At 24.8% G+C, this 45,368-nt stretch carries 30 protein-coding genes, 1 tRNA gene and 2 pseudogenes (1 of these 33 running past the window's edge); 20 read left to right on the top strand and 13 right to left on the bottom strand.

The features are described 5' to 3' along the window. The first annotated feature begins 325 nt into the window (after positions 1–325). The 6 genes from sufA to sufE are packed head-to-tail and all read left to right on the top strand — an operon-like array spanning position 326 to position 5,926. Positions 326–700 carry a Fe-S cluster assembly scaffold SufA gene (sufA, locus tag FD727_RS00825; RefSeq protein ID WP_159938272.1) on the top strand — a complete coding sequence of 125 codons (375 nt, stop codon included), beginning with the start codon at positions 326–328 and terminating at the stop codon, positions 698–700. 6 nt (positions 701–706) lie between these two features. Next, the gene (gene sufB / locus FD727_RS00820) at positions 707–2,203 is read left to right on the top strand and encodes a Fe-S cluster assembly protein SufB (RefSeq protein ID WP_159938271.1); all 1,497 of its coding nucleotides are present in this window, start codon (positions 707–709) and stop codon (positions 2,201–2,203) included. 51 nt (positions 2,204–2,254) lie between these two features. Next, on the top strand, positions 2,255–2,998 hold the full coding sequence (sufC, locus tag FD727_RS00815) for a Fe-S cluster assembly ATPase SufC (protein ID WP_159938270.1): 744 nt from the start codon (positions 2,255–2,257) through the stop codon (positions 2,996–2,998). After that, positions 2,976–4,265: a Fe-S cluster assembly protein SufD gene (sufD, locus tag FD727_RS00810; RefSeq protein WP_159938269.1), complete on the top strand. Its 1,290-nt coding sequence runs from the start codon at positions 2,976–2,978 to the stop codon at positions 4,263–4,265. The genes sufC and sufD overlap by 23 nt, the downstream gene beginning before the upstream one ends. Next, positions 4,250–5,473, top strand: a complete 1,224-nt coding sequence (gene sufS / locus FD727_RS00805; RefSeq protein WP_159938268.1) for a cysteine desulfurase SufS — start codon at positions 4,250–4,252, stop codon at positions 5,471–5,473. The genes sufD and sufS overlap by 16 nt, the downstream gene beginning before the upstream one ends. A 24-nt stretch (positions 5,474–5,497) precedes the next feature. Continuing rightward, entirely contained in the window at positions 5,498–5,926 is a 429-nt protein-coding gene (gene sufE / locus FD727_RS00800) for a cysteine desulfuration protein SufE (protein ID WP_159938267.1), read from the top strand. A 154-nt stretch (positions 5,927–6,080) separates the two neighbouring features. Here the strand turns inward: sufE and pykF are convergent, their stop codons facing one another. The 3 genes from pykF to FD727_RS00785 form a co-directional block, all read right to left on the bottom strand. Further along, positions 6,081–7,493 (bottom strand): pyruvate kinase PykF, encoded by a 1,413-nt coding sequence (gene pykF, locus FD727_RS00795; RefSeq protein ID WP_159938266.1) that lies wholly within the window; start codon positions 7,491–7,493, stop codon positions 6,081–6,083. 187 nt (positions 7,494–7,680) lie between these two features. After that, positions 7,681–7,753, bottom strand: a tRNA-Val gene (locus tag FD727_RS00790). Positions 7,754–7,842: 89 nt separating this feature from the next. Continuing rightward, entirely contained in the window at positions 7,843–9,216 is a 1,374-nt protein-coding gene (locus tag FD727_RS00785) for an MATE family efflux transporter (RefSeq protein ID WP_159938265.1), read from the bottom strand. A gap of 197 nt (positions 9,217–9,413) precedes the next feature. Between FD727_RS00785 and FD727_RS00780 the strand changes: the two genes are divergently transcribed. Beyond that, entirely contained in the window at positions 9,414–10,055 is a 642-nt protein-coding gene (locus tag FD727_RS00780; RefSeq protein WP_159938264.1) for a riboflavin synthase subunit alpha, read from the top strand. A 1,226-nt stretch (positions 10,056–11,281) separates the two neighbouring features. Next, a complete protein-coding gene (grxD, locus tag FD727_RS00775) occupies positions 11,282–11,626 on the top strand; it encodes a Grx4 family monothiol glutaredoxin (RefSeq protein ID WP_159938263.1) in 345 nt (114 codons plus the stop codon). Between the two features lie 74 nt (positions 11,627–11,700). Here grxD and rnt read toward each other — a convergent pair whose 3' ends face one another. Beyond that, the gene (rnt, locus tag FD727_RS00770) at positions 11,701–12,336 is read right to left on the bottom strand and encodes a ribonuclease T (RefSeq protein ID WP_159938262.1); all 636 of its coding nucleotides are present in this window, start codon (positions 12,334–12,336) and stop codon (positions 11,701–11,703) included. 610 nt (positions 12,337–12,946) lie between these two features. Next, positions 12,947–13,417: a glycine zipper 2TM domain-containing protein gene (locus tag FD727_RS00765; protein WP_159938281.1), complete on the bottom strand. Its 471-nt coding sequence runs from the start codon at positions 13,415–13,417 to the stop codon at positions 12,947–12,949. Positions 13,418–13,825: 408 nt separating this feature from the next. On the opposite strand from FD727_RS00765, the gene pdxH reads away from it, so the two are divergent. From pdxH to FD727_RS00715, 10 genes are all read left to right on the top strand, one after another. Then, complete coding sequence (gene pdxH, locus FD727_RS00760) at positions 13,826–14,497, top strand: pyridoxamine 5'-phosphate oxidase (RefSeq protein ID WP_159938261.1); 672 nt, start codon at positions 13,826–13,828, stop codon at positions 14,495–14,497. A gap of 141 nt (positions 14,498–14,638) precedes the next feature. Then, entirely contained in the window at positions 14,639–15,913 is a 1,275-nt protein-coding gene (tyrS, locus tag FD727_RS00755; RefSeq protein WP_159938260.1) for a tyrosine--tRNA ligase, read from the top strand. A 1,128-nt stretch (positions 15,914–17,041) separates the two neighbouring features. Next, positions 17,042–17,323, top strand: coding sequence for an RnfABCDGE type electron transport complex subunit B (locus FD727_RS00750; RefSeq protein WP_370515951.1), 282 nt, complete (start codon positions 17,042–17,044; stop codon positions 17,321–17,323). A 3,293-nt stretch (positions 17,324–20,616) separates the two neighbouring features. Beyond that, positions 20,617–21,246 (top strand): endonuclease III, encoded by a 630-nt coding sequence (gene nth / locus FD727_RS00745; RefSeq protein ID WP_159938258.1) that lies wholly within the window; start codon positions 20,617–20,619, stop codon positions 21,244–21,246. A gap of 854 nt (positions 21,247–22,100) precedes the next feature. After that, positions 22,101–23,495 (top strand): class II fumarate hydratase, encoded by a 1,395-nt coding sequence (gene fumC, locus FD727_RS00740; RefSeq protein WP_159938257.1) that lies wholly within the window; start codon positions 22,101–22,103, stop codon positions 23,493–23,495. Between the two features lie 482 nt (positions 23,496–23,977). Then, positions 23,978–24,124 (top strand): hypothetical protein, encoded by a 147-nt coding sequence (locus FD727_RS00735; protein WP_159938256.1) that lies wholly within the window; start codon positions 23,978–23,980, stop codon positions 24,122–24,124. A gap of 863 nt (positions 24,125–24,987) precedes the next feature. Continuing rightward, on the top strand, positions 24,988–25,155 hold the full coding sequence (locus tag FD727_RS00730; protein WP_159938255.1) for a hypothetical protein: 168 nt from the start codon (positions 24,988–24,990) through the stop codon (positions 25,153–25,155). A 21-nt stretch (positions 25,156–25,176) separates the two neighbouring features. Next, on the top strand, positions 25,177–25,329 hold the full coding sequence (locus FD727_RS00725) for a hypothetical protein (protein WP_159938254.1): 153 nt from the start codon (positions 25,177–25,179) through the stop codon (positions 25,327–25,329). Positions 25,330–25,736: 407 nt separating this feature from the next. Continuing rightward, a complete protein-coding gene (locus tag FD727_RS00720; protein WP_159938253.1) occupies positions 25,737–26,522 on the top strand; it encodes an SDR family oxidoreductase in 786 nt (261 codons plus the stop codon). Between the two features lie 472 nt (positions 26,523–26,994). Continuing rightward, a complete protein-coding gene (locus FD727_RS00715) occupies positions 26,995–28,944 on the top strand; it encodes an exoribonuclease II (protein WP_159938252.1) in 1,950 nt (649 codons plus the stop codon). Positions 28,945–28,983: 39 nt separating this feature from the next. Here FD727_RS00715 and pyrF read toward each other — a convergent pair whose 3' ends face one another. Beyond that, positions 28,984–29,682 carry an orotidine-5'-phosphate decarboxylase gene (gene pyrF, locus FD727_RS00710; RefSeq protein ID WP_159938251.1) on the bottom strand — a complete coding sequence of 233 codons (699 nt, stop codon included), beginning with the start codon at positions 29,680–29,682 and terminating at the stop codon, positions 28,984–28,986. Between the two features lie 578 nt (positions 29,683–30,260). Further along, the gene (gene pgpB, locus FD727_RS00705) at positions 30,261–31,028 is read right to left on the bottom strand and encodes a phosphatidylglycerophosphatase B (RefSeq protein WP_159938280.1); all 768 of its coding nucleotides are present in this window, start codon (positions 31,026–31,028) and stop codon (positions 30,261–30,263) included. A gap of 233 nt (positions 31,029–31,261) precedes the next feature. On the opposite strand from pgpB, the gene ribA reads away from it, so the two are divergent. Then, a complete protein-coding gene (gene ribA, locus FD727_RS00700) occupies positions 31,262–31,864 on the top strand; it encodes a GTP cyclohydrolase II (RefSeq protein WP_159938250.1) in 603 nt (200 codons plus the stop codon). Between the two features lie 22 nt (positions 31,865–31,886). On the opposite strand, the gene acnA is transcribed toward ribA, so the two are convergent. Both acnA and cysB read right to left on the bottom strand, forming a co-directional pair. After that, positions 31,887–34,571 carry an aconitate hydratase AcnA gene (gene acnA, locus FD727_RS00695; RefSeq protein WP_159938249.1) on the bottom strand — a complete coding sequence of 895 codons (2,685 nt, stop codon included), beginning with the start codon at positions 34,569–34,571 and terminating at the stop codon, positions 31,887–31,889. A 390-nt stretch (positions 34,572–34,961) separates the two neighbouring features. Further along, complete coding sequence (gene cysB, locus FD727_RS00690; RefSeq protein WP_159938248.1) at positions 34,962–35,936, bottom strand: HTH-type transcriptional regulator CysB; 975 nt, start codon at positions 35,934–35,936, stop codon at positions 34,962–34,964. A 5,541-nt stretch (positions 35,937–41,477) separates the two neighbouring features. Here cysB and cls point away from each other — a divergent pair. Beyond that, the gene (cls, locus tag FD727_RS00685) at positions 41,478–42,938 is read left to right on the top strand and encodes a cardiolipin synthase (RefSeq protein ID WP_159938247.1); all 1,461 of its coding nucleotides are present in this window, start codon (positions 41,478–41,480) and stop codon (positions 42,936–42,938) included. Between the two features lie 130 nt (positions 42,939–43,068). Here the strand turns inward: cls and FD727_RS00680 are convergent. The 4 genes and pseudogenes from FD727_RS00680 to FD727_RS04120 form a co-directional block, all read right to left on the bottom strand. Next, positions 43,069–44,042 (bottom strand): annotated as a pseudogene (locus FD727_RS00680) (NAD-dependent epimerase/dehydratase family protein). 15 nt (positions 44,043–44,057) lie between these two features. After that, the gene (locus FD727_RS04130) at positions 44,058–44,483 is read right to left on the bottom strand and encodes a UDP binding domain-containing protein (RefSeq protein WP_370515950.1); all 426 of its coding nucleotides are present in this window, start codon (positions 44,481–44,483) and stop codon (positions 44,058–44,060) included. Positions 44,484–44,606: 123 nt separating this feature from the next. Next, positions 44,607–44,900, bottom strand: coding sequence for a hypothetical protein (locus tag FD727_RS04125; protein ID WP_370515948.1), 294 nt, complete (start codon positions 44,898–44,900; stop codon positions 44,607–44,609). Between the two features lie 33 nt (positions 44,901–44,933). After that, a pseudogene (locus FD727_RS04120) lies at positions 44,934–45,368 on the bottom strand (hypothetical protein); it runs 12 nt beyond the window's last position.

Raw genomic sequence — 45,368 nt, 5'->3', positions numbered from 1 at the left:
GAATGTAATTAAATACGTGATTTAAACCATTAAAATATTTTATATAATAAAATTATTAATATTTATTTAATATTAAAATAATTTAGATTATATTAATTTAATAATTATTAATTTTTTGTTGATGAAATATCATTTCATTTTTATTGAGTTACTATTATACATATAGCATATTATTTATATAATTTATTGAACATCAATTTTTAATCAATCTATAATATAATATTATTTATGTAGTCATTTTAAATATAAATAAATTATTTAACTTATAAAGTTTTTGATTGCATAAATATCAATTAGAAATAATTTAAATTCATGAGGTATTATTATGTCAGTAACGAGTATATCTTCCTTTTTACCTGAGAATTTGATCTGGAAAGGATTAACTCTTACCGCATCTGCTGCAAAACAAATTCATTACTTAATTGAAAAAAATCCAAATATAAAGGGTATCCGTTTAGAAGTAAAAAATGCTGGTTGCGCAGGTTTAAAATATGTTATGAATATGGTAAATGATTTATCTAATGAAGATCTTCAATTTTTACAATTTGGTATAAAACTCTTTGTACCTCTTAAATCGATGCCATTTATGGATGGGACTCAATTAGACTATGTTTCTGAAGGGCTCAATCAAGTTTTTAAATTTAATAATCCTAAAGCTCAGCACTTTTGTGGTTGTGGTGCAAGTTTTAATATTGAGTAAATGAAGATGTCACATAATAAAAAATTTTTTAATAATATACAAACAGAAAAAAATAAATATCTTAATAAAAAGAATTTTTATACTTATTTACAAAATGATGAATTACCAAATGGAATTGATGAAAATACAGTACAGATTATTTCATCTAAACGTAAAGAACCGCATTGGATGCTTGAATTTCGTTTAAAAGCTTTTAAAGCTTGGTTAGAAATGGAGGAGCCACATTGGCTAAATGCTCATTATAATCATTTAAATTATCAAGATTATAGTTACTATTCAGCACCATATTGCAATAATTGCAATAATGTTGCTGATTCTAAATTAGAAGATATACAGAAACTTAATAAATTATCCATAAATAAATATTTAACACAAGAAGTAGAAAATACATTTAATCAACTAGGAGTGCCTGTACGTGAAGGTAAAGAAGAAGTAGCAATTGACGCTATTTTTGATTCTGTTTCAGTCGCTACTACATATCGACAAAAATTAGCAAAATATGGTATTATTTTTTGTTCTTTTAGTGAAGCTGTTCAAACATATCCAGAATTGGTTAAAAAATATCTTGGTAGTGTTGTACCATATAACGATAATTTTTTTGCAGCATTAAATTCTGCTGTTGCTTCAGATGGAACTTTTGTGTATATCCCTAAAAATGTATATTGTCCTATGATGTTATCAACCTATTTTCGTATTAATTCAATAAAAACAGGTCAATTTGAACGTACAATTCTTATTGCTGAAGAAAATAGCTATGTTAATTATATAGAAGGATGTTCTGCTCCAGCACGTAATACTTATCAGTTACATGCAGCTGTAGTGGAAGTGATAATTCATAAAAATGCTAGAGTAAAATACTCTACTGTACAAAATTGGTTTCCAGGTACCAAAAATGAGAATGGTATTCTTAATTTTGTAACTAAACGTGCTCTATGCAAAGGTGAATATAGTCACATGTCTTGGACACAGTCAGAAACTGGGTCAGCTATTACATGGAAATATCCAAGCTGTATCCTGCTTGGTGATGGCTCTATTGGTGAATTCTATTCCGTGGCCGTAACTAATGCTCATCAACAAGCAGACACTGGTACCAAAATGATTCATATTGGTAAAGATACTAAATCTACTATTATTTCTAAAGGCATTGCTTCTGGTAACAGTCAAAATACTTATCGTGGACTAGTAAAAATTATGCCGACTGCCACTAATGCCCGTAATTTTACTCAATGCGACTCGATGCTAATTGGTACAAAATGTGGAGCTCATACATTTCCGAATGTGATAATACGTAATAATACTTCTCAGATAGAACATGAAGCAACAACATCGCGCATTAGTGAGGATCAACTTTTTTATTGTTTACAGCGTGGTATCAATGAGGAAAATGCAATTTCTATGATAGTGAATGGTTTTTGTAAAGAAGTATTTTCTGAACTACCATTAGAATTTGCTATAGAAGCACAAAAATTATTAGCTATTAGCCTTGAACATAGTGTTGGTTAATTAAATATATGTATTTACACAAACATGTACAGAGTAAAGGAAGTATTAAGTATGTTAAGCATTCAGAAATTAAAAGTTAATATTATGGATAAGGAGATTTTAAATGGTATTAACCTTGAAATTAGACCAGGTGAGGTACATGCTATTATGGGACCTAATGGATCTGGTAAAAGTACATTAGCTGCAGTATTAGCTGGCCGTGATGACTGTATAATCACATCTGGTTCAATAATATTCAAAGATAAAAATTTGTTAGAACTAAATCCAGAGGAACGAGCAGGAGAAGGTATATTCATAGCTTTTCAATATCCTGTTGAAATTCCAGGAGTAAGTAATCAATTATTTTTACAAACTGCAGTAAATGCAATTCGCAAATATCGTCAACAAAAAGAATTAGATAGATTTGATTTTCAAGATTTTATAATGGATAAGATCCAATCCTTTAAGATGCCAAAAAATTTATTGACACGTTCTATTAACGTAGGGTTTTCTGGAGGAGAGAAAAAACGTAATGATATCCTACAAATGGTAGCATTAGAGCCTAAACTTTGTATTTTAGACGAAACAGATTCTGGTCTAGATATTGATGCATTAAAAATTGTTGCTGACGGTATTAATCAATTGCGTGATAACAATCGTTCTTTCATTATTATAACGCATTATCAACGTATCTTAAATTATATTAAACCAGACCTTGTGCATATATTCTATAAGGGTAAAATCATTAAATCAGGTGATTTTGCATTGGTAAAAAAATTAGAGGAACAAGGTTATGATTGGGTCATCAAACAATGATAACAAGGTTATACAACAATGGTATCAAATATTTAAATCTCGTAAAAATAAGCCTTCTTTATATGCACAACATCACTGGCAAAAGTTAATATGTCTCGGTATACCAAATATTAATGATGAAGATTGGAAAAATTTATCATTAGAAAGTTTTTTTAAACAAAAATTTATTTTACCAACAATTAATAAAATTTTGATTGATCAAGTTAATAAACATTCTTTTGCATTAAACGCCATCCGTTTAGTTTTTGTAAATGGACACTTTCAACCAGAAATGAGCTCCAGTAATACAGATTTATTTACAATTAAACATAGTTTAGAAGGTAATACTAAAAAACTTCCAAAATCAATAAAATCAGAGCCTTTTTTACATTTAACTGAAAGTTTAGCTGAAGAAATAACTTTCATCCATCTTCCACATGGGAACATAGTATCTCGTCCGCTTTATTTATTGCATATTACGTGTGGACAATCCAATGGACTAAATACAGTTCATTATCGTCATCATATTGAATTAGAAGAAAATGCTAAGGCAAAGATAATTGAACATTATGTTACTTTAGGAAATATGCCACACTTCACTGGTGCACGTTTAACATCAAATATTGCAAATAATGCTTATTTAAATCATATTAAAATAACGTTTGAAGAACATGATAGTTATCATTTTTCACATAATGATATTATAATTAATCGTAATGCTCAAGTTAATAGTACCAGTTTTTTAATTGGTTCTAAACGATTACGCCATAATACCAGCGTACAAATGAATGGTGAAAAGAGTAAACTTTATTTAAAAAGTCTAGTAATTCCAAGTCATTCAGAAATTGCAGATATTCGTAGTTATTTAGAGCATAATCAGATAGATTGTTTAACTCGACAGCTTCATAAAGCAATTGTATGTGATAAAGGTCGTGCAGTTTTTAACGGTCATATTAAAGTATCACAAAATTCATTTAAAACTGATAGTAAAATGACTAATAATAATTTATTAATTGGTAATTTAGCTGAAATATATACTAAACCACAACTAGAAATTTATGCTGATGACGTTAAATGTGGACATGGTGCAACAGTAGGTTGCATAAATAATGAACAAATTTTCTATCTGCGTACGCGAGGTATTTATGAAAAAGAAGCACAACAAATAATAATAAACGCTTTTGCTGCAGACCTTATGGCAAATTTGGAAGATAATACTATACGTCATGGAATATTACAGAGAATTAACTCATATATTTTTGGAGTTAAAACATGGAATTCGATATAAAAAGTGTTAGAGCAGAATTTCCAATGCTTAATCGTAAAGTTAATGGCCATCCATTAGCTTATTTTGATAATGCAGCTAGCTCTCAACGTCCACTCTCAGTGATTGATGCAGAAAATTATTTTTATCAGCATAATTATGCTTCTGTTCATCGTGGAATACATTCTTTAAGTATACAAGCTACTACTAATATAGAAAATATTCGAAATCAAGTAGCTTCTTTTGTTAATGCTGCTTCATCAGAAGAAATTATTTTTGTAAAAGGTACTACAGAAGGCATAAATTTAGTTGCTAATAGCTGGGGTAATAATGAATTAAAATTAGGTGATAATATTATTATTACTGAGATGGAACATCATGCTAATATAGTACCATGGCAGATGTTAGTAGAACGTATCGGAGCAGAAATTCGTATTTTACCATTCAATGATTATGGTGAATTAATGTTGGAATATATTAACGAATTAATTGATGATCGTACAAAGCTTTTAGCTTTAACCCATGTTTCTAATGTACTTGGTACAATTAATCCTATAAAAAAGATCATTGAAAAAGTAAAATCTTACGGGATACTAACATTAGTAGATGGTGCACAAGCCGTAATGCATTGTACTGTTGATGTGCAAGATCTTGATTGTGATTTTTATGTTTTTTCAGGACATAAGATTTATGCACCAACAGGCATTGGTGTATTATATGCACGTAAATCTTTACTGAACATTATGCCACCTTGGGAAGGTGGTGGTGCTATGATTAAACAGGTGATGTTACCTTCTGGCACTACCTGGAACCAGATTCCATGGCGTTTCGAAGCTGGTACCCCTAATATAGTAGGTATTATAGGTCTTGGTGCTGCATTAAAATGGGTTAATAACCTTAGCTTAGATATAATTTTTAAACGTGAAAATTTATTAATGGATTATGCATTAGAAAAATTATCAACAGTTCCTGAGTTGATTATTTATGGTCCTAAAGAACGCTGCGGTGTTATTTCCTTTAATCTAGGTAAATATCATGCTTTCGATGTAGGGAGCTTTCTTGATCAATACGGCATTGCAATTCGTACAGGCCATCATTGTGCCATGCCGTTAATGCAACACTATGTAGTGTCCAGTATGTGTCGTGCTTCTTTTGTATTTTATAATAGTGAAGAAGAGGTTGATCGATTAGCTGCAAGTTTAATACGTATTCATCGCTTATTAGGTGGATGAATCAAAACTAGGAGTATTAGATAGATGGCATATTTGCCAGATAGAGAAAAACTTTTACGTAATTTTAATTGTTGTGCTAATTGGGAAGAAAAATATCTCTATATCATAGAACTTGGAAAAAAGTTATCAGAATCTAATTCTTCTGAATTATTACGCCAACCCCAAAATATGATATTTGGATGTCAAAGTCTCGTTTGGATTCGCATGACATTGCAGAATGATCAATCTATTATCTTTGAAGGTGATAGTGATGCGGTTATTGTTAAAGGATTATTAGCTATAGTATTTATTTTTTATCAAGGACTTCAAGTTCACGAAGTTCTTAATTTAGATATTTATTATTGGTTAAATAAATTAAAATTGATACAATATTTAACTCCATCTCGTTCTCAAGGTATGGAATCAATGATTAATAAAATTCAAGGTAATGCAAAAAATTTTATATTTAAATAAATAAGTTATAAGAATTCACTTGAGCTGATACTCATATAGAAATTTATATAGATTTTATATCTATTGTATTTAATCAAATTACCTTTAAAAAGAAGAAAAAAGCATTTCTTTTATTAATTAAATATTATTAATAAATAAAATTTTTAATTTATAACTAAATTATATGCACTGAAGTGGTATTAGTTGTACCACTTGGTACTAATGCACCTGAAACCATAACAATAAAATCACCCTTTTTGGCATATCCACTTTGTAATGCAATTTCTTTCCCAATTCTATAAAAATCATCCGTTGATGCAATCTTTGGTACTAATCTAGTTTCTATACCCTTGCTCAAGATTAAATAACGTGCAGTAATGGGATTAGTTGTTAATGCTAAAATCATCGCATAAGGGAAATATTTACGTACAGATTTTGCAGATTTTCCTCCTTCAGTCGCAACTACAATAAGAGATGAATCTAGTTTTTCAGCTGTTTCAACTGCACTTCGACATATAGCTTCAGTAATACGTATCTTACGGGAATGTTGTATTAATTTAATACGTGGTTTCATCACACGATCAGTACGTTCACAAATAGTTGCCATTATATTAACTGATTCTAATGGATATTTACCTTTTGCACTTTCTCCTGATAACATTACAGCATCAGTTCCATCAAGAATAGCGTTGGCTACATCACCAGCTTCTGCGCGTGTTGGTCTAGGATTTTTTATCATAGAATCAAGCATTTGAGTTGCAGTAATGACAACTTTACTTGCTTTATTACATTTTTTGATCATCATTTTTTGTGCGAAAATCACTTCTTCAACTGGTATTTCAACTCCTAGATCTCCACGTGCTACCATAATACCATCTGAAACCTCTAGAATTTCATTAAAATTATTTAATCCTTCTTGATTTTCAATTTTAGAAATAATTTGAATATGCGCCCCGCCATGTATCTTTAAATATTCACGGATTTCTATAACATCAGAACGTTTACGAATAAATGAAGCAGCAACAAAATCTACATTTTGTTCACATCCAAAAACTAGGTCCAACTTATCTTTTTGCGCTAATGCTGGTAATTGAACAGAGATTCCGGGTAGATTAATTCCTTTATTTTCACCTAGTTCTCCATTATTTAAAACTTTACATAAAACTGTTGATCCTATGATATTTATCACTTCCATACCTATAAGACCATCATCAACTAAAATAATATTGCCAATTTTTAAATCTTTCGCAAAACCATCATAAGTGACTGCAACACAATTTTTATTACCAATTAAATTTTTATCAGTAGTAAATGTAAAAAATTGACCTATCTTAAGTGATATATCTTTATTATTTTCTAGTTGCATTGTGCGAATTTCAGGACCTTTAGTATCAAGTAAAATTGCAGCCTGTTTTCCAGTATTTTTCATCACAGTACGTAAATTGGCAATACGTTTACTATGTTCAGTATAATCTCCGTGAGAAAAATTTAAACGCATTACGTTCATACCGGCTTTTAATAATTGAGTGAGCATTTCTTCTGACTCGGTTTTTGGACCAATAGTACAAACAATTTTGGTTTTTTTCATATTAGATGTTTTATAAAATATAGAGTTAAATAATTACAGGTATTATAATGTTATTGGTAACACATCTTTTTCAAGATAAGAACCATAATGTATTATAATCAATATCTATTTAACTTGATATTTAATTTTTATAAAAATTAAATATCAAGTTAAATAGATATTGATTAACATGAATCACAAAAAATGATGCGTTCTAATGGATTTGAACCATCGACCCCCACCATGTCAAGGTGATGCTCTAACCACTGAGCTAAGAACGCATCTTATGCAACACATAAAAAAATCAATATTAACTTTAAAAATTAATACTAGCAAGAAAAAATAATTTTCTAAACAATAATAGCATATCTTAGCGTGCAGCTCTTGCAAGAATTATGTGTTCTGGTGAACGTTGCAAATAGCAAATGCGCCAAGTAATCATTATTGCTGCTAATGTTAAACCTACAATAAAACCATACCAAAACCCAGACGGACCTAGTTGTGGCACTACTAAATCAGTAAGTGCTAAAATATAACCTATGGGTAAACCAAATATCCAATAAGAAATAAATGTAATAAAAAATATTGAACGAGTATCTTTATAACCTCGTAGTATACCATTACCAATAACCTGAATAGAATCTGACAATTGATAAATTGCAGCTAATAATATCAATTCTGAGGCTAAATTTATTATTTCACAATTATTAGTATACAAAGCAGCAATATCATATCGTTTCATAGCAGTACAAAAAGCAGTAATAACTGCCATAGTAATTCCAACTCCTTGTCCTGCCCACGCAGAAATTCTTGCTTGTTTTGTTAAGCCTTGTCCTAACCAGTTGCCTATACGAATAGTTGTAGCCACTCCAAGTGATAATGGTAATACAAACATTAATGAACTAAAATTAAGTGCTATTTGATGTCCAGCTACTTTAACAATCCCGAGAGGCAAAACAAGCAAAGCTACTACAGAAAATAACATTACTTCAAAAAATAAAGCTAAAGCTACTGGTATTCCTAATCTCATAAGTTTTGTTAGAATGATACGTGATGGAGGAGACCAACGTGTTGTCATCTGAATATCGCGCATACTCACCATATATTTTAGATAAACACGCATTACTATAAATAGTATCCAATGAGCAGATGCTGTAGCTACACCGCAGCCTACACCTCCTAAAGCAGGCACTCCAAAATGACCGTAAATGAAAATATAATTTAAATAAATATTTGTTATTAATCCAAGGAAAGCTAGTACCATAGCTGGTTTTGTTTTCGCAAGACCCTCACATTGATTACGTATAACCTGGAAAAATAAATAACCAGGAGTCCCCCATAAAAGGGCATGCAAATAGCTTTTTACTTTGGCTGCTAAATCTAAATTAATATTGTTAATAACATGTAAAAAGGAAGATATTTCCCATAATACTAGCATAATTAATAATGCTACCCCTAATGCTAACCAATAACCTTGACGAGTATGTTCGGCAACATATTTACGTCTTCCTGATCCACTTAATTGAGCGATAGTAGGTGTTAAAGCTAATAATAAACCATGACCAAATAAAATGGCTGGAAGCCAAATAGAGGTACCGATAGCAACAGCAGCCATATCAGTAGCGCTTACCATCCCTGCCATAGTAGTATCAACAAAACCCATAGCACTTTGAGCTGCTTGAGCAAAAATAACTGGAATAGCAAGAATTATTAATTCACGTGCTTCTATTAAATATTTCTGCAAATAATACCTACTTAATCTTAAAAAAGATAAAATAAATAATTTTTAAAATGTATTGATAGTGTACTGATAGCAACAATTATTACCAGTTATTGTTTATAACTTCTTTAAATAAATATTTATGGCTTGACAATAGTTTCCAATTCAATTAATTAAACAAAGCATGATAAATTAACATAAATTTTTCAGAGGAGAAAATTATGTTTACTGGAATTATACAAGGTATAGCAAAAGTTATTGATATAAAGAAAATAGATACATGTTATATATATGTAATGCATTTTCCTAATGTATTATTAACTGGATTAAATCTTGGAGCTTCGGTAGCAAATAATGGCTGTTGTCTAACTGTAACTAATATAGAAAAAAATTATGTTAGCTTTATGTTAATTAAAGAAACACTGAATTTAACTAATTTAGGAGAATTAAAAATTGGAGATATGGTAAATATTGAACGTGCAGCGAAGTTGAGTGATGAAATTGGAGGACATTTAATGTCTGGACATATTGTTACCACCGCTACAATCTCTAAAATTAAAAATTCAATAAATAATAAAGAAGTATGGTTTGAATTACTGGATAAAAAGCAAATGAAATATATTCTCCATAAAGGTTTTATTGGTATAGATGGTATTAGTTTGACAGTTAGCAATATTTATAATAAAGGATTATGTGTAAACTTAATACCAGAAACATTAAAACGCACTTCGTTAGGCATGAAGACAATAGCGGATAAAGTTAATATTGAAATTGACTCATATACTCAAGCAATAATAAAAACTGTGGAAAGTTTTCTATCTCAGACTAATATTTCAATGCTAACAAAAAATACTTTTAATTAAAAATTACATTTAATATTTTATGATGTATATTTAGTTAATATATAAAAACATTTTATCTCTAACTTAAAATCCGTTAACTAATTTACATTAAAAAAGAGAAATTTTCTATATTCAAACTATAAATACATTATAGTTTATTTTTAGTATTTATATACTTATCATATTTTCACTTTAATATTCAATGTCAATTTTATATTTTTAAAAATTAAAAAATTTTAATAAAAATATTAGTTATATGTCAACTGAAAGTTTCAGAATAAATAAAAATAACTTAAGTAATATTTCATAATACTTAAATAATAATTTTATTTTAAAAATAATTCATCCTTGTATTTTAATAACTAAGTTAAATTTAAATTATTGATTATCATTCATTTATTTTTAAACTAGAACTTTAATATTTAATATTTATATAATTTTATTATACAGATATTATTATTTTAATTCAAGATTAATATAATGTGTTATATTAAACAATGCGAAACTCTTAAATATGTAATTATTTGTTCTTTTAATTATTAATGAAAAATATAATTAGTGATTCCAAAATATTGTATTCTGTAATTTTAGAATATTTGTAATAAAAAACATCTTAAGATTTTTATTAAAAATTTTTCATTCGCTTACAAACTAGAAAATTTTATGATGTTTTTATATTTATAAAAACATCATAAAATATGTAAAGTAAGTGTATTTAATTTCATTAATCTATGAATAATATGAGTTTAATTTTTAAAGATTTATACTAATTATAAAAAGAAAAAATAAAATTTTATTAAATTAAACCTAGATATTAATATGCTATTTATAACAATATATTACTTAACCATATTAACACATTATAATTACTATTCGTTATTTAATAATAAATATTTTCATAATAGACAAATTATACTTATAACATACTATAATTAATAATTCATATGATATAGTATATATTTACAAAATAGTTTAAAATATATATTTTATTAATATTAAAAGATTTAAGATATATTAAATATAATGTAAATAATATTTTATAAAAAATATACAACGTACAAAGAATATTATTAAATATAATTAAATTATTTCGTAAATAAGTTCATCAAATTTAAAAAATTAATTAACATAATAAATATTACGTATGATTTAATTATTAAATAATTTATTTCCTAATTAGGATTTACTTTTAACTAAAAATTGTTATATTGATAAATACTAAATAAAATACATAATTGGAAAAAATTATGATTGTTACTGAAAAAATAAAGTTTCAAATTTCAACAAATCCCATTTTACTATACATGAAAGGTTCTCCACAAGAACCAAATTGTGGTTTTTCTGCACAAGCTGTTAAAGCTCTTACTGCTTGTGGAGAAAAATTTACATACGTAGATGTACTACAAAATCCAGATATTCGTACCGAATTACCAAAATATGCTGATTGGCCAACTTTTCCGCAATTATGGGTTGATGGTGAATTAATAGGTGGATGTGATATTATCATAGAAATGTTTAGAAATGGAGAATTAGAGCCTTTAATTAAAAATACAGCTAAAAAATATAAAAATAAAGCACTTGTTAAGCGTTAGCACTTAATGTCTTATATGTATATTGATTAAGTATATAAAAATAAAGTACAATTTATATTGTATATATTTAATATTTAAGAACTAGGAGGCCAACCTCCTAATCTTTTCCATCGATTTACTAATTCACAAAATAATTTTGCTGTCTGTTCTGTATCGTATAATGCTGAATGTGCTTGATTTTTATCAAAATTCATTCCGATTGCTTCACATGCTTTTGCCAATACAGTTTGACCTAATACCAATCCACTTAAAGCAGCAGTATCAAAAGTAGCAAATGGATGAAATGGATTATGCTTCATACCTACGCGTTCAACTGCTGCCATTAGAAATTTATGATCAAAAGTAGAATTATGTGCTACAATGACTGCTCGTTGGCAAGAGTTTTCCTTAGTTCCTTTACGTACCATTTTAAAAATTGCGTGTAATGCTTCATATTCACTTACAGCGCTACGTAACGGATTAGTAGGATCAATCCCATTAAATGCTAATGCATTTGAATGCATTAGTGAACCTTTAAATGGTTGTACTTTAAAGTATAGACTTTGGTTATGATGCAACCATCCACCTCCATCCATTTGTAATGTTATAGCGGCTATTTCTAACAGTGCATCAGTTTTTGCATTCAGTCCTGCTGTTTCAATGTCAATTACTACAGGATAAAAGCCACGAAAACGTTGATAGAGAGCATTTAAAGAATTTAATTCAGGCATGATAATCTTATTTATTTTTAATAAATGCGAATTTAGTTAAAGGTAAATAAATAATATGATAAAATATTCTTAACTATGTAAGTTATAAATTAATTAGTCTTATAGATTATTACTTGCTAATTAATATAATAATTAAATTTATTGACATAAATATGAAATTTTAAATAGATTTAATCTATTAGTTTTAATTAAATTAACATTAGATAATAACAATTATATTCATACTCATGGATAGTAATATCATTGTAAAAATAAAAATTTTCAAACTTATAAAAATTATAATATTGTTATTATATTATTTATATGATCATAATATAATGAATTAAAAAATAAATTATAAAGTTTATATATAAAATAACGCAGTTTAATCATTAAATATTTATTTATTAAAAATAATATATAAATAATGAATAAAATTAATCATATATATAATATTAATAATAATTAAGATAGCAATCATTACAAAATATAAATATATATTTAGTTTTATTTATGATTAAAATGATATGAATATTGTATCATAATTTTTAAAAATTATGACAACTCAATCAGATATAGATCTGAATCTGATTATTTTACAAAAAACGACGCAAAATATTTTTGTTATATTTTAACGTGGAGTGACTGTTATAATCTTGTTGTTATTTGATACTATCATAACACGTTGACCTATTACGTAATGATTAATAGACTGTTTTTGTATTATCATAACTACATGACCATTATCTTTACGAATTTCTAACGCTACACCATTAGCTTTATTATTCATATTCTGAATATGTTGACCAACAAGTCCGCCCATTATCACACCACTTGCTGTAGCTAAATTACGACCAGTACCACCTCCTATAGTATTACCTAAAAAACCACCAAGTACAGCACCACTAACTATACCACTTACATTTCTATCGTTATTAAGTTCAATATGTACTGGTTTCATTGATATTAATGTACCGTAAAAAACATTGTGTACTTGCTTAATTTCATTATGGCTGTAAGTATCTTGATAATAAGGATCATTACTAGCACAATTGGTCAAAATTAAACTAATTAATATTAAAGACAAAAAATGATTAATCATCATGAATTTCCTTTGAGATATATCCAAGATCATTTTGCATCGTTTACTAAAATAGTATAAATCAAAAATTTTATTTATTTACTATAAATTAAAATCTTCAGTTAACAAAAAACTTTAAATTACTTATTTACATAATGCTAAATATTATATAAATAATAATATAATTATTTGTAGTTTTTTTGATTACATATAGTGTATGATTAAATTAAATAATTTTATACTAACAATAAAATTATTTAAAAATGATACAAGCAAATATTATCGAGTTATTTTAAAAATAAAATTATCTATATACATACAAATATAGATAAAATAGATAATTAGAAATTGAAACATTACAAATAAATTTAATTATTAATTATAATCATTTAAATTTAAAATATTTAATATTAACTTAATGATTTTTATATGAATGAAATTAATATAAACAATAATATAATTAAAAATGTTGCTTATATTCGACGTGAATATAATCGAGGCACGTTAAATCGTAAAGATTTACCAAATAATCCATTGGTACTATTCGAACAATGGCTACATCAAGCTTGTTTATCTAATATATCTGATTCAACAGCAATGATATTATCCACTGTAGATAATAACGGTCAACCTTATCAACGTACTGTACTTCTCAAAGATTATGATGAAAAAGGGATGGTATTTTTCACAAATCTTAGCAGTCGTAAGGCGTTACAATTAGGAAATAATCCACGTGTTTCATTACACTTTCCTTGGCATAGCTTAGATCGTCAAGTAATAATATTAGGTACTGTTGAAAAATTACCTCCATTAGAGATATCTAAATATTTTTATAGTAGACCACGTAATAGTCAAATTGCTACTTGGGCCTCAAGACAATCTAGTGTTCTTTCAAAACGAAATATATTGGAAGCAGAATTTATTAGATTTAAAAAAAAATTTAATAAAAGTAAAATTCCATTACCCAATTTTTGGGGTGGATATTGTGTGAAATATTTTTCTATAGAATTTTGGCAAGGTGGTAAATATCGTTTACACGATCGTTTTATTTATCAAATTCAAGAAAATTGTAGTTGGTTCATTACTCGCTTATTTCCTTAACATTATATTCATATATGTTGCTTATCTTAAAATATAGGAATTAACAGTAGTTTTAACAACTATATTAATGATATGATCTTCTTGTTTATTTTAAGAGCTATATTAATATAATTATGCAATTTAGAACATTTGGAGTTGTTAATGTTCAATAGTAATATTCTCCAACAATTACAAGAAAGGGAATCAATAGTTCAATTAACAAACGAGAAGGAACTTGTTGAACAATTACAAAAAGGACCAATAGTTCTCTATTGTGGATTTGATCCTACCGCTGATAGTTTACATGTTGGTCATTTAGTGCCTCTTATTTGTTTAAAACGTTTTCAGCAAGCTGGACATAAACCAATAGTAGTAATAGGTGGTGCTACGGGCATGATTGGTGATCCTAGCTTTAAAGCAACAGAACGTAAATTAAATTCTATTGAAAATATTAATAATTGGGTAAAAAACATTAGTAATCAAATTAAACTTTTTCTAAATTTTGATTGTGGTAGTAATAGTGCTATCATTGTTAATAATTATGATTGGTTTGGTAATATGGATTTACTCAGTTTTCTTCGTAACATTGGCAAATATTTTTCAGTTAACCAAATAATTAATCGTGATGCAGTAAAACAACGTCTAAATCGTGAAGGATATGGTATTTCATTTACTGAATTTTCCTATAATTTACTACAAGCTTATGATTTTGCTGAATTACATAAAAGATATGGTGTAGTTTTGCAAATAGGAGGAACTGATCAATGGGGTAATATTATTGCTGGCATTGAACTTACACGTCGTTTATATCAGCATAAAGCTTGGGGCTTAACGTTACCATTGATTACTAAATTTGATGGAACTAAATTTGGTAAAACGGAGCAAGGATCAGTATGGTTAGATGCTAAAAAGACTAGTCCATATAAATTTTACCAATTTTGGATTAATACAGCAGATGCTGATGTTTACCGTTTACTTAAACTTTTTAGTTTTATGTATGTTGTAGATATTAATGATTTAGAATTAAAAGATAAAAATATTAATCAAACGCCACAAGCTCAATATATATTAGCTGAGCAAATTACTCGATTAGTACATGGAGAACTAGGGCTAATTGCAGCAAAACGTATTACGCATAATCTATTTTATGGTAATTTGACAAATATGACTGAATCTGATTTTGAGCAATTAAAACAAGATGGCATGCCAGTAATTACATTATCTTCAAATAGTAACCTACAACAAGCATTAATAATAGCTACAATGGCTTCATCACGTAGTCAAGCTCGTACTATGATTTCTTCTAATGCAATTACGATTAACGGAAAAAAACAATCTAATATTGAATATAGCTTTAGTAAAGAAGATAAACTTTTTAAGCGTTTTACATTGTTACGTAGAGGTAAAAAATTTTACTGTTTAATCAATTGGCAATAAAATTATATAGTATGATTTTTGTTAAGTTATTTTTTATAAACTCCATCTATATTTCAAAATAAATAATAATTAAAATTATATATTTAACACAAATATATTTATAAATTATAATATTGATATATTTGAATTATTGATGACTTCAATATCAACTAATATAAACAAATATTTTCATCATCAATAATTTTTTATAATCATTTTATACGATTTTTTAAATAACATGTTATATAAATAGAAAGTATGTAATCATATTACAGTTTAAAATATTTTTATATAAACTGATTATTATAAATTTATTCATATTTTAACAGGTAAACAATATTCACCTTATTCAATTAATCAATTAAATTTTAATTATTTTATTGATTAATCCATCTTAAAGAGATGATTTTATAATAGTAGAATAGTTGTTTATTGATTCATTGTTTATATTTTAAAATAAGATATAAGATGTTATTAATACGATTTATCTATAATTTTCTTAATTACACTATCATCAATATGTACGTGTTAATTGATTATTTAACTTAAATATTATTGGAATAATTCTATTTGTATATTATAGATAATAATCTATTTATTATTTTTATATTTCGATGTATCAAATTAATTATAAACAAACTAATCGATGTATATATTAATTACGTATCATTTTAGTATATATTAACACGAACTATTTTAATCTTTAAAGATTAATAAAATTTTAATTATAAGTCTTTATAATACGTTATCTGTAAATTTATTGCTTGGTTGGCTTTTTTATTAAAAATATTCTTCGGTAAGATTCACCAATAGTTAATTTTAACAAATATTGTTATAAATGATTTCTATATATTTAATTGCAATCGTTTTAATAAAATTAACATTTATGTGATTTAATAGTATGGTAAAACTGCGATGATTAAAATCATCACTGCTATTTTCGTTATGAATTTTTTATATTTAATATTAGCTGATATATCACCACTAATATTGTTGGAAAGTAAAAATATATTTAAAAATAAATAAATATTTATAATTATAAAAATTATTATGTTAAGCATCATCATATAAATTATAGTGGATATATAAAGACGCTAAGCAAAAAAAAGAAATTAGTATTAATAATACCATCCACTTAGTATATAATTAATTATTGAATTATCACTTTTATTTAATATCGTACTTAAATATATGGGTTATAATCAAGAAAAATCATCTTTATTAAATCACATTGCGTGTATTAGTGAAGAATATTGTATCGGTTGTACTAAATGTAGTAAGATCTGTCCAACAAAAGCTATTATAGGTGCTAAGCATACAATACATACTGTATTAAAAGATTTTTGTATTGGTTGCGGTCTTTGTATATCAAGTTGTCCAACTAATTGTATTAATCTGCTTGAAAATAATTCAAGCAGATTTAATCAGTAAAAATAGAATATGTGAATTTTATTTTTACTGTAGCTAAGGTAGATAAAAAGATTATGTTTAATATTTTTAGAATAATTAAAAATTAAATAATAGTATAAATAAATGATACAAGAATCAGTCAGAATGCTATTCTTAGATATTGTTTTATAGTATGTTATGCATTAAAGAAAATTAGAGGTGTTATATAGTTACAAGTTAACTTAATGTTAATGAATATCTTTTATTTGTATACGTGCTCGTACTTTAAGTATTCTTAAAAATAATACATTATCATTATAATAAATAATGATTTAAATGATTTTTAAACTATGTATTTTAGTTTTCTTAAATGGTATAAACTAATAAATCAAACTCAATCTACATTAAAATTGACAATTTTATAATTTACAAAATATATATTTAAAATTTAAATAATATTAGTTTTATGATTTAAAAAATCAAAATAGCATTATATATAATAACAATTAATTATTATTATTAATACAGACGAATATAAATTACATATTATTTTAATAAACAATGTTTAAGGTCCACATGCTTTTACAATTTCAATTGTAAAAAGTTATCGGATTTTACTACACGATGTTACTAATCTGTTAATTGATATGGAAACTTTATATAAGCTAATAAATTATGAGTTATTTAATATTTTAGATAAACCATATCTAAGGATAATTATATTCAATTGCTCCTAACAACAATAAATCATCATAATATAGCAAAAAACAATTAAACAAAAATATCTAGGTTAAAAGTGCTAGATAATATCTATATAATAAAGTTAATAATATTAATTTAAAACATTAGTAATGTTTAGATAATTAAACTAATTGTTATTAATATTGTTTTATAACTAAATATATAGTTATAGTACTCAACTTAGTTTATTTATATCATATGGGTTTTATTTCAGTTTATATTCTAAATAAATAATAGTTAAATTATTAATGATTTTTTTATTAGTGTATAATTTAATGATATATTATTTATAAATATAAGTACTTATCTTTTAAAATTTTATTAAAAAGTAGATTTATAAATTATATTAACATAGCATATTGCACTTGTTGAAAGATTTTTGCTAATATTATTTTTAATAAATCCTTTATCATATTCATGATAATATCATTATGGCATAAATAACTATGACGTACTACGAATTAATATCATATTGATAAATATATTAAACATAAAATTTGACTGAGATTCATCTTAGTATTTCATATAGCGCTCTTTTATTTTAAGAATCATAATTATTTGTTATAAAAAGAATATTAAAATATGATGATAATGCTAAATTACATTTTAAAAAAATTAAAAATATTGAAAATGAGCTAAGTAAATATTTATAAAAAAATAAAATTTAAGTATACAATACGTAAGATTTTTAGAAACTACAAAAATTTATAATTATTAAATGAATTTATATCTTTTATTAAACTGAATTATATATATAAGTTAGTATTTAATAAATTTTATTTATAGTAAATAAATTATTTATTAAAATTATTCTATTTTATTAACTCTATTTTATTTAGCAATGTCACCTCAATGTTTAGTAATGTTAGAAACAATATTTATTGTTTATATCCACTAAGAAATGACTTGCTTGTATTATTAATTTTATTTACTTTGCAAATGAGTAATTTTACATTACTGTAATGTTAACGATAAGTAATTCAAAATATATTATTTCATTGAAGAAAAGTATAAATTTTCTCTTATTAGATAAAATAACTTAAGATATACTATTAAAATCTTTTAAAATTATTTCATATATTTTATATAATAGTTCTTTACAAGATGATTTATATATTAATTGTTAGATAATATATACTTGTAAAATCATATGTAACAAGTATAATGATTTCTTTAATATTGAGCTCTATATTATTTCATTAAATTGGAAGATAATTAAGTCACAACTATAATAACATCTTTCATGAATCTATTTTTAGGTATCTATGTGTTTAGTATATTTTTTATTAAAACTAAGGGTAATGTTCATTTCAATAAATAGCTATATATATTTAATTAACTAATAATCACTTATGAGATTAATTAATTATTAAATCATAATTTTGATAGTTATTTAGACATAATATATCTCGCTATATCACTACTAAATATGTGTGTTGTATCGGTTGAATAATATCCTTAATTAAGTATATACCATAAAACATTAATGTTAATAAAATTAATGGTTTCACATTAACAATTAAAATTCATTAATAGTAACTATTATTTTTATAATTAATATTAAAGTAATGTTACTGATTCATATATTCTATTACATTAATCTAATATAAAATATTACAAGTTATTTAATTAAATTTAAATTATTAATTTATATATTAATTATCTTTCTGATATATTAATTATTATATTATCAATATATGGTTCATAACGATAATACTATTATTTAGTATAATTAAGGTAATTGATTATAATAGTAAGATTAATGTATTTAAAATATCTATATGAACTGAACTCAGTTATTAAATACATACTAAATCTATTTAATTTAATAGATAAACTAATTTATAAAATAGTATTATTTAATTTAAATAAATTATAATCATTATTATCACTTTATACTTAATAATTAAATTTGAAAACTTATTATTTTATTTATTTAAAATAAAATATTTATTTTTTATCTAAATAAATATTAAAATAATTAATTAAACTAAAATTAATAAGAAAGGTTCAAGAAAACATAATTGTATATTAGTAATACTAGTAATACCTTATAGGTTTATATCCAATATAAGATATTATTTCTATTATTTTAATAATTTTAAAAATCAATTTTTTACTAAATTTCCATAAATAATTACTAATTATTTAATTTTATATTTAATTAATAGATAATTATTAAAATTTGATCATTTATTTATGTCAGGAATATTTCCTTTAGCTGTATATATTAATATATGTTTATTTGTATAAAGTATATTATTAACTAGGTATTTTACAATATTAATTCAATATAATATATTATATTATAATAAAAGATATAAAATAATATTATAAAAGAATAATTTTTATATTTAATTTTAGATAGTTTATATTAATATCTATTCTACTTTATCCATAGTAATTTTGGATTATTTTGAAACATATGTTGCTAGAAAAACGATATTTAAAAACATAAATTGTATATCTGTTATTTGGATAAAAATATAAAGAATAGGTAATCATCATAAATTTTAACTAATTCTTATTAAGAGCTATATTATCTTTTAAAGGATTTTTAAACTTAAAATATTATTAATTATACGGATAATAATATGAATAAAGAAAAACGAATTCATATGCTCATGCTTTTAAAAAATATGAATCTAGATTCTGATATCAAATTAAACTTTAATACACCATTTGAACTCTTAATTGCCGTATTATTATCTGCACAAACTAAAGATATAAGTGTTAATAAAGTTACATCTAAACTTTATTCAAGAGCGAATACGCCAGAAAAAATATTAGATATTGGTATTGAAGGAATAAAGGAATATATTAAAAATATAGGACTGTTTAATAGAAAATCAGAAAATATTATTAAAACTTGCCAGATTCTCATTGAAAAGTATGGAAGTATAGTGCCAGAAAATCGAGATGATTTACAATCATTACCTGGTGTTGGACGAAAAACTGCTAATGTTGTACTTAACATAGCATTTAATTGGCCCACTATTGCAGTTGATACTCATGTTTTTCGAGTTAGTAATCGAACACAACTTGCTCCTGGAAAAACTGTTAGAGAAGTTGAAGATAAGTTAATAAGAGTAGTCCCTTCAGAATTTAAATTAAAATGCCATTTTTGGTTAATTTCGCATGGACGTAATATTTGTGTTGCACGCAAACCTCGTTGCAATGTTTGTTTAATTCAAGATCTTTGCGAATATGAATTAAAAAGATAAATCACTAAAATAAATATTTTTATTTTTCATTAGCAATAAACATCATATAATTTTTAATTTCAATTCTACTCATTATACGTGAATATTAAAATATACATTAATGGCTATTATATATAGCGTCAAATATAATTTTAAATAGAAACTAGTACTGTAATTTACAATTGTTCTAATTGTTTAGAATTTGCAGTATTAATTAATTAATTAATTATATTGAAAATATAAACTGTATTAGATTTTAAATCGTTAATATACATTATATATATTAAAATCATATTGTTAATTAGTAATAAATACTATATTTTATATATACTCAATATAAGTAAAAACACATGATTTTAAATATATAAATAATATTGTCTGAATAATAAAAATATACTTTAATGTTACTTAAATTTTAAAATTGCTCAATGATATCTATATATATAAATTAGTAATATTTATTTATTTTAACGTATAAGTTAAAATATATGATAGATAATCAACTTAAATTTGAAGGCTGCTTTTACCTTTTAACTTACTCTATAGTATATAAATTTCATAATATATTGTATATATAAATTCAATCTTACATAGTAATTTTATTAATTTAAGAACTTAATAATAATTAAGTTGAATACATACCGTACATCAACAATGTAAAATTTATTGTTCTATCTTAATCATTAAAAGTTTTAAAGATATTTAAAATAATTTTGCAAATAATTAATATTGATAATTAAAATATTTTGTTAGATAACCAAATTAATTTTGATATATATATCAAAATTATATAATAATATATTTATATTCATAAACATTAATTTTATGTTTAAAATTAAAAATATTAATATTGTAACAATATTAAGGAATTAATTATGTTAATACATAGAACGGAAAAAGATTCCATTGGCTTAATTGATGTGCCATTAAATAATTTATGGGGAGCACAGACACAACGATCTTTGAATCATTTTAAAATTTCAATAGAAAAAATGCCAATTGATTTTTTATATGCTTTAGCGTTAACAAAACGTGCAGCTGTACAAAGCAATCGAGATTTAGGTTTATTATCATTAAAAGTAGCTAATGCTATTATTAAAGCTATTGATGAAGTTTTAGCCGGATATCACAATGATGAATTTCCTTTAGTAATTTGGCAAACTGGATCTGGTACTCAGACAAATATGAATATGAATGAGGTATTAGCCAATAGAGCTAGTGAAATCTTAGGTGGAACACGTGGCATTTCCCGTTTAGTGCATCCTAATGATGATGTAAATAAAAGTCAAAGTTCTAATGATATTTTTGCAACTGCTATGCACGTAGCAGCAGTGATTGGTATACAAAAACATTTAATTCCTAAACTACGTATACTAGAAAAAACATTGAATGAAAAATCAAAAAAATATAAAAATATAATTAAGATAGGTCGAACACATTTGCAAGATGCAATTCCATTAACATTAGGCCAAGAAATTTCCGGTTGGGCAGCTATGTTGAAACATAATATACAACATATTGAAAATACTATACCACACTTATGTGAATTAGCAATAGGTGGAACAGCAGTTGGAACCGGTTTAAATGCTCATCCTAATTATTCAGCATATGCATTAAGAAATTTAATTGAATTAACTAATCAACCTTTTATTTTAGCATCAAATACATTTGAATCATTAGCAACATGTGATGCATTACTAAATGCACATGGTGCTTTTAAAAGCTTAGCAGCATCCTTAATGAAGATTGCTAATGATATACGTTGGCTTTCTTCAGGTCCGCGCTGTGGTATTGGCGAAATTAATATTCCAGGTAATGAACCTGGTAGTTCTATGATGCCTGGAAAAATTAATCCTACACAATGCGAAGCATTAACTATGATATGTTGCCAAGTTATGGGAAATGATGTTGCAATTAATATTGGAGGTGCATCAGGTAACTTTGAATTAAATGTTTTTCGACCCATGATAATATATAATTTTTTATGGTCAATTCGTTTATTAGCTGATGGTATGGATAGTTTTAATAAACATTGTGTAATAGGAATCACACCAAATTACAATCGTATTAATCAATTATTAAATGAATCACTGATGTTAGTCACTATACTTAATACTTATATTGGATATGATAAATCAGCAGAAATTGCTAGAAAAGCATATGAAGAACAAATTACATTAAAAGAATCTGCTCTAAGCCTAGGATATGTTACAGAAAAAGAATTTGAAGATTGGATGCGTCCAGAAAAAATGATAAATAATATCGATTAATAATTATTAAATAAAATTAATATAAATAAATATTGTTTTTTAAAATTGGTATATATAAATATCATTAAATATTTAAAATTAAAATTTAATAATACGTAGCTAAATAAAACTAATAAATACTTTTAAAGTATAACTTATTTAGTTAATTTAACTATAACTTAAAAAATAAAAGAAACTTATATGAATTAAGTTTAATCATTAAACATATTTAAATATAGAATATTGATGTATAGATAATAAATTATATTGTTTTACAATGTTCAAATAATATCTTTATTGAATATTAGTAATATAAAATATTAATTTTTTTACTTTAATAGAAATAAATGTAATAATATTTATTGTTAATTTACATAAAAATCATTTTAACTAATTTATATAGATATAATTACTTATATATGTACTGATAAAGTAAATCAACACATTACGTAAAATAAAATATGATATAAAAACTAAATTCAGCAATAGCAAAGATCTGTTGGATGCTTATCGCTTGCATGTTAGCGATGTTTATGGCAACAGCCATAGAAGTAGCTATTGTTATTGCAATTCCTAATATTGTTACTAAACTGGGCGAATTTGCACGATTTGAATGGATTATTGCATTTATTTACTTACACAAGCTATAAGTATATTAATATATAGCAGAATGACCGATATATGTAGACGTACAACATTATTTTTTATAGGTATATTAATTATTTCTAGTTGGATCTACTTTATGCGGATTTAATCATAGCATCATGACATGGCCTATTCTATTTTGTGCTATACAGGGTATAGGATTAGATTCAATTATGCCACTTACAACTATTATTTTTGCCGATATTTATCTACTATCATAGTAGGAACGATTACGTATTTAAAGTTTGCTTTCTAGTGTATCGAGTATTGCAGCAGTAATTGGTCAAATTAACGGTGCACGGTTAATAGAACACTTTAATTGTCGATTATTTTTTGGATTAATATAACTATCGGTATTCGTTTTATAGTATTATTACTATCTTTTTTGCCATAAAATTCTCATGATATTAATATAAAGTTTAATTTAGATGATAGTTTTTGGCTGATAATTATTGTTACAGCATTATTAGTAGCATTATTACAATGCTAATATACTTGGTTACTGGTTATTACTTTTTTATCAATAACATTAATTGTTAGTTGTAGAGTTAAATATCATGAACAATATGCTGATATACCATTATTTCCAATTGTGCTTTGGAGAAATAAATTAATTATCTTCAAAAATATTAGTAACTTAATTATTGGTGCAAACATGATGGGAATAGGTGTATTTTTATCAATTTGAACCAAAGGGATACTTAGTGGGTATCCTACTACAAGAGAAGGCGAGTAGTTTTTATCAAAGATGTCAATTAGTTTGCCATTACCAAGTCATTTAAGTAATAATTTAATACTAAATACATATTATCATTTTACTGCGTAATGTGTTTCAGTACTTTTAGTTGTAGGCAGTGTTTTTTTATTAATGAAAATTGATACTACCGTTATTAAGGCTGGTTTTATCGCTTTTATTATTGGTGCGGGAATAGATATGAGTAGTGCTACTTTTTTATTATCTATACAAAATTATGCACATTATAAAGTACGTGGTATTTATACTGCATCAATTATATTTAGTAGAATTCTAGGATGAGCATTTGGAACTGCATTGATAATGAGTGCAGTAGTAAATTTTACTCTACCGAATCATAATATATCACAGCAAGATAATTTACTACAAAAAATAATGTCTCAGGAAAGTTGGAGGATGTTATCAAATATAATATTAGATATTTGGATTAAAGAGATAGCATCTTCATTACATTGAGTATTTAGAATACCATTATTAATGTCTTTTTTTCACGTTATTAATTGTACAGTCAATGTGTGGATCTGATATAGATTTAAAATGTGCAAAATAAAAATAATTAGATATGCAAAAGAGAAAATTAATTAATCTTATATTATCAATAATAAATGAATTCTATTTAATAGACACTTAGTCTAAATCAATAAACTTTGAATTTTACTAAAAAAATACATGTTTTTAAAATTATTTATAGATATAAAAATTTTTAATTGAATACTATTATTACAAATAATAGTACGAATTAAATATAATCTATTAATATAGATGATTAAATATTCTATTAAATCTATGTTCCTATAATTTAGTTTAAAATGCTTAATATCTAAAAGATATATATTATTAATCAATATTAAGGACTATTGCATATGGGTTTTCTTTCCGGTAAATATTTTCTAATTACTGGCGTTTCTAGTAAATTATCTATTGCTTATGGTATTGCAAAAGCAATGTATAAACAAGGAGCACAACTAGCTTTTACATATAATAAATCTAAATTTAAAGATCGTATAAATTCTTTAGCTAAAGAAATGGGATCCAATATTGTTCTTCAATGTGATGTTTCAGAAGATAGCAGTATTAGTAATTTATTTTTTGAATTAAAACAATACTTTCCAAAATTTGATGGATTTATTCATTCTATTGCTTTTGCTCCTAGCGATCAATTAAATGGAGATTACGTAAATACAGTAACTCGCGAAGGATTTAAAATTACACATGATATTAGTTCTTATAGTTTTGTAGCGATGGCTAAAGAATGTCGTGAAATGTTAAATCCAAGCTCATCTTTATTAACTCTTTCTTATTTAGGTTCAGAGCGCGCTATTCCAAATTATAATGTCATGGGTTTAGCTAAGGCTTCTCTTGAAGCCAATGTTCGATATATGGCGAACTGTATGGGACCTGAAGGTATACGTGTTAATGCTATTTCTGCCGGTCCAATACGAACCTTAGCTTCTTCTGGTATAAAAGAATTTCGTAAAATGTTAATTTATTCTAAAGAATGTTCGCCGATCCGAAGAAATGTAACAATTGAAGAAATAGGGAATTGTGCAGCATTCTTATCTTCTAATTTAGCAAGTGGTATTAGTGGTGAAGTAATACATGTAGATGGTGGGTTTAGCGTATCTGCAATGATACATAATCAAATATAATGTAATATACTTAATTCTTTTAAAAAATTATCTCTGTAATATTTGCAATTATTGTGCATTGAATCTACATATTTAATTACAGTAAAAATCTTATTTAAAATTATTAGTATTTTATGCGAATATAAAATTGAAATAATGAACGTTACTCTAGATTAAATTAAGATATTAGTTTAGTTAATAAACTAGAATATATATTCTATCAATTAAATAGTTATTAATGTTATTAATTACTATTTATACTAAATTATAATTGTTATAATGAAAAAACTTAATATAAAATACGAAATTAATTATTTAATTTTAAAATTATACATAAGAAATGATGTACTATTTTTTTTAAATATGAATAATAATAAACTTTGTTAAAATGAATAAATAAACTATTAGCTGATGTTACCTTATTGTATAGAGTAGATTAACATAAAACTATGCATTACTTTCTTTTCAGCTATGAAAATATATTATATAAACTATGTTACAAAATAATCCTTTGCTCATACATCTCAAACAAAAACTTCATACACAAACTCTCAGAGTTGAAGGTGTTGTAAAATGTACCGAAAAAAACTTTGGATTTCTTGAGATTGATACTCAAAAAAGTTATTTCATTCCTCCTTTACAAATGAAGAAAGTGATGCATGGTGACCGTATTATCGCTGTAATTCATACTAATAAAGATCGAGAAAATGCTGAACCAGAAACTTTAATTGAACCATTTTTAACACGTTTTGTAGGACGTATTTACAAGCAATATAGTGGCCGTTTATCCATTATTCCAGATCATCCTTTACTCAACAATCATGTTATTCAATGTTATGCTATGAATAGTTTGAAGCAAAATTTTCAAAATGGAGATTGGGCTGTTGCAGAAATGAGAAATCATCCGTTAAAGGAAAAACGTAATTTTTATGCTGAACTTATTGAATTTATTACTAATGCAGATGATAATTTTGCTCCTTGGTGGGTAACGTTATCTAGATATAATTTAGAGCGTGAAGCACCTAATGTTAGTTGTGGTGAAATGATAGATCAAAATGAATATGAACGTACAGATCTTACATCACTTAGCTTTATTACTATTGATAAAGCTAATACTAAAGATATAGATGATGCTTTACATATTAGTGAAACTATAGAAGGAAACTTATTATTAACTATAGCAATTGCTGATCCTACTGCTTATATAAAAGAAGGAAGCGAAGTAGATCAACTTGCTTCTCAGCGAGCATTTACTAATTATCTTCCTGGTTTTAATATTCCAATGTTACCACGAAAATTATCTGATGATATATGTTCATTACACCCCAACATGCGTCGTTCAGCGTTAGTGTGTAGTGTTACTGTATTTAAAAATGGTAATATAGGTAATGATATTAAATTTTTTGTTGCCTGGATAAAATCCAAAGCTAAATTAGTATATGATGAAGTTTCCGATTGGCTGGAAAATAATGGTAATTGGCAACCAGAAAATCATATTGTTGCAGAACAAATTATCTTATTACATCGTCTATGTTTGATTCGTTCTAAATGGCGACAACATTATGCATTAGTATTTAAAGATCGTCCAGATTATAGTTTTGTCATTGGTAAACAAGGTGAAGTATTAGATATTTTAGTAGAACCTCGTCGTATTGCTAACCGTGTTATAGAAGAAGCTATGATTTTAGCTAATATCTGTGCTGCAAAAATATTAAAAGAAAAATTAGGATTTGGTATTTATAATCTACATAATGGTTTTGAGACAACTAATGCTGAACAGGCTGCTAACTTATTAGCTGAATATGGAATAATTACTGATTATACATCAATTATGACATTAGAGGGATTTTGTAATTTACATCGTCTACTTGATTTACAAACTACAAAATATCTAAATAATCGTCTTCGAAAATTTCAATCTTTTACAGAATTCAGTACTAAACCAGGTCCACATTTTGCTTTAGGTTTAGATGCTTATGCTACTTGGACTTCACCTATTCGTAAATTTGGAGATATTATTAATCATCGCTTGTTAAAAGCAATTATACGTGGAGCTTGTATTAATCCTCCAAACAATGCTACAGTGATCACTATCAGTGAGCGCCGTCGTTTAAATCGTTTAGCGGAACGTGATATAGTTAATTGGCTTCATGTGATTTTTCTTACAAAATTTATTGGGAATGAACACAATTTCAATGCAGAAATTATAGATATCTTACGAGGAGGGATGCGAGTACGTTTACAAGAAAATGGTGCTATTGCTTTTGTACCTGCACTTTTTATTCATTCAATACGTAATGAAATTGAATTATCACAGGAATACGGTTTAATCCGAATTAAAGGAAAAGTTATGTATAGTGTAACTGATATCATTAAAGTCAATATTGTTGAAATTCGAACAACAACACGTAATATTATTGTCAGACCAGTTATTAATCTTTAATCAATTATTACATTAAATTAAATGTATTAATGATCAAAATTATTGTTTTAATGAAGATAAAATTTGTTGAAGCATCTTAGCTGGTTTAAGGGATTGAGTAATTGGTCTACCAATTACCAAATAATCTACTTTTGACTGTTTAGCTTGAAGAGGAGTCATGATACGCCGTTGATCAATAGCATCACTATTATGAGGTCTAATACCTGGTGATACCAATATAAAATTTTTATCTATCTCTTTTTTAAAATGAGATGCTTCTTGAGGAGAGCAAACTACACCATCTAATTTACATTCATGTGTTAATTTTGCTAAATATTCAGCTTGTTTGAAAGGTGTTAATGTAATACCTAATTCTTTTAGATCTATTTCATTCATACTAGTAAGTACAGTAACAGCAATGAGTAAAGGTGGATTTTTTCCAAATTCATTGAGTTTCTCACGTGCTGCAATCATCATTCTTTTTCCACCACTAGCGTGAACATTTATCATCCATACTCCTAAATCTGCTGCTGCAGCTACAGCGTTTGCTGTTGTGGTTGGAATATCATAAAATTTAAGATCAAGAAATATTTCAAAACCACGTTGATGTAATATTTTTACTATTGATGGACCAAAAAGCGTAAACATTTCTTTGCCTATTTTAAGTCGGCACATATCAGGATTAATTTGATCGACAAATCTTAAAGCACAGTTAATATCATGATAATCTAACGCTATCACTATAGGTGAAGTAGTCATATACTAAATTTTCTAAAAATAAAAGAATTAAAAGTAAATATTAATGATTAATATCATTTCATTAATCCATTTTCGTATGTTAAAAACACATTTATTATTTTATCCTTTTTCTAATTTGTATATTTAATAATCTTTTATAAAATATATATAATCTTTTTCTGAAATCCATAAAAAACATTTTAACCTGCTTATTCTAAGCCTGCGTACGTTTAATTATATCCTGATATATAAATAATTATTCATATGAAATCAGAGAATATTATAAACCATCCATCCTAAAATGAATCCAGCACCGAATAAGCAAGCAAAAGATATTAAGTTTTAACACTTTCCTTGTATTAAGACAAAATTTAAAACAATAAATGTATTATTATATATTCTAAGTGTTATAAACGATAATCTTTACTTAAAATAATAATAATTATAATTAATTATAATTTCATGATAATAAATTCCATTATTAAATTAGATAAAAGAAAATAATATAAATTCTGTTAATAATGTTTATTAAACAATCAATATATTAATATTTATATATTATATAATATTTATTGATCTTAATAATAAGAAGAAATAAATTACGATGCATCATCATCTTCTTTTGTTTTATTATTATCTTCTTCAACTGGGACTACAATGGGCATACAAAAATAATCAATTAAATATAATGCGATAGTAGTTATTAACCAAGAAATAAAAGTTGACATTATTAAATCTTGTGGCCAATGCATACCTAATACTAAACGACTTCCCATTACCATAATTGCCCAAATAAATATAGCTATACTTGTCTTTATATATTTACGTGGCCATAGTATGGTTGTGGATAAAAGTGCCCAACTAACAACAAAAGTACTATGTCCAGACGGAAAAGCAAAGCCGTTTTCGTAAGCCCAATGTTTTTTTAGCCATGTTGGTAATCGTGAATCATTAGCTAATACTTCGGATACTAATTGTCTCCGTTCTAATCTGTTTAATTTATAAAAATCATATTTGTTAATACCATGATTTTTATCAAGCCAAATAACATATGGACGGGGTGCTTGTATCTGTTGTTTCATATAAGATTTAGTATACTGACCTACTGCAACTGCACCATTCATGATAATAATAAGAAAAATAGATTGCCAAAAGCGAAGACGTAAAGTTAATACCATTAATGTACTAAATAATGTACTTGTTATTAGTCCCCAAGGATGAGTAACAGTTTGTGTTATCCAATACATAACAATCAATAGTTTGCTACCTTCTTCTGGATGCCATGTCCATCCTGATAATAAAACTGTTACTGGCATTAACAATAATACAATTGCGCCGATAGTAGTACGCTGTATAATTTTCAATATTTTTTCCTTTATATAGATTAAATTTACAAAGTTTATATAAATATAATTTATAGATAGTCATTTAAACTTGAATCATTGAGTCATTTAGTTTTATCGTTACAATTAATCTAATTATTCTATCAATAATCTTATCGTAATTTATAACATAATGACAATATCTTATTAGTTAACTTTACTGTACATACGCTATTATATTAATAATAGCGCATCCTCTGATTGTTCTGGAGAATTATATGCAGCTTAAACGAGTAGCAGAAGCAAAATTGCCAACTCCTTGGGGAGATTTCTTAGTGATTGGTTTTGAAGAACTAGCAACTGGTCATGATCATATCGCATTAGTTTATGGTAATATTAATAGCCATAAACCTATATTATCACGCATCCATTCAGAATGTCTTACCGGTGATGCACTATTTAGTCTACGTTGCGATTGTGGTTTTCAATTAAAAGCTGCGTTAGCAGCTATTGCTGAAGAAGGACATGGTATTCTTTTGTATCACCGACAAGAAGGTCGTAACATTGGTTTAATTAATAAAATTAAAGCTTATACTTTACAAGATAAAGGTTATGATACTGTGGAAGCAAATCGTCAGTTAGGTTTTGCTGCTGACGAACGTGATTTCACTTTATGTGCAGATATGTTTAAACTGTTATTAGTTAATAAAATTCGTCTATTAACTAATAATCCACATAAAGTTGCTATATTAGTTGAGTCAGGAATTAACATCGTTGAACGTGTTCCATTAATTGTAGGTTCTAATCCTAAAAACGCCTACTATCTGCATACTAAAGCAGAAAAAATGGGACATTTACTATCAAATAACATAACTAAATAATATTTATTGATTTTTTAAGTTTTTATTTAATCATATTACGTAGTATGTAGTTTAGGATTCCATTATTTTGATAATATGTTAGTTCACTTGCTGTGTCAATACGACAACGAGCATTTAGCTTATTTTGCTTACCATTAGAAAAAGTGATAATTACCTCTACTGTACTTTTAGGTTGAATTTGAGATAAATTTTTTACCTCAATATATTCTTCACCAGTTAATTTTAAAGTTTTTCGTGTTATATTTTTTGGAAATTCTAAAGGTAAAATACCCATACCAATTAAATTAGATCGATGAATACGTTCAAAAGATTCTGCAATAATTAATTGTATACCTAGTAATTTTGGACCTTTTGCCGCCCAGTCTCGACTAGAGCCTGACCCATATTCTTTTCCTGTAATAATAGCTAATGATATACCTTCTTTTTGATATCTCATAGATGCATCATATATTGTTAATATTTCATTACTAGGAAAGTGTTTAGTATATCCTCCTTCAATTCCAGGTACTATTTCGTTATGTATCCGAATATTAGAGAAAGTACCACGTACCATTACTTCATGATTACCTCGACGTGCTCCATATGAGTTAAAATTATCGGCAGTTACACCATTTGATAATAAGTATTTTCCAGCTGGACTATCAATTTTAATATTACCTGCAGGAGAAATATGGTCTGTTGTTAATGAATCTCCATATATTGCTAAAATACGTGCTAATTTAATATTTTTTAATGGTTTTTGTATTTTAGTAATTTTATCAAAAAATGGAGATGGACGAATATATGTTGATTTCTGATCCCAATTATAATTTGTAGTTTTTTGAATCTTAAGTTGCTTCCAACTTAAAGGACCCTCAAATACTGCAGCATATTCCTGAGTGAACATTTTACTATTAATTTTTTGCAAAATTTCAGAAATTTCATTTGCTGATGGCCAAATATCTTTTAAAAAAATATTTTTACCTTGCTGATTTTGTGCAATTGGATCAGTCTGTAAATTAATCCTTATATTACCAGCTAATGCATAGGCTATTACTAGTGGAGGAGAAGCAAGCCAATTTGTTTTGACTAATGGATGTATACGACCTTCAAAATTACGATTACCTGAGAGCACGGCTGCAACTATGAGATGAGAATTTTTAATTTCATTTTCAACATTATCTATTAGTGGTCCTGTATTACCAATACAAGTAGTACATCCATAGCCGACTAAATTAAACCCTAAGATATCAAAATAATAACTCAATCCAGTAACGTTAAGATAATGTGATACCACCTTAGAACCTGGTGCTAATGATGTTTTTACCCAAGGTTTACATCTTAAACCTAATTCTGTAGCTTTTTTAGCTAATAGTCCGGCTGTTATTAGAACATTTGGATTGGAAGTGTTAGTACAAGATGTAATTGCTGCAATTACCACTGAGCCATTTTCCAACCTATATATTGAATTAATTTTACAATTATTATTGCTGATAATTTGTTTTTGAATTTGTGTGGATTGTAGTTGTAATTTTGTACTATTATTAAATATAAAGGGTACATTCCTTAATGATACACGTTCTTGTGGACGTTTAGGACCCGCTATGCTAGCTTCAACAGTAGTCATATCTAACTCTAAAATATTTGTAAAGACTGGTTGTTCATCATTTGAATTATGCCATAGTCCTTGTTGTTTAGCATAAATTTCAACTAAGTCAATTTGTTCTTTTTGATGGCCACATAACATCATATATTTTAAGGTAATATCATCAATTGGGAAAAAACCACATGTTGCACCATATTCAGGTGCCATATTTGCAATAGTTGCACGATCAGCTAGTGATAAATTCTTTAATCCTTCTCCGTAAAATTCAACAAATTTACCTACAACAATTTGTTTACGTAGCATTTCAGTTATAGTTAATACTAGATCAGTAGCAGTAATACCAGGTAGTAACTTACCAACAAGTTTAACACCAACTACATCAGGTATTACCATTACAATTGGTTGACCTAACATTGCAGCTTCAGCTTCTATGCCTCCTACACCCCATCCTAGCATGCCAAGTGCATTGATCATCGTGGTATGAGAATCAGTTCCTAGTACAGTTTCAGGATAACTTATTGTTTTATTATCTGAATTTTCAATGCATATAACCTTACTTAAGTATTCAAGATTAACTTGATGGCAAATACCAGTTCCTGGTGGTACTACGCGAAAATGATTAAATGATTTTTGTCCCCACCGTAAAAATAAATAACGTTCATGATTTCGTTCCATTTCAATTTGTATATTTTTAATCAAGGCTTCCTTATTACCAAAATAATCTACAGTAACTGAATGATCAATGATCAAATCAACAGGTAAAAGAGGATTTACTTTCATTACATCACCATTAAGATTACTTACAGCATCACGCATAGCTGCTAAATCTACGAGCGCAGGTACACCAGTAAAATCTTGCATTAATATACGGGTAGGATAAAAAGAAATTTCATGATTAGAATGTGCATTTTTTTGCCAATCTATTAAAGCTTGAATATCTTGTTCTATATTATGGTTATTGTTTTGGGAACGTATTAAATTTTCTAATAAAATTTTCATAGTTTTAGGTAGATTATCAATCTTTCCTACTCTTTGAGCAATTTTAGATAAACTATAATAGTGATATTTATTGATTCCAATACATAAAATATCTTGACTATATTTATGTAATGTTAACGACATGAATTTTCCTTAAATTGAATTAGATATTAAAAATATTATTTTTAAAAAAAAGATATTATCTTATTTTATAATAATGTACTTAATAAAGTATTGTTTATAATTTTATAAAAGTATAGAAATTTAAAATTTACCATAATAAATTCAAATTAATTATTGATTGAATTTATTAAAGTATTTTTAATATATTAAATTAAAATTATGTGTATTTTATTTAATTATTTAACATTTAATCGTTATTAAATGTTAAATTTATTAAATTAGTAAAATTTAAACTTTTACATATTAAACTGGCTATATAACATGTTAACAATAATAAAATTGTTTATTAATTAAATTTATCAAATAAAAAGCTAAAGTATCTTTAGATACTTTAGCTAAAAATATTATTTATTATTTAAATGGTAATTTACTATCATGAAGCATTATTTCAATATCTTCATTAGATCGTAATGCAATTGCTGCATCTACTACATCACGAGTCAAATGAGGTGAAAAGATATGTATAAAATCATACATATAACTTCTTAAAAACATAGTACGTTTAAAACCAATTTTTGTTGTGCTATTAGTAAAAATTTCTGATGCTTTTATACAAATTAAATCCGGATCGGAAATGGAGTCAATTGCCATGTTAGCGATGACACCTACACCTAAGCCTAAACGTACGTATGTTTTAATAACATCAGCATCAGTAGCTGTAAATGCAATACGTGGTGTCAGTCCAGCACGATTAAAAGCTGCATCTAACTCTGAACGTCCTGTAAAACCAAAAGTGTAAGTTATTAATGGAAAATCTGCTAATTCTTCAATTGTAACTTGTGTTTTACTTGCTAGTGGATGATCTGTTGTGACAATTACAGCACGATTCCAATGATAACAAGTTAACATAATTAAATCGTCATATAAATGCAGTGCTTCGGTAGCAATAACAAAATCAGCGTTACCGTTAGATACAGCTTCTGCAATTTGTTTTGGAGATCCTTGGTGCATATGTAATGAAACATTAGGATATCTTTTAATAAAATTTTTAATTACTTTAGGTAATGCATATCGTGCTTGAGTGTGTGTAGTGGCAACATATAGAGTGCCTCTATCTGGTTTTGTATGCTCGCCTGCAATAGATTTAATTGCATCAACTTTAAATAACACTTCACGTGCAATTTGTATAATCTTTTCACCAGCAGGTGTAACTTGTGTTAAGTGTTTTCCACTACGTGTAAAAATTTGTACACCTAATTCATCTTCTAGCATTCGTATTTGTTTGCTAATACCCGGTTGTGATGTATATAGTCCTTCCGCTGTAGAAGAAACATTAAGGTTATGATTTACTACTTCGATTATGTAACGTAACTGTTGTAATTTCATAACTATATCTTCGTTTTTCAGTAATAATTAGGTGCGTTTCCATTGAATAAATTATATTTAACTTGTCTAAGTTTATTAAAAAGGAAGGCGCCTAGATCAGTTTAAATTATATAATTACTATATTAACTTAAAAAAAGATATAGAATGAATGATATAAATTAATTAAAGATTATTATTTGTCAATGTAGTAATTAACTATATTTTTAGTTTTACAATTTAATATTGTTATAAAATATCATCCATCAAGTTGATTTAATATCTTTTTTTAAAGATATATATCTTTAATTGATTTTTAATTAAAATAAGATATTACTCTTATTAGTTTATTTATTAACCATTATCATTTTTATGATATAAATCATTTATTCAGTAAATACTTGTTAAGTATATGTTTTTATTTAAAATTTATATATTTTATATGATACTGAAATAGTGTTATCTTAAAAAGATTCTTATCTTATCACATGTAGAATAAAAGATGAATATGATTCATGTTGCATCTTAATTGAGAAAAAATTGATTTAATTTGCTATAATTAATATTTATTAGATATATGTTATTTAATATTAGTTGTTTAATTTTGTTTTTATTTTTTTAGATAGTTTCAACAATAGTTGATTGCTGAAACTATCTAAAAAAATCATGCATCTTCTTAAGATTTATAATTATCGTTAAATATATAATATATGTTGTATCAAGAATATATTTACGATAATTTACTATGTAAATAGCATAAACAATATCTTTTTAGTTAGATCATTTTAATTTTAAGCTATTGATTACTAAGTTGTAAATGAAAGATTTGAAATGTTCCTATAATGATAATAGATATGATAATCTATGCTAGTAAATAAAATACTAAATTAATTATATGATATTTTAGTAGATGGTTTAATTATATTATTTTAATGTTCTTTAGCTAATTTTAATTGATAGATAAATTTTAAAAAATTAGAATATTTAATTTACGTTAATTAAGTATAAATTTTATTTAAATATATGCTTATATAAGCATATAATAATTTGCTAAATTAAAATTTTTTAAATTTTCAATATTTGAACTATTGTTTAGAATAAATTTAAGAATTTTATTATGTATATACATAACTATAATCTTGAATTATAGTTAATATATAAAAGTTAGCTAACAAATAAGTTATGGGATTAATTTTTAATTCATGAATTAAAAATATTTAATTAAAATTTTCTTAAAATTTGGTAAATTTTAACTTAGTATTACATTATTTAAATTAAGATTATTTATTACACTTTAATAATAATTTTTATTAAAGTTATCAATATTAATATATTATAATTTTATACTAATATATAAAATTATAATATATGTTTCGAAAATTTTAAGTCCAAAATTCTTAATTTTTTTAGATTTTACTACTAATTTAATAGTATTAAATTATACTATTTTTTTAATAAATTATGAATAATTTGCTTTGCATAAAAATTATAAAATTTTAGGTAATATTTTTATATAATTCATGTAAATAATCAATTATTCTTTATTAATATTAATTTCCTTAATTTTCAAAGAAATTATTTAATTATATTTTATTGAAGAATTTATTAAAATGCTTAAATAAAAGGTTTTTATTATTAATATTAATTAGATATAGGTAGTAATCATTAGTTTATGCTAATAACTTAAAATTACTTTTATGATATATAATCAAGTATATCTGAAAGTATTTTAAAATTTAAAACAATATTTATTTTCACTGTTATAATTTGATATTTAGTTAATCAAACAAAACAAGTAAAAAACATGTTTAATTAAACTTTTTATTTTTTAAATTTATTAAAATGTTTTAATAGTAAATATATAGTTAACTATATATTTAAACATAAGTTAATTACTTATAATATCAATACTATATGTTATATAATAATTATTTATTATATATTTAATTATGTAATAAAATATTATATTGATTACAATAAAAAAATTTTTTTATTTAGCAAAATATCTTTATTAAACATTATTTATAGCTAACTAACAACAAATACTTTTTAATTCAATAGGTATTAAGTATAAAATTTGATTCGTGTATATATTATAGATATATAACAACTCAACTATCCTTAATTTTAATTAATAAAAATCTTTAAACTTACTTAAAGTAAGCGTTCGTTGAATTTAAATAATTAATTGATATTAAAATATATAGATATCTTAATTAAGATTAAATAAATTATAAATATAATTTAAAATGATGGCTATAATTAATAGCCATCTATAATGAAATTAATTATGAATATTATAACGCATTTAAATATTTAAATCTAAATATTAAATATGTAATATACATTTATTAATTTTATAATTTAATCATTATAGATATTTACTAGTTTATAAATTATTAATTTTTATAACATAATTATATTTTATTTTTTATCAATAAAATATTTAAGTTATTAATAATATTTTAAAAAGTTTATTTTCTACTTATCTAATAATTTAAATAAAGAATATAGTTGCATATATAACCGATTAACGCATAATTTATATGCAAATATAATTTATTTTTGTATATATAATAGCAATTATACTTAATTATATAAATAAATCAATAATTCTATTGAGTAACATAGAATAATATTCTTATATTTGATTATAAGATCATTATCTATGATTAATTTTTTTAGAATTTTATAAATAGCAAATTGCTAGAAATTTATCATATATGTTTTAATCTAGTTTATTTCATACATTAATAAACTAACATTGTAAATTATTGAATAATGATTTAGTTAACTATATTACAATAAATCTTTATATAGAATAAAATACATAATTTTACCAAATAGTGATTGGTGCATGAATGCATGATGCTATAAATTAATAAATTATTAGATAATAATTTATTAATTTATAATTTTTAACATTGTTTATACTTTATAGCTTTTTATAATCCTAAAAGTTTTTCTTTAATAATTTATATCATAAAATAACTAAATATATACTTAATTTATTCATTTAAATATAAATTAACACTTATATTCTAAATAAGAAACATTTATTTATAATAACATAAGAAATTAGTAAACTTAATATTTAAGCGTCAATCAGTTTTAGATTTAATCGTCTAAACTTTAATCGCATTTATGTAAAAAATATATTCTTAAGCGTTTTAAGGTTATTAATTATTTATTTATCTTGCATTTAATTATGTTTTTAAAATAACAATTATAATATATAAATAAAATTTAGGAAATTATTATTTATGAGTATTGTATTACGTATATTAATCTTGTTGTTATATTTATATTATTAATTAATCAGACTAAATTTTAATACCATCACTATAACATTTTAATTATATAAAATTCAAATTATAATTTTAAGATAAACAATAATAATTAATTATAAAATATAATTATGTTATAAATATTAATGATTATTATCATAGATTCTATCTAATTGTATTTTTAATCTTAAATTATTTCAAAATGCACATTTTTATGAGCTTTATATAAAGCTATGAGTGAAATAATCAGTGATTGAAGTTTATGTTGTTCACTAATCGATTGATAAATTTTATGATGATAAAATCAATGTATTAATAATTAGATAAAAAACAACTTACTAATTAACTATATACGTATTTTCTAGTGGATTTTAAATGTATTTTATAATTTAACAGACATATTTATTGAAATTAATAATTAATTTGTACTTATTAGATACTCAAAAATCCTATAATAAAAAAGATTTCAGCAAATAAATATAATTTATTGCCTTATATTAATAAGGCTAAATAGCCTTAATTAAATATGATACTTATTGCTATAAAAATTTGAAAAATATAGTTATTAACTACTGAAAATAAAATTTTTTAATAATTAAGATATATATTAAATGATATTTAAAAAATAATTTTAAAATTTCAAGCAAATTAAAACTATATTAATAGTAAATAAATACTAATAAAATTATTCATTGTTTATAAAATATAAAAATTAATGTTAGAACAGTATTAATACTTTATCTAAAAATACTAATATTAAATTTAATTATTCTGTTATTTAAAGATATCATATAAAATAAAAAAGTAATTATAAATAAATATATATAACATCAATTAATTTAATATATTTAAATATTAAAAAGAAATTACACATACTTAAATTTATTTATTTTCTTATTAAGTAATCTTAATACATTTTTGATAAATAAATTGATAATTACCATCTATAAATTATTTTAATTAAGCAATATTTTTATTAAAAAATAAAAATAATTTACCTCAAGATAAAATAAATATTTTAATATAATTAAATGTAAAGTAATGTTATGTATTTACTAATGCATATATTCTTATTATTTACTAAAGTTTATATTGTAATTTTAATAAATGAAGCATTGTAATTTAATTAATTAATAAATGATATAAATATAATAATCTAGTTCTAATATATAGATGTTTATATTATTTATTTCATTTAAATAAATTTGTAGTTATTATACGAAAATATATTAAAAAGTATCTATATAAAATAATTATTATGAATGTAACGTTCGTAAATTATTAATAGAACAATCGAATTAATAAATATTAATACTAATTAAAAAGTTATGTTTAGATATAACTTATCTATTTATGTTTATTAAGTAATATATATTTTTTAAATAAAGTTGTTATTATATTGATCTCTTAATATTTACACATTTAATATATATTAATCATATAATTAAATCATCATAAATATGATTAATATATTTAGTTATATAAATATAGCTAATATTTAGTATTTTAAATTAAAATATTCATATAAATAAAAATTTATTCTCTTCTTTAAGATATTAAATCTTTCTTTGTATATATATAGACATTATATTGTATTATATAATTTAAGTACTATTGATATAGTGATAAATATTATTTTTTCTAAAATTTTACCTGAATTTTTAATGTTTTTCATATGAAATGAATTAATTTACTTGATAGATATCATTAAAATAATGAATTATATAGCGATATATAGTTAAATAATTCAAATATTTATAGAGCCTTATGAAGGCTATTTAATCTAACTTTATTTAAAAGTATTTATTATATAAATATATGCTATTAAATAATATGTTACATATATAATGTAGTAATTTTATTAAGATAATTAATTTTATTTATTGAACTTAAGACTTATCAAAAATAAAATATATATGATTTGAAATTATTATAAATCTAATAAATTGTCTTATTATGACAAAATATTCATTTGATTCATTGAAATTATATATAATTTTAGTAGGTATATTCACTTAATAAAATTATTCACATACAAATAATAATGTTAAAAATAATTTTATACTCTATATTTTATATTTTTAGTACAATAAAATATTATAGATATTATAACAATATTCTATTCTTATTAAAAAGAACTAGAATTCATGAAAATATTTGTTTTTACTAAATAATATTTTATATAATTAATATAGGTATGATTAAAGTACTACTAAAGAATAGTAGATTATATAATATTATATATTTTCATACTAAATATTAATGGGATTTTTATTTAATGACCACATTTTATAAATGTATCAATTGGATATTACTTCTTGGATATTGGTTACTAATTGCAATTATCACATTAAGGATTTTAATAAAACGAAGAGCAGTTAATTCTGCAATGGCTTGGTTACTTATAATTTATATTCTTCCTTTATTAGGAATAATTGCCTATTTGTCATTTGGTGAATTATATTTAGGTAAGCGCCGTGTCGAACGTGCACGTAATATGTGGCCATATACCAATAAATGGTTAAAAAATTTTAACCAATATAATCAAATTTATACTACAAAACATAGTAATGTTGCACAATCTTTATTTGATTTATGTAGATATCGACAAGGTATACCAGGTGTAAAAGGAAATCAATTACAGCTAATTACAGATACTAATAGTGTTATTCGTACATTAATTAATGATATTCAATTAGCACGTCATAATATAGAAATGTTATTTTATATATGGCAACCAGGAGGATTAGCAGATGAAGTAGCAGAATCTTTAATGACAGCAGCACGTAAAGGTGTACATTGTCGTTTAATGCTTGATTCTGCAGGTAGTATTACTTTTTTTCGCAGTCCTTGGGTTGATAAAATGCGTCGTGCTGGTATTCATATAGTTGAAGCTTTACAAGTAAATTTATTACGTATGTTTTTTCGACGTATGGATTTACGTCAACATCGTAAAGTAGTAATTATAGATAATTGTATTGCTTATACAGGAAGCATGAATTTAATTGATCCTCGATTTTTTAAAAAAAATGTAGGAATTGGTCAATGGATTGATTTAATGGTACGTATGAAAGGACCAGTTGCAACAACAATTGGTACTATTTATGCTTGTGATTGGGAACTTGAAACAGGACAACGGATTTTACCTGCACCTCTAGATAATAATATTATTAACCTTAAACAAGAAAATAATCATACCATTCAAGTTATAGCTTCAGGTCCAGGATTTTCAGAAGAAATCATACATTCAGCTTTACTCACTGCTATTTACTCTGCGCGAGAACAGTTGATCATGACTACACCTTATTTTGTACCTAGTGATGATTTGTTGTACGCTATTTGTATAGCCGCTCAACGCGGTGTTGAAGTTAATATTATTTTACCACTTTATAATGATTCTATATTAGTAGATTGGGCTAGTCGTGCTTTTTTTAGTGAATTATTAGAAGCCGGTGTAAAAATTTATCAATTTGAAAATGGATTATTACATACCAAAAGTGTATTGGTAGATAAACAACTTAGTTTAGTAGGTACTGTAAATCTTGATATGCGTAGTTTATGGCTTAATTTTGAAATTACATTAGTTGTTGATGGTAGTGATTTTGGTAATGAACTAGCGTGCATACAAAATAACTACATTTCTAACTCACGTCTACTTGATATTACTTATTGGGAGAATCGTGCTTGGTGGAAGCGCGTTATTGAACGTTTATCTTATTTTTTTAGTCCTTTTTTATAAAAAAAGAGAAAATATTTTTTTATAAAAAGCATAGAGTTTAAATGAAATTTTTAAATCATTATTAATGAATTATTGTAATCTTTGTTATTTTATATTACTTATAATAATACATACGATACCAATCAACAAATTATTGTACTCCAAAATCAATAGATTTATGTGAATAAAAATGAATAGTTTTATATAAATTTTTTATATCTGCACAAGTTTCTTATATATCCCCAGATTGTAAAGGTAGCATGTTTTTGTTTGCTTTAATTCCGAATGCTTTTTCTAAAGCTTTAATATAAGTCATCAAACTAACTGAATGACCATTACCTATATTATATATCCGATAATACATAGAATTATTTACTGCTAATTCACTTTCTGCTGATATCTATTGTTGGTTATATTTAGGTATCATATCTTTTAAACGCATTATTACTTCAATAATATCATCTATGTAGATGAAATCTCGTTTCATTTAACCATTGTTATAAACATCGATTTTTTTACCTTCTAAAATATTTTTAGTGAATTTAAATGAAGCCATATCTGGTCGACCCCATGGTCCATAGACTGTAAAAAACGTAATCCAGTAGTAGGTAATTGATATGAATGAAAATACGCATGTGCCATTAATTCATTAGTTTTTTTTATGGCTGCATAAAATGAAATAGGATGATTTATTGAATCATTTACTGAAAAAGGTATTTTTTTTATCTAGACCATATACTGAGCTAGAAGAAGCATAAAAAAATGGCAAACTTTATGAATTCTACATGCTTCAAGAATATTAAAATAATCAATTAAATTAATATGAGCATACGAATATGGATTATTAATTGAATAACGAATACCTGTTTGTGCACCTAAATGAATAACACGTTCAAATTAATATTTTAAGAATACATTTAAAATAGCTTATTTATCCAGCAATTCTAATTTTATAAAAATAAAATTAGAATTTTGCAAAATTTCGTCTAATCTATCTTTCTTTAAATTAACTGAATAATAATTATTTAAGTTATCTATGCCTACAACATGATGACCATCAGCAAGTAAGGGTTTGCTTACATGAAATCCAATAAAACCTGCAATTCCTGTAACTAAAAAATTCATATCATTTCTCTCTTGTTATCTAGCATGAATCGATATTCCTCGACCGATAGCATAATAAACAAAACCATATTCATTCATTTTTTTTGGATCATATAAATTACGACCATCAAAAATTACAGGTTGTTTTAATATATTTTTAATAGTTTTAAAATTTGGAGTATGAAAATTTTGCCATTCAGTACAAATTACTAGACCATCTGCATGGATTAATGTTTCTTCTTTTGTATTCATGAACTTTAAATTATTATGATTACCGTAAATACGTTCAGCTTCTTTCATTGCTTTAGAATTAAATGCTTGAATTTTTACACCTTCTTTACATAAAGATTCTATAAGCACGCCGCTAGATGCTTCACACATATCATTGGTATTAGGTTTAAAAGATAATCTCCATACAGCAAATGTCTTATTATATAGATTGTTGCCAAAATAATGCTTTATAAAGTGAATAAGTTTTTTTTGAAAATTATTAATATTTTCTACTGCTTGTAACAGATGAGATTTATAATCAATTAATTTTCCAATATTAATTAATGATTTGATATCTTTTGGTAAACAAGAACCTCAATAACCACATCCAGGATAAATAAAATCATAACCAATACGTGAATCTGCACCAATTCCTCGGCTTACTTGTTCAATATCCACGCTTAGATATTCTGCTAAATTTGCAAGTTCATTCATTAAACTGATTTTAATAGCTAACATGCAATTAGCAGCATATTTAGTGAATTCAGCACTACGAATATCCCTTAAAATCATACCCTCATGATTTCTATTGAAAGGCTCATATAATTCACATATTGATTTTAGAACTTCACTGTTACCTATACCAATGATTATACGTTCAGGACGCATAAAATCGTTTAATGCTGTTCCCTCTTTTAAAAACTATGGATTTGAAACTATATCAAATAATACATTTATATAACGTTTTTTTGAAATTTTAATCATTAATTCACGAATATTATACGCAGTACCTACTGGTACTGTTGATTTATTGATAATTATTTTATAATCATTCATATATTGAGTAATAGTACAAGTAACTGTATTAACATATTATAAATTAGAAGAACCATCATCATTTGATGGAGTACTTACAGTTATACATTGTATTGAACTATGGTTTACTCCTTCTTCAGCATCCATGCTAAATTTAAGTCGACTATTTTTATAATTCGATATTATCAATGATAATAAACCCGGTTCAAAAAATGAAAGGATACTTTTTTTAAATTTTCAATTTGTTTTGTCAATATCAATGCAAAGTACATTATGACCAATTTCCGTTAATACGGTAGCTTGAACTAAACCAACATGACC

It is taken from the genome of Pantoea sp. Mhis (assembly GCF_009830015.1).
The sequence above is the reverse complement of the archived record's forward strand: the minus strand, read 5'-3'. Positions and strand labels throughout refer to the sequence as shown.

Excerpts from the sequence above, each read along its gene's own strand:
- FD727_RS00780 (WP_159938264.1), top strand. The coding sequence starts at position 9,414 with ATGTTTACTGGAATTATACAAGGTATAGCAAAAGTTATTGATATAAAG.
- pdxH (WP_159938261.1), top strand. The coding sequence starts at position 13,826 with ATGAATGAAATTAATATAAACAATAATATAATTAAAAATGTTGCTTAT.
- sufB (WP_159938271.1), top strand. The coding sequence starts at position 707 with ATGTCACATAATAAAAAATTTTTTAATAATATACAAACAGAAAAAAAT.
- pyrF (WP_159938251.1), bottom strand. The coding sequence starts at position 29,682 with ATGACTACTTCACCTATAGTGATAGCGTTAGATTATCATGATATTAAC.
- sufA (WP_159938272.1), top strand. The coding sequence starts at position 326 with ATGTCAGTAACGAGTATATCTTCCTTTTTACCTGAGAATTTGATCTGG.
- FD727_RS00730 (WP_159938255.1), top strand. The coding sequence starts at position 24,988 with ATGAAAATTGATACTACCGTTATTAAGGCTGGTTTTATCGCTTTTATT.
- FD727_RS00765 (WP_159938281.1), bottom strand. The coding sequence starts at position 13,417 with ATGATTAATCATTTTTTGTCTTTAATATTAATTAGTTTAATTTTGACC.
- FD727_RS00720 (WP_159938253.1), top strand. The coding sequence starts at position 25,737 with ATGGGTTTTCTTTCCGGTAAATATTTTCTAATTACTGGCGTTTCTAGT.
- FD727_RS00715 (WP_159938252.1), top strand. The coding sequence starts at position 26,995 with ATGTTACAAAATAATCCTTTGCTCATACATCTCAAACAAAAACTTCAT.
- FD727_RS00735 (WP_159938256.1), top strand. The coding sequence starts at position 23,978 with ATGCTTATCGCTTGCATGTTAGCGATGTTTATGGCAACAGCCATAGAA.
- tyrS (WP_159938260.1), top strand. The coding sequence starts at position 14,639 with ATGTTCAATAGTAATATTCTCCAACAATTACAAGAAAGGGAATCAATA.
- fumC (WP_159938257.1), top strand. The coding sequence starts at position 22,101 with ATGTTAATACATAGAACGGAAAAAGATTCCATTGGCTTAATTGATGTG.
- grxD (WP_159938263.1), top strand. The coding sequence starts at position 11,282 with ATGATTGTTACTGAAAAAATAAAGTTTCAAATTTCAACAAATCCCATT.
- cysB (WP_159938248.1), bottom strand. The coding sequence starts at position 35,936 with ATGAAATTACAACAGTTACGTTACATAATCGAAGTAGTAAATCATAAC.
- pykF (WP_159938266.1), bottom strand. The coding sequence starts at position 7,493 with ATGAAAAAAACCAAAATTGTTTGTACTATTGGTCCAAAAACCGAGTCA.
- rnt (WP_159938262.1), bottom strand. The coding sequence starts at position 12,336 with ATGCCTGAATTAAATTCTTTAAATGCTCTCTATCAACGTTTTCGTGGC.
- sufS (WP_159938268.1), top strand. The coding sequence starts at position 4,250 with ATGGAATTCGATATAAAAAGTGTTAGAGCAGAATTTCCAATGCTTAAT.
- ribA (WP_159938250.1), top strand. The coding sequence starts at position 31,262 with ATGCAGCTTAAACGAGTAGCAGAAGCAAAATTGCCAACTCCTTGGGGA.
- nth (WP_159938258.1), top strand. The coding sequence starts at position 20,617 with ATGAATAAAGAAAAACGAATTCATATGCTCATGCTTTTAAAAAATATG.
- sufC (WP_159938270.1), top strand. The coding sequence starts at position 2,255 with ATGTTAAGCATTCAGAAATTAAAAGTTAATATTATGGATAAGGAGATT.
- cls (WP_159938247.1), top strand. The coding sequence starts at position 41,478 with ATGACCACATTTTATAAATGTATCAATTGGATATTACTTCTTGGATAT.
- sufD (WP_159938269.1), top strand. The coding sequence starts at position 2,976 with ATGATTGGGTCATCAAACAATGATAACAAGGTTATACAACAATGGTAT.
- acnA (WP_159938249.1), bottom strand. The coding sequence starts at position 34,571 with ATGTCGTTAACATTACATAAATATAGTCAAGATATTTTATGTATTGGA.
- FD727_RS00725 (WP_159938254.1), top strand. The coding sequence starts at position 25,177 with ATGAGTGCAGTAGTAAATTTTACTCTACCGAATCATAATATATCACAG.
- FD727_RS04125 (WP_370515948.1), bottom strand. The coding sequence starts at position 44,900 with ATGCGTCCTGAACGTATAATCATTGGTATAGGTAACAGTGAAGTTCTA.
- sufE (WP_159938267.1), top strand. The coding sequence starts at position 5,498 with ATGGCATATTTGCCAGATAGAGAAAAACTTTTACGTAATTTTAATTGT.